This is a genomic window from Paraburkholderia sp. NPDC080076, from assembly GCF_050281145.1.
GTDB lineage: Bacteria > Pseudomonadota > Gammaproteobacteria > Burkholderiales > Burkholderiaceae > Paraburkholderia.
In genome coordinates this window covers 54,309-109,631 of the sequence record NZ_JBNNWQ010000017.1, presented here as the reverse complement: position 1 = coordinate 109,631, position 55,323 = coordinate 54,309, and the positions used below count along the sequence as shown (strand labels likewise).

The following is a 55,323-nucleotide window of genomic DNA, read 5'->3' as shown; positions in this document are numbered from 1 at the left end:
GCGGCCGCGCGAGACGAAGCGCGCAACGGCGCGGCCGACGCGCCTGGCGCGCCCCGGCCGCCGTTTCATGGCTGACGCGTTGCGCGCCACGCCGTCCGCCGAAGCATTCGGATCTGGTTTGCGTGCGCCGCGGGCAAGAGCCTGCGGCGCCGCTCGCGCCGACACGCTGCATCGTTACGCTTCAAGCTCGATCGTCCCCACGTGGACCGCTTTGAATTCAACGCCGCGCCCCGCGCGCGGCATTCCGTATCCGCTCACTTTTGACTCCGTCCGCTGCCATGCATGACAAGATCCTGATCCTCGACTTCGGTTCGCAAGTCACCCAACTGATTGCACGTCGCGTTCGCGAAGCCAACGTGTATTCGGAAATTCATCCGTACGACGTGGATGCGTCGTTCATTCGCGACTTCGCGCCGAAGGGCGTGATCCTCTCCGGCGGCCCGAGTTCGGTCACCGAAACGGATACGCCGCGCGTGCCGCAAGCCGTGTTCGAACTCGGCGTGCCGGTGCTCGGCATCTGCTACGGCATGCAGGCCATGGCCGAGCAGCTCGGCGGCAAGGTCGATATCGGCCACCTGCGTGAGTTCGGTTACGCCGAAGTGCGCGCGCGCAATCACACGAGCCTGCTCGAAGGCATCAGCGACTTCACCACGCCGGAAGGTCACGGCATGCTGAAGGTGTGGATGAGCCACGGCGACAAGGTGCTGGAAATGCCGCCGGGCTTCGCGCTGATGGCGTCCACGGAATCGTGCCCGATCGCGGCGATGGCCGACGAAAAGCGCCATTTCTACGGCCTGCAATGGCACCCGGAAGTCACGCACACCGTGCAGGGCCGCGCCATGCTCGAGCGCTTCGTGCTGCAGATCTGCAAAGCGCAGCCGGATTGGGAAATGGGCCACTATATCGACGAAGCCGTCGCGAAGATTCGCGAGCAGGTCGGTAAAGAGCACGTGATTCTGGGCCTGTCGGGCGGCGTGGATTCGTCGGTGGCGGCGGCGCTCCTGCATCGCGCGATCGGCGATCAACTGACCTGCGTATTCGTCGATCATGGCTTGTTGCGCCTGAACGAAGCCGAGCAGGTAATGGCGACCTTCGCTGACCACCTTGGCGTGAAGGTGATTCACGTCGACGCAAGCGAAGTGTTCCTGCGCAAGCTGGCCGGTGTGACCGATCCGGAAGCGAAGCGCAAGATCATCGGCGCGGAATTCGTCGAAGTGTTCCAGACCGAAGCCGGCAAGCTGACCGATGCGAAGTGGCTGGCACAAGGCACGATCTATCCGGACGTGATCGAATCGGCCGGCAAGGGCAAGAAAGCCACGCAGACCATCAAGAGCCACCACAACGTGGGCGGCCTGCCTGAGACGCTGAATCTGAAGCTGCTCGAACCGCTGCGCGAACTGTTCAAGGACGAAGTGCGCGAACTCGGCGTCAAGCTCGGTTTGCCGCCGGCCATGGTGTACCGCCACCCGTTCCCGGGTCCGGGTTTGGGCGTGCGGATTCTCGGCGAAGTGAAGCGCGATTTCGCGGACCTGTTGCGCCGCGCGGACGCGATTTTCATCGAGACGCTGCGTACCTTCATCGATAAGGAAACCGGCAAGTCCTGGTACGATCTGACGAGCCAGGCGTTCGCGGTGTTTCTGCCGGTGAAGAGTGTCGGCGTGATGGGCGACGGGCGGACGTATGAGTACGTGGTCGCGTTGCGTGCCGTGCAGACGCTGGACTTCATGACCGCGCATTGGGCGCATCTGCCGCATGAACTGCTGGGGCATGTGTCGAACCGGATCATCAATGAAGTGCGCGGGATTAATCGAGTTGTGTATGACATCTCGGGTAAGCCGCCTGCGACGATCGAGTGGGAATGATTTAGACTGCTACGCAAAGGCAAAGCCAGCGCGCATCCATTCGATGCGCGCTGGCTTTCCTGTTTCAGCGGATCAATCAGATCGCCCAGCCTCCGTCGACTGCCACCTCGGCGCCTGTCATGAAGGCGCTTTCATCGCTAGCCAGGAAGCAAACGATAGCCGCCACCTCCTCGGCGGTGCCATGCCGCTTTAACGGCGCCGCGTCTGCGCCGAAACGATTCGTCTCGTCGCTGTTGGCCTTGAGCATTTCCGTAGCGATAAACCCGGGGTGGACCGAGTTCACGCGAATGCCATGAGGCGCCAGTTCCGCAGCCGCGACCTTGGTCATTCCCCGCACCGCCCACTTGGTAGCGCCGTAGGCAATCGCATTGGCAAAGCCGCGCAGCCCGGCGCTCGACGAGATGTTCACGATGGAACCGCCGCCGCTTCTTTTCATCGGCTCGATGGCATGCTTCATCCCAAGCAGCGTTCCTAACTGATTGACGCGGAATGTCTTCTCCGCTAACTCTGGCGTCGTTTCGGCGATTGCGGCGGGTACATAGATACCCGCGTTGTTCACCAGCACGTCGCATCGGCCGAATGCGCGCTCGACTTCCTTGAAGAGCGCTCGCCAGGAGTCTTCGCGCGTCACGTCGTGCGTGACATAGATGGCTCGTTTGCCCATCTTCGCGGCGAGCGCCTCACCTTCCGCGGACAACAGGTCGTTCAATACGACATTGGCACCTTCGTCGAAGAAGCGCTGCGCTTCCGCGGCGCCCTGACCGCGCGCCGAACCCGTAACGACCACCGTTTTTCCTTCGAATCTCGCCATCGTCAAATCTCCGCTTTGTTGCGCTGCATGCCTTGCATGGAATGGATTGGCTCAGTACCGGTCATCCGGAGCATGTCTAAGCCATGGATAGCGCTCTGTGTCAGCGCCCGCGTAATCGGGATCGAGGTAGATAAAGCAGCGCTGAATCCTGAAGTCGCGGATTTCAAATACATCGCACCAACGGCCCGCATGCGAAGTGCCGGCTCGCCACGAAACGCCGTTCTTCAGCTTGCCGCGTGAGGCCGCTTCGACGACGACCGTATCGCCCTGCTGTACAACGTTGGCGTAGGTGACGTCGTGCGCGATTTCGGCAATGATGCCCATGAGGTCGCCAAAGAGGGTAGCGATCTGCTCTCGTCCACGCGCAATGCCCCACTTCGGGAAATAAACCTCCGCGTGTTCGTCGAATAGATCGAGAACATTGTCGCCGCGGTCCATTCGCTTGAAGTACTCAAGGGCAATCGCTTTGCGTTGCTCGTCGTTCATCGATTGAATTTGCATCTTGTCTCCATGGTTAAGGGGCGCGTCGAGACCGACGTGTGACCGTGCTGGCCTCGACGTGTACTGAAAAGCAGATAGAAGGCGCGCCGGGACCGTGCCGGCTCCAAGGCTAGGCTTGGGTCGCTTCCGTCAAGAGCGCTTTATTCGGTTCGAGATGGGCGGTATTCGCGGCGCGATAGGCAAACGCGAGGATCGGACCAAGTGTTCCGCCACCCGCCCAGTAGGCGCGCGCAGATGCGGACGCCACGCAGTTCCCCACGCCGTACAGGCCAGGTATTGGCATGCCGCTATCGTTGAGAACCTGGCCGTCACTGTTGGTCAAAGGACCGCCTTTCGTGTCCAGCGTGCCGCCGGTTACCAACGCCGCGTAGTAGGGCCCACTGTCCGCGAGCGGGAACATCGTCGGGTTTGGTGAGGCAGACTCGTTTTGGACAGCGCCGTTGAACATTTTTTCTACAAGGCGGTCACCGCGGCGAAAATCGGTGTCCACCCCTTCGCGGGCGAATCGGTTGAAGCGCTGAATGGTGTCCCGCAGATTCACCAGAAAATCGTCGGCAAGGCATAGATGGCCGGTGAGACGTTCGAAGGTCTCGAGTCGCCGGGCGAGCGCATCGGCGAGTTCCTCCAACGTATTGCCACTGATCAGATGTCCCTCTTGAGCCGCGTCGGGCCGGATCAGGCAGCCGTACTCCGTACTTGCGCTATGGTCCTGGCTGCGCTGATCCCAGATGGCGACGAGAACCAGGTTCGGATATTCAGCAAGCTGCGCGTCCCACTCGAAGAACTTTTGCGCGAGTTCGTTGTAGGCGAGTTTCTCGTTGACCACCCGCTTTCCTTGTTTATTCACCCACAGCATCGAATCGCCGCCAACGGAAAACGTGCCCGTAAAATCATCGCGGCCAGCGACCAGGCGATCGAGCGACACCGGGCACATCCAGGCATAGTTCATGTTGCGCAACTGTGCGCGCAGGGGGCTCGCGATGTGAATGAAATCGCCTTCATTCGAGCGCGCGGCACAGCCACCGAATAGCGGCGCATGCAGGAAATTTTTCCGCAGGTCGTTGTTGTGCGTGAACCCGCCGGTCGCGAAGATGACCGCCTTCCGCGCGCCGAGGCGGACGTCGTTGCCTTCGACATCCGTGGCTTCGATACCGACTACTTCTTCAGCCTCGTTGAGAATCACGCGCTGCACACGCAGACCGGTGCGAACGTCGACGCCGTCGCGCTGGGCGGCGGCGTGCATGGATTGAATTGCCACCTTGCCGCCGTCGGACATCGACTCGCACGCGCCCGCTGGTATCAGCACCCGGCCTTGCGGCGCGGTGTTCTCGGGAAGCTCGGCCCAGTAGTCTGTGACACCGGGCAAATGCCGGTACTCGAGAGCGCCGCGCGCGTGGAGCAACTCAGCAGCAGGTGATGCGCTGTCATAGATTGCGCTGAAGGCTTCATGTTCCCATGCATCGAGTCCGAGATTGGCATCCTCCGGATCATAGTGTTCGGGGCGGGCGAGGCGCGCCATGTAACGCAGGCAGTCCTCCTTGCGATCTTCGATGCCCGCTTCACGCATCGGCCGGTTGTTGGGCACCCAGTACCAGAAAGCGGCTTTTTTCGCGGTTCCGCCCACGGTTCTGTCCTTCTCGACGAGCGCAACCGAATTGCCGAGCCAGCGGGAAAAGAGGGCGGTGGGAAATCCGCCTCCGCCGGCTCCGACGACAATGACGTCGAATATCGCGTCAAAGGCTTCAATTGAATGGCTGGCCAGCCGGTGTGTTGATGCGGGAGCCGCGCTCGCGCGGGATGCCCATCGCTCTGCGTTTTGCATTGTCTTCCTCCTTGTTTTTCGTTGCCTACTCCGTCGAAGCCCGTACGGCGGCTCGCGTGAGACAAATATATATAAAACAGAAAAATATACAATAATATAAAAACTATCGAGATGATAGGAGTCGCGTCAAATGGGAGCGTGTTGTTCACGTCCGGCGCGAACGCTGCGGCGCGCCAGGAGCGACGTACGCCCGCAGCGCGCTGAAGCGCAATGCAACTGCATGTCGCCGGCATAGCGACGGCGACATCTGCAAATCAGGAGGAGAGTGGAACGAGAAGACGCCTTACCGGCACCGCGGGCGCGGTGCTTGCCGTGCCTTTGTCGTTGGGGACATTTGAACGGTGGAGGCGATGCGCAGAAAGTCTGGTTGCAAGCGGATTGGCGCGCAGCGGTTAGCGGCTTAAGCGCTGGCGAGACACGTTGCCGGTGAATCCACCTGCAAGTCACGAATGGTGATGAACGCTCTTGCTACCCGGCTCCTTGATAGCGCGAATGTCATGCGTTTCATTCGGCCGGGATGAGTTGGGTCAGGCAGCGCTGTTCAAGCAAAGCCGAGCGAGCGGTTCACACGGACGACGCGTTCTATTTCACAGCATCACGCAGTAGACCGCGCGCGCGCCCGACCTCGCGCTGTGCCTTCGCTCTTCGCGGCGTTGCCGCTAGCAATGTCCTCGAGCACCAGCTCAGTCGTGGCGGCGAAGTGCTGACGCAGCAGTTCGCACGCCCGGTCGGCGTCACGCGCGAGCACAGCTTTTACGATGTCCTCGTGCTCTTGCGCGAAATTGCGTGAAGCCGCATGAGGGGCCTGGATCGACTGATGCCGGTAGCGGGTCGTCTGGATGCGCAGGGTCGCGGCAAAACGCTTGAGCCACTTTGATCTGCATCCTTCCAGCAGGGTGGAGTGAAACTTGTCGTGCGCGAGATCCCATGCCGGGTTGACGCGTTCTGGATTTCCGATAATGGGCGGTAGGCTGTTCACCTGGTGATAGGCCGCTAGCAACGCACCTTCCCATTCGAGGTTTCCACTCTCGATCGCGTCACGAAGGGCGTCGCATTCGATACGCTGCCGCACTGCCGTAATGTCTTCCAGGTCCGCGCGAGAAATTTTCGTTACGCGAAATCCGCGCTGGTCCTCGGCTTCAACGAATCCGCTCATTGCCAGTCGTGAAACTGCTTCACGCAGCGGAATCGCGCCAGCCTGGTAACGGTCCGCCAGTTCACGGATCTTCAGCTTCGAGCCAGGCGCCAGCACGCCGGTCACGATGTCCTGGAGAATCGTTTCGGCCAGCACAGATGCCATGGTTCGGCCAGTAGAGCCCGGCATGTCAAACATATCGTCCACAAAATCCTCCCGGCTGCACCACTATAGGTATTGGGAAATTATATCCAGTATCAGGGTTAACATGCAAAGACGAAAATATATATATTTATTAAATTTGTATCGAACGTTGCACGGCAACGAACGAACTCTTGAGCCACCGTGGAGCCGTAATGAGATACGTACACTTTTCGCCCGATGGGCACCAACGTCTGCTGGGCGTGTTGCAGGGATCGACGATCACCTCTTTGGGTCACGCAACGCTTGAGGAGCTGCTGGCGTCGGGAACGAACCTGACGGCATATGCGAAGGCCGGAATCGTCAAAGGCACGGAGTATTCTGCTGACACCGTGAGGTGGCTGCCGCCTCTTGCTCGTCCGGGTAAGATCGTTTGCGTTGGCCTGAACTATGCGGACCACACTAAAGAAAGCCATTTCGAGCCGCAGAGCTACCCAACGTTGTTTCCCCGCTTTGATAGCAGTTTGATCGGACATCTGGCACCCATGATCCGTCCGCTCGTATCCGATTCGCTGGACTATGAAGGCGAGATGGCGGTGATTCTTGGAGCCGGTGGTCGTCATATTCCCAAGGAGCGGGCTTTGGAATATGTTGCGGGATATTCGGTCTTCAACGACGGTTCAGTTCGCGAGTACCAGTTCAAGGCGCCGCAGTGGACTGTCGGAAAGAATTTTGACGGCACGGGTGCTTTCGGGCCCACGTTCGCGACCGCCGATGAGTTGCCCGCAGGCGGCGCGGGACTCAAACTGGAGACCCGGCTAAACGGGAAGGTCGTGCAGGCGGCCAACACGAGCGACCTGGTATTCGACGTGGCGACACTCATTGCGATCATCAGCGAGGCCATCACGCTCGCGCCGGGCGATGTCATCGTCACTGGCACGCCGGCCGGTGTTGGTTGGGCAAGAGAGCCGAAACTGATTATGCGCGACGGCGACGTCTGCGAAGTTGAAATCGAAGGGCTCGGTGTACTGAAGAATACTGTGCAAGACGAAAAGCCGGCGGACTGACAGCACGGCATAAGAGATCGGAGGAACTATGAGACAAATTCGCGTCCCCGTATTCGTTGTTGGCGCGGGCCCCGCAGGACTGACAACCGCCGCGCTGCTGGCGAAATATGGCGTGGAGGTACTCGCTATTACCCGCTACCCTGGCACCGCACATTCGCCGCGCGCACATATAACAAATCAGCGTACCGTCGAAGTGTTTCGCGACCTTGGCATCGAAGATCGCGTGCGCGCGCTTTCCACGTCGAACAAGTTGATGACCAACAACGTTTGGGCAACGAGTTTCACTGGAACTGAACTCGGCCGCCTTCAAACCTGGGGGACGGGAGAACAGCGAAAGGCTGACTATGAGATGGCCAGTCCGTCCGAGATGTGCAACGCGCCGCAGCATTTGCTGGAACCGGCAATATTGACGGCCGCACGCGAATTCGGTGCGAAGGTTCTCTTCAATACCGAACTCGTGTCGATACGTCAGACCGAGGAGGCTGTGTTTTCCCGCGTGGTTGATCGGCTAACGGGGGAGGAAATTGAGGTCATTTCAGAATACGCGGTAGGCGCTGACGGCGCACAAAGCCTGGTAGTCAAAGATATCGGCTTCGAACTCGAAGGAGAGATGGGGCTCGGTTACGCATTGAATTGCTGGCTTGAGGTCGATCTCAGTCAATACTGTGCACACAGGCCTGGGGTGCTGTACTGGATGTATCAGCCCGGCTGTGACTATTGGGTGGGAAGCGGGGTATGGATCTGCGTGCGCCCATGGAACGAATGGGTGATGGTGTCGATGTATAACCCCGCCGACGGAGAGCCGGATCTCAGTGAGGACGCGATCATCCAGAGGGCTCGCGCGACGATTGGCGAGCCGGATATTCCGGTGCGAGTGAAGGCGGTATCGAAGTGGACGATTAACCGCATGGTCGCGCGCCAGATGGTGAAGGGACGTGTCGCAATCGCGGGTGATGCGGCGCACCGCCATCCGCCCGCCAACGGGCTCGGATCGAATACATCAGTGCAGGACGCATTCAATCTGGCTTGGAAGCTCGCCTTGATCGTCAAGGGACAAGCGGCTCCTTCGCTGCTGCAGACATACTCCGATGAGCGACAACCCGTGGCCGAGCAAGTGGTGAACCGGGCGATCAGGTCGATGACGGATATGTTGCCCATTTCACAGGCTTTGGGCTTCCGCGATGGGCAAGGAGCCGACGAAGGGTGGGCATCACTGGACGAGCTTTTCTCCGATACGTCCGTGGGCCGCACGCGCAGGAAGCAGTTGGCCTCGGCGATCGATCTGCAAAACTACCAATTCAACTGCCATGGCGTCGAATTGGGTCAGCGGTACACCTCCGCCGCGGTCGTGCGAGACGGCGCCCGCTTTCCCGAGCCGAGCCGGGACGCGGAACTGTATTATCACGCGACCACCACACCCGGCGCGTATACACCCCACGCGTGGATTCAACACGATGGCAGGCGCGTCTCTACGCTTGACCTCGTCGGGCAAGGCTCCTTTGCGCTCTTGACGGGCATGGGCGGGCAACCCTGGGTCGAAGCACTCCGACAGATCGGCAACGAATTCGGCATTTCCGTGAATGGGTGGGTCATCGCTCACGGCTCATCGACCATCGACGCTTATGGGCGCTGGGGAGAACTCCGGGAAATCGAGGACGGTGGTTGCGTGGTGGTTCGACCGGACCGGTTTGTCGCGTATCGGGCCAATGATCTCGTCACCGACCCTTTAGGAACCTTGCGGCGGGTATTCGCGCAGATACTCGGCCGGGAGCCGCAAAGGATGTCTGCTACGACATCGCATAGCGCTACGGCTTCAACTGTTGCCGGGAGAGAATGACATGACCGCTTCAACTGTAAGCGTAGGAACAGCCGGCATACACTCGGTCGATCACTTCGCGCTCGAAGTTCCTCGCCTCGACGAGGCGAGAGAATTCCTCACGGCCTTTGGATTCCGCGTGCAGGAGGAAGACGGTCAGTTGCTGCTCCGTACTGCAGGCAGTGCCCATGTGTGGGCACGGATTTTTGCCGGCACGCGTAAGCGATTGGCCTATTTGTCTCTGAACTGCTTCGCCGATGACTTCTCGAAGATCCGCGCGCAGATCATCGAAGCGGGTGGACAAGAAGCGACACCTCGAATTGAGTCCGCCAAACATGAAGGGTTCTGGTTTGAAGACCCGGACGGCAATCTGTTACAGCTCAAGGCAGGGCCCAAGACGTCGCCAAATTTCAAGCCGCCTCGTGACGCTGAACCCGCGCTGCCTCGGCTACGCGGCGCAGTCGCCCGCGAGAACGCAGAGCCGGTTCAGCCGTTACGCCTTGCGCACGTCGTGATGTTCACCCCGGACATTCGTCGCGCGGTCAGTTTCTATGAGCGTTCGGTTGGGGTGCGTCTGTCCGATGGCTCGGAAGGAATCGTGGCTTTCATGCACGCGCCTCACGGCAGCGACCACCATATGATCGCGTTTGTTCAGGGGGCGGCAAAGGGTTGGCATCACAGCGCATGGGACGTTCCCGACGTCAACCACGTTGGCCTCGGCCAAATGCAGATGCAGCGCGCTGGATACCGCGACGGTTGGGGCGTGGGCCGGCACGTGCTCGGCTCTAACTACTTTCACTACGTGCGCGACCCGTGGGGTTCATTCTGGGAGTATTCGGCCGATATCGACTTTATCGCTCCTGGCGGCCAATGGGCCGGCGGCAATCATCCGCCTGATGATTCACTCTATCTATGGGGGCCCGACGTGCCGGGCTACTTCTTCGAGAACACTGAAGACGGAGTCCGCGCATGAGCAAGGTCATTATCACCTGCGCCATAACCGGAGCGATCCATACTCCGTCGATGTCGCCTTATCTGCCTGTTACGCCGGACGAGATCGCGCAGAGCGCCATTGAAGCAGCCCAGGCTGGAGCGGCGATCGTCCACTTACACGCGCGCGATCCCCTCGATGGCCGTCCAACGCAGGCGCCGGAGTTGTTTCGCCGGTTCGTGCCCGCCATTAAGGAAGCCTCGGATGCGGTCATCAATATCACCACCGGCGGGGCGCCTACGATGACGGTCGAGGAGCGGCTGCAACCGGCACTTGAATTGCGGCCCGAATTGGCGTCTCTCAACATGGGTTCAATGAACTTCGGGTTGTACGAAATGCTCGGGCGCTTCAAAGACAAGCTTAAATATGACTGGGAGCGCCCATATCTGGAAGGAAGCGACGATCGCATCTTCAAGAATACATTCAAGGATATCGCCTACATCCTGCAATCGTGCAGCGAGAACGAAACCCGGTTCGAGATTGAGTGCTACGACATTGGCCATCTTTATACGGCCGCGCACTTTCTCGACAGGGCGCTCGTTAAGCCACCCCTTCTCATACAGTCCGTATTTGGTCTACGCGGTGGCATTGGCGCACATGTCGAGGATCTCATGCATATGCGCCGTACGGCTGATCGATTGTTCGGGAAAGATTATGTCTGGTCTGTGCTCGGGGCCGGGCGTAGCCAGATGCCGCTCGCGGCGATTTCTGCCTCAGTCGGCGGAAACGTGCGTGTAGGACTCGAGGATTCTCTTTGGGATGGCCCCGGCAAGCTCGCAAGTAGCAACGCTACGCAGGTAAGGCGCGTTCGCACCATCATTGAAGCCCTGTCGCTTCAAGTGGCGACGCCTGATGAGGCTCGCGCCATGCTGAATCTCAAGGGACGCCGCAGCGTCGGCTTCTAAAGAGCCGTGTCTGCGATGCTTCGGCGTTGCCTGTGCCCAGGGCAATGCCGGAGCTACATTTCTGATGTCGCGAGTAGAGATTCCCGCAGAGGCCATAGTCCGCATCGTTCGGAATGCGGATGGTCTCGTCTTCCATATCGATTCGATTGGTATTGCGACGGGCCCAGAGCCAGATACTCGGCCGGCGCTCTAGTGGCCACGACGAGTGACGTCGTTCTAAAGATCGTCGTCACTCCCGGAACCTGGACTCGAATGCACTCAGTCCAGCGTGGCTCGAGCGAGAAATGGGGCGAGGAGTTCCCGGGCGATCTCCGGCGTCACGACCTCGGAGGGTGCGAGCTTCTCGTAGGTGTAGCTCTCCGGGTCGTCGTAGATACGCTCCGCGATGAGCTTCGGCTTCGGCTCGTTCGTGTACGTGAAGATCTGGAAGAGGTGATGCGTCATCAGGTAGTGCGCCGCGGGGTCGGCGTCGATGCCGTGGTCCTTCAGGCACACGCCGGGCACGACGTGAGTCCATACGGCTTCCGTCGTGACGCCGTAGTCGTCGACACCCATGTTCATGGTTCGTGCGCCCATCACGTTCTGGCGTGTTTCAGCGGCTTCGCGATAGAAACCTTCGACGGCGACCTTGCCCGTCAGGACGTGCATCTGGCGCCGGTCGCCAACGCGATACATCGGTTCCTCGACGGTGAGTTCAGGAACGATGATTTGATCCCAGTATCCCGCCACTTCCAGCAGCAAATGGCGCAAGTAGTTCTTTAACATGGCCCGATGATGCGGATTGGTCGTCTTGTGGAGAAATGCTTCGACTTCTCGGGGCCATTGGGTTACGTCGAACTTTGCGGGGACGTGCATCAACGTCAGCGCATCCGTTGTGGGAATTTCTCGGCCTGGCGCCGCCAGGGTGGCATATTTCATGACTAGCTCCTATGGGTTTCCCGTGGAAGTATGGTTGCGCGCTGCATCCGCGTCCAACGATGAATACTGACATCGTGATCTCGAAGTGAGATCACGACACCCCACTCCGGGTTGGCTGCCGGGCTTTTGTGCAGAGCAACCCCCACATTCAATATTGCGTCGTTGCCAGTGAGCGCCTGCCCGAGTCTCGCGGCGAAAGTCTGGTCTTCGAGCGACGATCACCAACGCAGATCAAGCGCCCAATTTTTATCATTAGACAGTGATCGCGACCTCTCCGATAGTTTGTCGAAGCCGCGTGCAAGGAACTTGGACGTGCAACCATTCCCGGAGACTGCCATGCAAATTCAACCAATGACAGACGAGCAGCGCAAAGCTATCGCGATAGAGTTCTTCAGACGCGTGGATCGTGGGGGCGACGTTCTTGAACTATTTGATGAGAAGGCCGAATTCTATTTTCCGAAATGGGGCGTCGCTCATGGTCGTGGAGAGATTGCCCAGTTTCTCGAAGACCTGAGCGGGATTCTCGCTGAGATCTCGCACGACATGGCCTATGCGAATTTTGTTCAGCAAGGCGATCGGGTGGTGGTCGAAGCCACCTCGTCCGGGAAGCTGAAGAGCGGCGCGGGATGGCGTGCAGGGACCACACATGCCGGGCGATGGTGTGACGTATTGGAAATTCGCGACTTCCGGATTCAGCGCTGCTTCGTCTATCTTGATCCTGACTACGCGGGGGCCGACACGGAGCGCTATCCATGGCTCGATGGCGAGCCCACGAGCCGATATTGAAGAGTGCTTGCTCTTGCCACGGGCTGCACGCTATCGAGGCTGGACGGTGCAAGCGCTGCAGTTTGCTATTTTCAACCGAGACGGAGGCAAGCTGGTTTGGCCTTAAGCACTTGACACGACGCTCGGAAGGCTATATTTCTCGACAGACACCATTCGGGAAGTCGATAAATGCTCGACGGCGTATCCATGGATCAGCTGCGTACTTTCATCGCTGCCGCGGACGAAGGAAGCTTCTCTGCGGCAGGACGCAAGCTTCGCAGGACACAGTCCGTGGTGAGCCAGACGCTCGCCAACCTGGAAAGCCAGATCAATGTGTCGTTGTTCGACCGCAGCGGTCGCTATCCGCGACTCACGGAGCAAGGTGCCGTATTGCTGTCACAGGCGCGGCTCGTCGTCGGCGGCATGGATGGTTTCAAGTCGACGGCGCGAGCAATCGCAGAAGGACTTGAACCGGAGCTTTCCGTCGTGGTGGACGTCATGTATCCGATGGACTCACTCACGGTGGCGGTTGGAGAATTCCGCGACGCGTTTCCTCACACTCCATTGCGGTTATATGTCGAGGCTTTGGGTGCGGTAGTGCAGCGAGTGCTGGAGCGCACGTGCAGGCTCGGCATTAGTGGTTCCATGCCGGCCGTGCCCGAAACGGTTGATGCCGAGAAGCTGCTCGATGTGCCGATGGTCACCGTTGCCGCTCCGAAACATCCGCTGGCATCGCTTAAGAGAGTGATCCGATCGCGCGAGTTGGAAGAGCATGTGCAGCTTGTACTGACGGATCGCACGCCGCTGACCGATGGGAAGTCGTTCGGGGTCTTCTCTCCGCAGATCTGGCGGTTATCGGATCTGGGCGCAAAGCATGCGTTTTTACGAGCGGGCCTCGGATGGGGACACATGCCTACGGCGATGGTGCATCCCGATCTGGCTTCAGGCGATCTGGTACCGCTGCGAATCGAAAACTTTCAACCCCGAACGCCGCCGATCGCCATGTATGCGATCTATCGCAGAGATACACCGCCGGGCCCTGCAGGCCGTTGGTTCCTCGGTCGACTAAAGCAAACCTCAAACGAAGACTGATGGTCGCGGCCGGTTGACGCCTCTTTGTCACGGTTGTATTCCGTCCAGGAACTCGACAAGCAGCGCGTTCACCATCTCAGGCGCTTCCTCTCATGAAGCCGCCCATTGACAAACCACCCAATACGGCCCGGTACATCGAACTCGGAAAGTTCACCTGATGCCTGCACATTGCATGGTCGATCGCATCTGCAAACCGCCGTGCGGAGATGTCCGTCGCAGGGAACCCATAAGTCAACACGATGGGTTCCATTAAAATATATAGGCTTCCGCTGGGGTAGGTCAGCATCTAACCTTCGGTCATGTCATCCTCAAAAGGAAATTGTCATGGCGAATGTGTCTGATCTACTGGAAGCGGACAATCCCGTTGTCCGGCCGGCTAGTCCTCCGCGCGCTATTGTGGCGCGTACTCAGGGGCGCCGCCACGGGCCGGTCACGCGCATCGTCAGTCCCGCCGAACTGGGCGAACTGATCAAGCCGTTCGTGTTCCTGGACTACTTCGATTTCACGCCGTCGAGCGACGCACTGTTTCCAATGCATCCGCATTCGGGTATCGCGACGATCACGGTCCTGCTCTCTGGCAACCTGAGCTACGAAGACACAACGGGCGCGTCGGGCGTGTTGTCCGCGGGCAGCGTTGAATGGATGAACGCGGGCAACGGCATCTGGCACGACGCCAGTCCCGCGGACCTCGAGCGCTTTCATGGTTACCAGATGTGGGTGGCGTTGCGGCGCGAAGTCGAGAATGGGGAACCGCAAACCCAATATCTTCCCGCGCAGGCCATCCCGCGTGTCGGTCCTGCACGCGTCATTCTCGGCAGCTACAGGGGCACGCACAGCCCGGTATTGTCTCCTGATGGAATCAACTATCTGCATGTACGGCTCAGGGCAGGCGAGCAATGGCGTTATGTGCCGCCCGCAGGACATACCGTGGCCTGGACCCATGTGCATCGGGGCGCGCTTTGCGTCGCCGGTGAGCGTCTGCGTAGCGAGCTCGCGGTCTTCACCGAGTCCGAAGACGCTCTCGACTTCACCGCGGACACCGACTCCGAATTCATTTTCGCGTCAGCAGTAAAACACCCGCATGACCTGGTGCTCGGCTACTACTCGGTGCACACATCAGAGGCCGCGCTGCAAGCGGGAGAAGCCCAGATCGCACGAATTGGTGAACAGCTTCGATTTCGCGGCCGCATCCGGTAGTCACCCAAACAGTCCCCTTGGCATTCCTCTCTTTTTTTAAACTTAAGGCACTCGTTATGAACTCAACCTCTGCAAATTCTTACCCGACTCTTCCGCTGATTGGGCGCATCCTCATCGCTGCCATCTTTCTCGTGAGCGGCCTTGGCAAACTCGCAGCGCCGGGAGCGACCATCGGCTACATCGGGTCGCTGGGATTGCCAGTGCCGCTACTCGGCTATCTCGGCTCGATGGCGCTTGAGCTGGTTGGCAGCGTTCTGCTGATCGTCGGCTATCGGACGAGACTCGTTGCCGTGCTGCTGGCCGTGTATTCGATCATTACCGCACTCATTTTCCACCACGCGCTTGGCGACCAGAACCAGATGTTCCACTTTCTCAAGAACGTCGCGATGGCCGGCGGTTTGATTCAGGTCGCGGCTTATGGTGCAGGCGCATTCAGCTTTGATAACCGTCGCGAACTGCCGGTGGCGGGTACCGCACAGTAACGACGCTCGGGGCGGCCCTGGGTCGTCGCGGTAATACATCTGTAGCACCCCTGCGGCGCCATGACGGTCCGCTTCATCACCCAAAGGAGATTGCGATGGCCAAGGTACTGGTTCTCTACTATTCGTCGTACGGACATATCGAGCAGATGGCTGAGGCCGTCGCGCAAGGCGCCCGCAGTGCGGGCGCGCAGGTCGACGTCAAGCGCGTACCGGAAACGGTGCCTGAGGAGGTCGCCAAAGGCGCGCATTTCAAGCTCGACCAGGCCGCTCCGATCGCAACCGTCGTCGACCTCGAGAACTACGACGCGATCGTTGTGGGTACCGGCACCCGTTATGGTCGCATGTCGTCCCAGATGGCCGCGTTCCTCGATCAGACCGGTGGTTTGTGGATGCGTGGGGCACTTAACGGCAAGGTTGGTGGCGCCTTCGCGTCGACTGCCACCCAGCACGGCGGGCAGGAAACCACGCTTTTTTCGATCATCACGAACCTGATGCATCTCGGCATGGTTATCGTCGGCCTGCCTTATAGCCATCAGGGGCAGATGAACATGAGCGAGATCGTCGGCGGCGCGCCTTATGGCGCAACCACCGTCGCTTCCGGCGACGGGTCGCGTCAGCCGAGTGAAATAGATCTGGCCGGCGCACGCCACCAAGGCGAACTGGTGGCGAAGACGGCGGCGAAGCTGTTCGGCTAACGCCTTTCCTGGCAAGTCTTTGAGTGAGCCACGCATTATCGCCCAGATGCTGGTGGTCGACGGAAAGATGACCATCTATGGCCTCGAGTTGCCGTGACCGGCCCCTGGAATGGTGGACTGAAAAACACTCGCATTTCAACTGTTCTGGAGCATCACATGACCCGTAGCAACCCAAGCGAAGAAGCAAAGGCTGTAGTTCGCCGCAATACCGAAGAGGTACAAGGCGGCGGTAACTTCGACGTATTCGAAGAACTGTTCGCGGACGATTTCGTCGACCACACGCCACAGCCGAACTGCACGCCAGATAAGGACGGCGCACGCGGTCTCTACCACGCGCTGCGTGCCGCGTTCCCCGACTTCCACGCGAATATCCATTGGCAGGTTGCCGACGGCGATCTGGTGACAACCTACAAGACGTATCACGGCACACACGAAGGCACGTTCCTCGGCGTGCCGCCCACGGGTCGAAAGATCCATTTTGAAACAGTCGACGCGATGCGCGTGCGCAACGGAAAGATCGCGGAGCACTGGGGTGTCGCCAACCTTTTCTCGGTGATGCAGCAACTCGGTGCTTTCCCTGCAGGCGAGGCGAAAGCGTGAAGAACCGGCTATGCCTACGCAGCGTCGTCGTGACACCCGCTACGCACCGCTAGACCGTCGGTTCATTACATACAGCTAAGTTAGCGTATTTATAAGGATGCCAAATTGAGCGATATTCTTAAGGACAAGATCGTGCTGGTCACCGGTGCGGCCAGTGGAATTGGCCGGGCCATTGCGATTAGTGCGGCGCGGCATGGAGCGAAGGCAGTGATCGTCTCAGACGTCACTGAGACTCCGCACGAGGGCGGCAGACCGACCGCCGCCGAGATTGAAGAACTGGGTGTGCGCACGCGGTTTCAGCGCACTGACGTGACGCAGCACGCGGAAGTGGACGCGCTGGTCGATGCGTCGGCTGAGTTCGGCGGAGTCGACGTGATGGTTTGCAACGCCGGCATCACGCTGCGCGAGGACGGTCCCGAGGTCGCCGAAAGCGACTACCGGAGGCTAATGGCGGTCAATCTCGACGGCGTGCTTTTCGGTGCGCAAGCGGCGGCGCGTCAGATGAAGGCGCGCGGCAAGCCAGGCAGCATCGTGTTGATGGCGAGCATGGGCGGTATCGCGGGCGCAGGAATGACGGTCGCTTACTCCACCAGCAAGGGTGGCGTCGTGCTGATGGCGAAGGCTCTCGCAGATGCACTCGGGCCTGACGGTATCCGCGTCAACGCGGTTTGCCCCGGCACGATCGACACGCATTTGCTGCGCACCAATCCCGGCATTGCCGCAGCCTCGGAAGGCTTTCGGCAACGCACTCCGCTGCGCCGTCTCGGGAAGCCGTCCGAAATTGGCGACGCCGTTGCGTGGCTCGGTTCGGACATGTCGAGCTATGTCACCGGCATTGCGTTGCTTGTTGATGGCGGCCTGCTCTCGGTCATCTGATACGTCACCGCGACTGTACATGTACGGTCGTTTAATCAGGAGTTACCTATGAAAGCTATACGTGCCTACGCCTATGGCGGGCCCGAACGTTTGACGCTGGAAGATATCCCTGACCCCGTCCCGGGCGAGGGCGAAGTGTTGATCGACGTCGCGGCGAGCGGCGTCAACCCGGTCGATTGGAAAATTCTGGAGGGCAGGATGAAAGCCTTCCTGCCGCTGCCACTGCCTTATACACCGGGCGTCGAAGTGTCGGGAAAGATTTCTGCGCTGGGTGCTGGGGTCAAGGACTTCGTTGTGGGAGACGAAGTCTTCGGTTTCATCGGTATCGTCGGCGGCTATGCCACCAAAGTGGTTGCCTCTGCTGAACGCCTGGCGTCGGTGCCGAAAAAGCTCTCGCTGCTTGAAGCGGCAGCGGTGCCAGCGGCCGCGTTGACGGCATGGCAGGCGTTGCACGAGCACGCCGGTGTCAAGCCGGGTCAGCGCGTGCTGATTCACGGCGCCGCGGGCGGAGTAGGCAGCATGGCGGTGCAGTTGGCCAGAATCGCCGGCGCGGAGGTAATCGGAACAGCGTCGTCCAGCAATCTCGAGTACGTCAGACAGCTGGGTGCGATGCAGGTCGTCGACTATCGAAGCGAGAGCTTCGAAGAGAGCGTGTCGTCCGTGGACATCGTTCTGGATCTGGTTGGCGGCGAAACGCAGGATCGTTCCTGGTCGTTGTTAAAAGCTGGCGGCATCCTGGTGTCGCCGGTCAGCCCGCCAGACGCCGAGCGTGCCAGGTCAAGAGGTGTGGTAGGGAAGCATTTCGCCACCCGATCCGACGGCAAGCAGCTGGCTGCGCTCGCAGCACACTTTGACTCCGGCGAAATCATGGTCGACGTCGAGACGGTCTTTCTGCTGTCGCGTGCCGCCGATGCCTTGCAAAAGAACCTGACCGGTCATGCGCGCGGCAAGCTCGTGCTCGACGCGGCTCGCTAATCCCGCTTGGCCGCTCTACGGAAGCACGGCTGCCGTCAATTGCCCGGCGGGCCGCCGTCTATTGGCCACGGTTCATCTCGTGGGGAAAGCGCCTGAAAGCGCGGACCTTCGATGGGACTTTCGCAACCTTATGTCGCTCTCTCATCATGGACCTGCGTAGACTTCGGTATTTCACGGCGGTTGCCGAAGAGCTGCATTTCGGCCGGGCCGCACAGCGTATGCACGTCGTGCAGTCAGCGGTGAGCCATCAGGTGAAACTGCTTGAAGAAGAGCTCGGATTTTCGCTGCTGGAGCGTTCACGCCACAACGTCAGGCTCACGGTTCCCGGCGAGATATTTTTACCTGAAGCACGCGATCTGCTGCGTCGGGCCGATGAAGCGATGCGCCGCGCCCGTGAGTCGGCCGATGGTACGGTCGGGCGGCTGGCGATCGGCTTCGTTGATAACGTACTGTGGTCCATACTGCCGCCGATACTCCGAGACTTTCGCCAGCGGTGGCCACAGGTCGAATTGACGCTGCATCCGCTCGATCGAAGCGCGCAAATCGAGGCGATTCGGACGTCAGCCATCGATATAGGGATCATGCCCTCGCCGTCGCCAGGCCATGCTCTCAAGTCTGCAGAACTTGCCACGGGCCCTTTGGTGGCGGCCATCCCGCAGGGTCATCCGCTCGCCGCACGGCCGACGCTTTCAATCGTCGAACTAGCGAACGAGTCGTTTGTTCTGTTTCCCCGCAGAATGAACAGCCGGATTCTGGAAATCATCGTTGCGTGCTGCGCTTCGGCCGGGTTTGCGCCTCGGATCGTCCAGGAGGCCGAACAGCTTCACACTCTGCTCGCGCTCGTTAGCGCGGGTCTGGGCGTTACGCTGGTGCCTCAGTGGGTTGCGCGGGTCCAGCAACCCGACGTCGTCTACATTCCTCTTGACGAACTGCTCACGCCTTATGAGCTGATCGTCGCGTGGAACTCCAACACGGACAATCCGGCGGTCGCGAACTTTCGTGAGATCTCAGCCGGAATCGCCGGTCAGATGCTTCTCCAACCACAGGACCGATAGATCGTATCGGCTCTTTCTCCGAATTTTGAACGCGGGTGATTAGCTATCGAGATCGCGTAGTTATTTTTAATCGTTAGACAGCGATCACCGCAACCCCGATAGTTTGCAGCAATGCGAAACGCAAACACGGAGGCAACAAAGTTCTGAAGCCTCCCCACGATTGACGCTTCGGTTCTGGCTTGAACCATCGGCGACAAAACAATCTGAAACCCTTAGATACCGGCATCTTGCAATGTTGGGGGGAATTCTTACGCCCGAATTTGAAGAATGTGGCGATGGTGTGCCTAAGTCACCAAGCAGGAGCGTAACTGATCAAATTTTCCTTTGAGAAAAATATATTTCTAAATCGGTAGTGATACTAAATAAAAATTTGACCACAGCTTCCGCGCAACGGAGAGAGTTCCCGCTAAAAAACGAAATACACGGGGATGCAAAGAGTTTCGAAATGGCAATTCTAAACGGAGGGGACTTTTGATGAAGAGGCAGATGTTCACCGGCCTGGTGGCCGGGACGTTTGCGGTTTGTGTGCATGCCGAATCGAGTGTAACGCTCTATGGCATTCTCGACACCGCAATCGAGTTCACCAACCATTGGCCAGTCAATCCCGGCCAGTCGGGGACGAGTGGTAATCGCTGGTCAATGGCCGATGGGGCTCGCTCGGGTGGCTCACGCTGGGGTCTGACTGGCAATGAGGACCTCGGTGGCGGTCTGAAGGCGGAATTCCAGGTGGAAAGCGGGTTTCTTGTTCCAAACGGCGCTCTGATGCAGGAATTTTTTGGCCGTAGCGCGTGGGTAGGTCTGACATCGCCGAAGGCTGGCACGCTTCGCTTTGGTCGGCAATATACATCGCTCGTGGATGCGCTTTACCCGTCGTCGCCGACGGACCTCTCGGGAACTTACGAGCCGGTCGTTGCGGAAGTGGGCTCCAATCTTTGGGAGAGCAATGTTGTCAAATACAAAAACTCTTTCGGACCAGTGACGCTGACGGGGCACTACTCCTTTAGCAATCTTGCAGGGCAGTTCTCGAATGGTTCGGGTTACGGCGGTGCAGCCGCATACGATAACGGCACACTCTCCGTAAGCTTGGGATATGACAACCTTCATCGTTCTGAGGGGATTGGCAGTAACTATGCGCGGTTCGAAAAGGCGGCTATCGGTATTACCTATTCGACCGCCGCGCTCAAGTTCATGGGGGGATACCGGTACGGAAAGAACGATCCGCTCGCCGGGTACGCCGCACGCGACGATTACTTCTGGGTGGCTACGCGCTACCTGTTCGCGGTCGACAAGATACTGACCCTTGCGTACTACTACGACCGCATTCAGACGGCAACCGGAGCGAATGGCGAGGTGACGAGGCCGGCCAGCCCGCAGCAGATTATGGCCATCGGCGATTACCTGCTATCGAAGCGCACCGACTTGTACGTCGTGGTCGGGTATTCGCGTCACTCAGCGCTTAACTTCGACTCGTACAACGGCACGTCTGCAGCCTACCGGACGGCGTCCGCCGACAGCAGTCAGACCGGTGTGCAGATCGGTGTACGGCATTCGTTCTAAGGCGAAAAGACTTCTGACCGTGCGCTTGACGAATGGCGATCTGGATCGAGAAAGCGCTGCTGTGGCAGTGCCATCCCTAATGGACAGTACCGCCATTTGACTCGCGAGTTGCTGGATGAATCCAGGCAGGTCTCAAACATCTCCAACAAAGTGAAAAGGGAAATGAGAGCAATCGTACGATTTGGATTGGTGGCCGCGTTGTCAGCCGCCATCGCACCGTTGGCGGCATTTGCACAGGACGGTAACAACAGTGCGGCGGTCGCGTCGGCGGCTGCGGGCAGCGCATCGAGCGCAAAATCGATCAGGGCCGCTAATCGCAAGCTCGCCAAAAATGTGCGAACTGCAATGGCGAAGGCAAAGGGGATCGACATGACACAGTTGTTCGTCTACGCGAAAGCTGGCGCGATAACGTTGTCTGGTTCTGTGCCGAAGAGTGATCAGGTGGATCGCGCTGGAGAGATCGCCAGGAGCGTGCCTGGCGTCTCTTCAGTCGACAACCGGCTCAGTGTATATGCGATAGAGCGGTGATCGAAAACCGGCCGTTGCTTGGCGTGCAACGGCCGTGGCCTTAAATGTCCGTAGTCCGACTATTGGGCGTCCGCCGAGACTCCCGGCTGGCCAGATTGCGATGAGCCGCTGGTCGACGAACCATAGTTGCTGGATGTTGCTTGCACAGCGACTTTCTGCTGGGCGACCTGAGCCTCCGCAGCCTGAAGGTTCGCGGGGTAGTAAGGACCGGTGGAGGCGCCCTTAAAACCGGCGGCCTCGAGTTGACCGAGTTCTGCACGCACCTGAGCACGTGTGACAGGCGGCGAAGATTGCTGGGCGAAGGACAGAACCGGAACGGCCAGAGCAGATGCGGCGATTAGCAGGTTGATTAAGGGTTTCATGGAGGCCGTCTTGATGTTTTGGTTTAGCGCCGTAGACGTCCGTGTCTGCAGTCAGTGATCGTAGTGTAATAGGGGTTACCACTACCGCGCATCACTTCTTGCCGGGAAAGATCGTTGCGGTTTCGACGCAAATCGAACGTCCCCGATAGGCCAATCCGGATCCTATGTGTCAAACGGATATTAAAGATAGTTCGCATTACATAATTAGGATAGGGAGTGCGAGTTCAACCCGTTTGACTGGTAATCACTTATCGAGATCAGGCGGTCGATTTTTATCGTTGGACAGTGATCACGGCCGCGTCGATAGTTGGTAGCAGCACAAAATCGAGTAGGAGACGAAGATGATCGATGTACTTTCGGCGGCGCGCATAGCCGCTTACGCATATCAGAAGGGCGAGTCCAAGTTCGCGAGCCGCTTTGACGGGATCTTGTGCGAAGTGGATCGCCAGTCATCGCGTGTTGTTGATCCGGCGTCAGGCGATCCCAACTATAGGAGCGCATCGGGCAGATTCGACGCTGTTGTTGCCGACAAGTTGCTTCACGCGCAAATGCCGGCGTTCGTACGTGCGATGCCGTCCAACCAGAAGGACTTCCAATGAACATCACCCCTCCGCTGGCGCCCTCAACGGTAGCGCAGTCTCATGCTGAGTCGTCGAAAAGCTATGAATGGAAGGCTGTCACGCTGATGGCTCTCGGCATGGGCCTGGTCGGCATAGACCGCTTCCTGATTGTGCCGTTGATGCCGGTACTGATGCGCGATTTGAAGCTCGACTATCAGGACCTTGGGCATATCACGGGAGCATTGGCGCTCGCATGGGGCTTGTCTGCACTGCTGACAGGCAATCTCTCGGACAGGATCGGCTTCAAGAGAGTCATCGTGCCGGCAATGGTCGGATTTTCGTTGCTGGCAGGTCTCGGTGGCCTGGCGACGGGGGTTGGCAGCCTGATTGCCATCCGGGCTTTCATGGGGGTTGCCGAGGGTGCCTTCACGCCCGCTAGCATCATTGCAACGATGGATGCGTCGCCGCCGAGCCGGCACGGCCGCAACGTCGGGATCCAGCAAATGATGCCGGCTCTGCTCGGGCTTGGTCTCACCCCGATCGTGGTGACGCAACTTCTCAAGGTGATGAGCTGGCCTTGGATTTTCCTGCTTGTAGCATTTCCGGGTCTCGTTGTAGCGTTCCTCGCGCAACGGGTATTGCGCCGACCGACGCCGACTGAAATTGCGAAGCACACGGCGACGCACGATACTGGCCAGCATCGCTGGTATGAGGTATTTCGCTATCGCAATGTACCGCTTGGCATCATCTGCATGCTGTGCTGGCTCGCTTGCCAGATCGTCATTGCTGCGCTGTTCCCCAATTATCTCGTGGACTATCTGCATCTCGACATGCAGCAGATGGGTTTCATTCTTTCGTCGCTAGGCTTCGGCGGGGCGATCGGCGCTCTCGTGCTGCCGGCCCTTTCAGACCGCGTCGGCCGCAAGCCCGTCATGCTGTTTTCAACGGCGGGCGTATTTCTGTCGCTGTGGATTTTCCTGCGAACGGGGGCGGCGCCGGTCCCGTTGTTCATCTGCCTGATGATCGCGATGGGTTGTCTGTACAGCCTGATCACGCTGACCGTCGGTCCGGTCGCGGCGGAAGCCGTGCCGGTCCAGTTGATGTCCACGGCATCGGGCATGATCATCGGTATTGGTGAGGTCTTTGGCGGTGGTGTGGCACCTGCGTATGCCGGTTATCTGGCCAAGCATTTCGGCATCGAGCATGCGGTGACCATGCCGCTTTGGACAATCTGCGCTGGAGCCGTTGCAGTCGCGGCGTTGAAGGAAACAGCTCCTGCGCGGATTTTCAATAAACGCGGAATTGAGCCGGAAGAGAACGAGGGAAATGATGCCCGCCAACTCTGAAAAGATGAGTGTGATAGCGACGCGGGAGCGCGAGGCTTTCTATGAACGGATCGGCCAGAAGAACCTCGCGCCGCTATGGACGTCGCTGAATGAATTGATTACGCCCGAACCACGGAGCAAATGCGTGCCGGCTCACTGGCGTTTCGCGGACGTCCGCGCGGCCATGATGGAGGCGGGCGACATCATCACCGCAAAAGAAGCCGAGCGGCGCGTGCTCGTGCTAGAGAACCCCGGCCTGCGTGGTGAATCGAAGATCACAACCGATCTGTATGCGGGGGTGCAATTGGTCCTTCCCGGTGAGGTCGCACCCGCGCACCGTCACGCGCAGACGGCGCTTCGTTTTGTGATGGAAGGCGGTGGCGCTCACACATCGGTGAATGGCGAACGCACAATGATGAACGAAGGGGATTTCATCATCACGCCGCCGATGGCGTGGCACGATCATGGCAATGAAAGCGACAGCCCGATTTTCTGGCTGGATGGGCTGGACATACCGGTGGTGAAGTTTGTGAACGCGTCGTTTGCCGAGCATCTCGGGGAGGACGAGCAATCGATTACGCGCCCCGTCGGCGACAGTGACGTCCGCTATGGGGCCAATCTGCTTCCGGTAGACCATCGTCCTGGCGGCGGAACCTCGCCGATCTTCAACTATCCCTATACACGGACACGCGAAGCGCTTGAGCGGATGCGCCGCGCGAACGCGTGGGATCCCTGTCATGGGTTGAAGATGAGATACGTCAACCCAAACAACGGAAAGTATGCGATGGCGACGATGGCTACCTTCATGCAGTTGCTGCCCAAAGGGTTTTCGACGGAGGCGTATCGTTCAACTGATGCGACAGTCTTTGTGCCTATCGAAGGGCGGGGCCGCAGTCGGATTGGACATGACATCTCCGTGGAGTGGAGCAAGCGGGATATCTTTGTCGTCCCGTCCTGGCATCACGTGCGGCACGAAGCAGACGAGGACAGCGTCTTGTTCTCTTTTTCCGACCGGCCCATCCAGGAGGCGCTTTATCTGTTCAGAGAGGAAAGGGGCGCAGCCTGAATCGCCTCAGGCGAGAGTGAGTCGCGACGCGACAATGCCAGGCGTTTGTTAGCGATGCAGCTAGACCCGCCCTGCTAAAGATCGGCGGCGGGTAGCTCTACCCGCTCCCCAGTCGCTGGCAACGTTTTTTGCTGGACTGCCTGCAATATTCGCAGTCTGCCGAGTTCGAAAGCGAGCGTCAGTTGCCTCGGAGTCTCGCTCGCAGCTCCGAGCTTTTCACGAACCGTTTCGGCAGGCAAGGCAAAGGCACAATATCCCCAGCCGAAGCCATAGGCAGAAAACCACATTGCCGCGTCGCGGGAAATGATAGGTGAGGTTAGGGCGGTACCGGGATGGTCCATGACAATATCCGTCATTTCGACAAGAGGAGCTTTATTCTCGCTTCGGAGGAGCCTTTTGCGCTGGCGCTTTTCCCAGAAGGATCTCTTGCACCGGATGTTGGGCAGGCGACACCGGACATACAGGAGGCCGGAACATATCAAAGCCGGAGTCATATGTCTGGTGCCCACCGCGAACCCTCTACAGATCTGTCGGCTGATTTCCCGCCGACGGGCGCATCCCGCTACTTAACCTCGCGTGCCGCCGAAATAATTGCAGCAGCGACCTCTTGAGGTTTCGACAGCATCGGTACGTGACTCGCATCGACATTGACGGCCGTCGCACCGATCTGTTTCGCCAATTTCATCTGAAAGTCGGTAGGGACTATACGGTCCTTCATCGAGACAACATACCAGGACGGCTTGTCATGCCACGCGGCGTGACCAATCTTTTCGGCGAGACAGCCCGAATACCACGGCCCCTGCGTCGCAGCGAGCAGAAGCGCTTGCGCGTGGGAGACATCGGGCGCGAAGTCTTCGACCATCGCCTTATCGGACAGCGTCAGGAAACCCGCGGCGTCCTTGTGCAGCTCGCCCGCCCACGAAGGCGCCGGCAGCTCTTTCTGAATGTCGTTGGCCGATTGTTCGCTGTCGGGTGCAAACGCTGCAACGTACACGAGGGCTTTGACCTTGTCGTTGTTACCCGCCTGCGTGATGACGGAGCCGGCCCACGAGTGGCCAACCAGCACCACAGGACCGTTTTGCCGGTCTATCGCGCGGGTCGTTGCCGAAACGTCATCGCCCAGTGATGTCAGTGGGTTTTGCACGGACGTCACGTGGAGGCCTTTTGCTTCGAGGAGAGGAATGACTTTATTCCAGCTCGAGCCATCCGCGAAAGCGCCGTGTACCAGGACAACGTTCATGCCTGCAAGATCAGGATCGGACGCGGCCTGCGCAGTGGTGGCGGATATCAGACCAGCGGCAACGACGAGTAACGACAAGCCTTGCTTGATCAGCGTATTCAAAATGGTGCCTCGTAAAAAAGTAAGAATGGAGGCGGCGTTACGTAGTCGAGCATCACCCTGCTTCATGCGAGGTGATGCGCCACATGCGCCGCGCAATATTTCATTTGCCGACTGAAACGGAGACCGCCCGCGCAAGCGCCATTGCCTGCCCGCGTGCAGCCTGTCTTGCCGCGTAATCGACTTCGGGGCCAAGGAGTGTTTTCTCGACCACAATCGATTTAACGTCGCTCACGCCGACGGATCGCAGCCACGCTTCCATGAACGGCCGCTGAAAATCGAACGAATGAGCGGGTGTGTTCGAGCCCACTGAATAGTCGAGGCCCCTCGCATAAATGACCACCGCCTTCTTGTCTTTCAGCAAGCCCTGTAGCCCACGCTCATCGAACGAGAACAGGATGCCGCGCTGCGACACGACGTCGATGAAATGCTTGAGCTTGTAGGGAATGGAAAAATTCCATAGCGGCACGGAGAACAGCAACGTATCCGCGTCGTGCAATCGCTGCGCGAGTTCCCGGATGTTCGTCCACGCCTGCTGCTGGTTTTCGCTGGGCGGTGTGCCGCTCAGGTCCGCATATTTGGCATCGAGCGCGTCGCCGTCGAACTCCGGCATCTCCACCGACCACAGATCCAGCACGTCGATCCGATGATCCCGATGAGCGTCGCGATAAGCGTCCAGATACGCGCGTGCGACGTCGAGGGAGGCAGACCGCTTCTTACGTGGCGACGATTCGATATGCAGCAAGGTAGGCATGGGACTACTCCATCTGGGTTGGGAGTCGCCATCACAACATATTTCGATTCAAAATATAAACGAAGTATCATCGCCATATTCAGTTCGGTTTGCACTATATAAGCGAGGACCCCATGTTCGATACCGTCCTGCTGCGATCCTTCGTGGCCGTGGTCCAGGAGGGCGGCTTCACGCTCGCCGCCGCCCGTCTCAATCTGACGCAGTCTGCCGTCAGCGCGCATCTGCGGCGTCTGGAAAAACAGACCGGCCGCGATCTGCTCGCGCGCACCACGCGCTCAGTCACGCTCACGGCCGACGGTGAACTGCTGCTGGGCTACGCGCGGGCGATCCTCGCACTCAATCATGATGCGCAGGCGCAGCTCTCGCGCGCACCGAGCGAGGGCGCGATCCGTGTTGGCCTTTCCGAAGACCTCGCCAACGTCAGGTTGATGAACGTCATGCAGACGTTCGCGGTGCGCTACCCGCGCATTGCGTTTAGCGTCAGGGTCGGCATTCCTGGCGAACTGCTGCACGCAATGGATCAGGCCGAATTGGACTTGGTGATTGGCGGTCGCTGCGAGGGCGCCCGTTCTGGACGTGTGCTCTGGCGCGAGCCACTCGTGTGGGCTGGCGCGGAATGGGCGTCGCTTACGCCTGGCGCTCCGGTGCCGCTTGCGGTGCTGCCAGAACCGTGTCCGTATCGTGAGGCTGCACTGGCCGCGCTTGCCCGCGCGGGCATCGACTACCGGATTGCGCTGGTGTGTTCGAGCGGCGCCGGTCTGTGCGCCGCGGCGCAGGCCGGCTTTGCGGTGACGCCGGTCGTGCAGACGCAACTCGTACACGGCTTGCACGTAGTCCCGCCTGATGCAGGCTTGCCTTCACTGCCTGATGTCGAGTTCACGATTTTCACTGCGGCGGGTGCAGCCGCGCCCGTCGCCGACGAATTGGGAAACGCCATCGCGCTGGCATTCGCGAATAAGGGATGACGCGTAGCGAGCGCCGGGTGATCTGTCAAAGACCGAGAATCGAAACTTCCTCGGTCCACGCTAACCCCATGAATCATGGGGCCGCGACCGGATTTGTTCCGCGCACGAAAAATAGTTTGTCCATGGCGGGTATTTGCTCGAAGCATAAATACACCTAGATTAGGCACGCATCGGAGCCGCCGGCCCGGTGGGCAAGAGAGCCCAATCCAAACTTCGAGGTTTGAATGAGCGCATCGCAAAAGGTCGTAGTTGTGACGGGTGCATCGCAAGGTATTGGTGCAGAGACCGTCAAAGCATTCCGCAAGCTGGACTATCGCATCGTCGCAACGGCACGCAGCATCAAGCCGTCGGACGACCCCGGCATTCTGACGGTGGCGGGTGACATCGCTGAACCGGCGACGGCGCATCGCGTCATTACGGAAGGTGTGGCGCGCTTCGGCCGCATCGACACGCTGATCAACAACGCCGGCATCTTCATCGCAAAGCCGTTCGCGGGTTATACCGCTGAAGACTACGCTGCGATGACGGGTGTAAATCTGAACGGTTTCTTTTACATCACGCAGTTGGCGATCGCTGAAATGGAGAAGAACAGAAGCGGCCATGTGGTCAGTATCACGACCAGTCTCGTCGATCATGCCATCGACGGTGTGCCGTCGGTGCTGGCGTCGCTGACGAAAGGCGGTCTGAACGCGGCCACGAAGTCGCTTGCAATCGAATACGCGAAGCGCGGCATCCGCGCGAACGCGGTTGCACCCGGCATCATGAAGTCGCCGATGCATGCGCCCGAAACGCACGCGGCACTCGGCGCACTCCACCCGGTGGGCCACATGGGCGAGATGAGCGATATCGTGAACGCGATCCTGTATCTGGACGCGGCACCGTTCGTGACGGGCGAGATTCTGCACGTGGACGGCGGTCAGAGCGCGGGTCACTGAAGGATCGTCGGGCGCTACGGGTTGCGCCCGTTAACTGACTTATCGATAAGGAGTTGGCAATGTCGATCGAAAATGTTCTCTACCGTGCTCACGCAGAGGCTACTGGAGGCCGCGAAGGGCGCGCCGTGGCGCCTGAAAGTGGACTGGACCTGAAGCTGACGAGACCGAAGGGATTGGGCGGAAAGGGCGAGAAGGGCACAAACCCCGAAGAGCTTTTTGCGGCCGGTTATAGCGCATGCTTCATCGGTGCGATGCAATTCGTTGCTGCGCGCGACAAAATTGCTATCCCTGCTGATGTGTCGGTGAACGGAATTGTGGGCATCGGACCGATCCCCAATGGCTTCGGCATCGAAGTCGAGTTGAAGATATCGTTGCCGGGCATGGCACGCGAAGCGGCTCAGGATTTCATCAACAGGGCCCATATTGTGTGCCCTTATTCGAACGCAACGCGGAACAACATAGACGTGACGCTTACGCTCGTCTAAGCCGCAATTGTGTTCGATGATCTTCGGAACGCCCTGGCGATTGACGGCCTGCAGGACCGTTGATTCCGGTGTACCTCGCGCCGGGCAGTCTTGAGTCGAGGTGCGACGTCTTTAGAGAGAAAAGCCGGGTGCGGTTGCCCAGCGTATCGCAACGCGCGCTATTGCCTTGCATTTCGTAGGCGAGCGGTCTAATATCGGTGGCATGGATACGTATACCGCACCGCGCCGCAGAGGGCGCCCGCCGAAAGAACTTGCAGGCTATAGCGAAACCCGAGAACTTCTCGTGCGCGCTGGAGTCGTGGCGCTCACGGAAAAAGGCTTCTCTGCAACCGGACTCGACGAAATCTTGCGCAGCGTGAACGTGCCAAAGGGCTCGTTCTATCACTACTTCGGGAGCAAGGAAGCGTTCGGCCTCGAATTGATCGACCGCTACGCGATGTATTTCGCGAGGAAGCTCGATCAGTTCCTCACGGACGAATCTATATCGCCCCTGAAGCGCTTGCAGGATTTCGTCTCGGACGCAGAGGCAGGGATGGGGCGTTACGGCTTTCGGCGTGGGTGTCTCGTGGGCAATCTCGGACAAGAAATGGCCGTACTCCCGGAAGCTCATCGTGTACGGCTGCGCGAGGTTTTTGCCGATTGGGAAGCCCGCACAACGAAGTGCCTGATGGAAGCGCAGGCTGCGGGCGAGATTGCGGAAGGGGCCGATTGCTCGCAACTTGCCGCATTTTTTTGGATAGGCTGGGAGGGCGCGGTGTTGAGGGCGAAGCTCGAAGGCGGGCCTGAAGCGTTGCGTACTTTTACGAACGTTTTTTTCGCTGCGCTCGGTTAGGCGGCTTTTTTTTCTGTTTTTATAGACGATCGGTCTAATTTAAATGGGCAGCGCTGGAAACCGCTCGTGTGGACAAATAGGATGCACATGCAAAGTACGACATTTGACTTTATTGTGATTGGCGCCGGCTCCGCGGGCAGCCTGCTCGCGAATCGTCTGAGCGCTGACAAAACCAGAAATGTCCTTCTGGTCGAGGCGGGCGGCACCGATGACTACATGTGGATCCATATCCCTGTCGGCTATCTATATTGCGTCGACAATCCGCGCACGGACTGGCAATTCCGCACTGAGCCGGACAAAGGCCTCAACGGCCGGCAGATTCTTTATCCACGTGGCAAAACGTTGGGTGGTTGCTCCAGTATCAACGGGATGATCTACATGCGTGGCCAGGCTCGCGATTACGATCATTGGGCGGACCTGACGGGCGATCCGGAATGGAACTGGAGCAACTCATTGAAGGACTTCAAGACTCACGAAGACTTCTACAAACTCGATCCGAAGCAACGTGACCTGCTGAACAGCAGTGTCGACGCCATCGCAAAGGCTCACGGAAGCGGCGGCGAGTGGCGTGTCGAAAGGCAGCGTCTCAAGTGGGAAATCCTCGATGCGTTCGCCAAAGCGGCGGAGCAGGCGGGCATTCCTATCATCGACGATTTCAACACTGGTGATAATTTCGGCGTCAGCTATTTCGACGTCACGCAGAAAGACGGCTGGCGCTGGAATACCTCGAAGGCGTTCCTGCGTCCGATCAAACACCGGCCGAATCTCACGACGTGGACCAACTCCCATGTGAAGAAGCTCAGGATCGACCGTGACAAAAACGGTGTGCTGCGTTGTACCGGCGTGGAACTTGTCCGCGATGGCGAACTCGTGTCGGTGAGCGCCGCGCGCGAAGTGGTGCTCAGCGCCGGTGCGATCGGTTCGCCGCATATTCTGCAGCACTCGGGCATTGGGCCGGCGTCTCTGTTGAAAAAACACGGCATCGATATTGTCCAGCACACACCGGGCGTCGGTGCGAACTTGCAGGATCACCTTCAGATTCGCGCGGTCTACCAGGTTGAAAACTGCGAGACACTGAACGTTCTTGCGTCGAGCATGGTCGGCAAGGCGAAGATCGGCCTCGAATATGCGCTGCACCGCTCGGGTCCGATGAGCATGGCACCCTCTCAGCTCGGGGCCTTTACCCGGAGCGATCCGTCGAGGAAGCACGCCAACATCGAGTATCACGTGCAGCCGCTGAGTCTCGACGCTTTCGGGCAACCGCTGCACACATTCCCGGCGTTCACCGCCAGTGTGGCCAATGTGAACCCCACAAGCCGGGGCACGGTGCATATCAGGAGCGGCAACTTCGAGGATGCGCCGGCCATTGCGCCGAATTACCTCAGCACGGAAGACGATCGCAAAGTCGCCGTCGACAGCCTCCGCTTGACGCGACGCATCGCGAGCCAGGCTGCGCTCGCGAAATACAGGCCGCAAGAGTACAAGCCGGGTCCGCAGTACGAATCGGATGCTGAACTCACGAAACTGGCCGGTGACATCGCCACCACGATCTTCCACCCCGTGGGTACTGTGCAGATGGGCACGTTCGCGGATCCGAATGTTGTCGTCGACAGCCATCTTCGCGTGCGCGGCGTTGCGGGACTTCGGGTGGTGGACGCGAGCGTGATGCCCACGATCACCAGCGGCAATACGAGCGCTCCTACGATGATGATCGCAGAGAAAGCTTCGCGCTGGATTCAGCAGGGCGTTTGACTCTATTCAACCAGGAATTGGCTATGACTGAGAACAAAACCGGGGTGAAGAAGCGCTTACCCCTTGAAGGAATCACGGTGATCGATTTCTCGCGTGTGCTGTCAGGACCGTACTGCGCGATGACGCTTGCTGACCTCGGAGCACGCGTCATCAAAATAGAGCGTGTGGGCACGGGAGACGACACTCGGGCGTTCGGTCCGTTCATCGACGACGAATCGGCGTACTTCATGTGCTTCAACCGCGGAAAGGAGAGCATTGCACTCGACTTCAAGTCTCCGCGTGACCGCGAACTGCTCGGCCGATTGCTGGACAAGGCCGACGTGGTGGTCGAAAACTTCCGGCCCGGGGTGATGGATCGGCTCGGCTACGGCGCAGAGCAATTGGCGAGGACGCATCCGCACATCGTCTACGCATCGATTTCGGGCTTTGGTCACACCGGCCCGTTCAAGGATCTGCCCGGTTACGACACCGTCGTGCAGGCTATGGGCGGAGTCATGAGTTTGACGGGGTGGCCCGACAGTCAGCCCGCGCGAGTTGGCACAGCCTTCGGAGACCTCGGTGCAGCACTATTCGCGGTGATAGGCATCCTCGCGGGGCTCTACAAGCGCTCCAGAGATGCACAAGGCACGCACGTGGACATTGCGATGCTGGATTGCCAGGCCGCGTTGATGGAAACGGCGTTTGCCCGGTTTGATGTCGAAAAGAAGGTGCCTACGAGGACTGGCGACGCCCACCCGTCACTCGCACCGTTCGAAAGCTTTGCTGCCCAGGATGGTCGATTCATCATCGCCGCAGGCAACGATCAGCTTTTTCTTTTGATGACAGACGCCCTGGGCGTACCGGAAGTGGCCTTCGCCCCGTTGTTCCTGACGAACGATCTTCGCGTGCAAAACCGGCCCGCCATGATCGAGGCCATTGAGCGGGTAACCCGCTCCGGACCGGTCAGTGTCTGGCTCGACAAGCTGAACGAGGCTGGCGTGCCCTGTGCTCCGATCAACACGATCGACAAGGTCATCGATCATCCGCAACTTCAGGCGCGCAATATGTTCATCCACGTCCAGGGTAAGTCCGAGCGTAAAGTGAAAACCGCCGGTAATCCGATCAAGATGAATACCTCACCCGACGAGGACGTCACGGTGGTCAGGAGAGCGCCGGCAGTGGACGAGCATCGCGAAGCGATTCTGGCTGAATTGATGGCTTCGTCGGGCGCCTACACGTCGCAGGCTGAATCCGAATCAGGCGTCGATGAAATGAAGCGTTCCACGAGCCTTGCTGCATGACGCCGCAATTTTCAACTGACAGGTGAATATATGAAGACCGACGTTTCAGCAGTACAGGAAGCATCCGCCAAGCAAACCAAGATGCAAGTAATCGAACCGAACGTGGGACCTACTGCCGCGGGCGCGAATGCAGATGCCGCGGGAGCGGCGTCGGAAAACGGTGTGTACGAAACCATCAAGATCGATCGAAGGGAGCGCGTCGGCCTGATCACGCTCTACCGTCCGAAGAACCTCAACGCGCTCAATGTTCAGATGTCGCGCGAGGTGCTCGCGGCGCTTACTGCGTTCGATCAGGACGATGGAATCGGCGCGATCGTGATAACAGGCAATGCGCGCGCATTTGCAGCCGGGGCGGACATCGAGGAAATGGTCGACAAGTCCTTCGCCGACTGGCACACCAAAGACCTGTTCGCCGAATGGGATCGCATTCGAACCATTTCAAAGCCGGTCATCGCGGCTGTTGGCGGCTACGCACTCGGCGGCGGTTGCGAACTGGCGATGGCCTGCGATTTCATCATTGCGGCCCATGATGCCCAATTCGGCCAACCGGAGATCAAACTTGGGATTCCGCCTGGTATTGGCGGTTCGCAGCGCTTGACACGTGCCGTCGGAAAGTCGCTTGCGATGGATCTGATTCTTACTGGCCGGAATTTGGCCGCTAATGAGGCATTTGCAGCCGGCCTCGTTGCGCGCGTTGTTCCGTCGGCCGATTTGCTGCAAACCGCGCTCGAGACAGCGCATACCATCGCCGGTTATAACCTGCCTGCCGTACGGCTTGCCAAGGAGGCGGTCAATCGTGCATTCGAGACACCGCTGAGCGAAGGTGTGCTGCACGAGCGTCGGCTTTTTCAGGCCGCCTTCGCGACCGAAGGTCAAAAGGAAGGCATGTACGCGTTCCTGGCCAAGCGCGCTCCTGTCTTCCGCCATCGATAAGCCACTACTTATCGTCAGTAATGGGCAGAGCGCGACGCAAATGCCTCGTTTAGAGTGATGCGCTCTCGCCCGACGAATTCGTCGTTTGGAAATCACCGCCGGTTTGATGGACCGGTTGTGGAAAAAAACGGTGTACCTTTCGTTGCTGTCTATATATCCTGCGCGGCCGCGATTGCGTCTTCCAGCATCTGAGTACCGATCAGTGCACCGTGGATTCCGATAACACTCGCAATCTCGATGACCTCCATGATTTCCTCCGCGGTTGCACCGTGACGAAGTGCATTGCGCATGTGAATCCTGATACCCGGCTCGTAAAGATGGGTGGCGGCGACATCGAGCGCGCAAAGCACGAGCTCCTTGATTTTCGGTTCGAGAACTCCGTTCTGCCACGGAACCGACGAAAATTCGAGGTACGCCTCGAAGAAATCCGGATCGAGTTCCAGCGCATCGTCCCAGATGCGATCCCAATGCCCCTGTACTTGGGTAAAGCGCCGTTTCAATGTTTGCCTGCGGCTATCCGCAGACACTGTCCGCTCGCGGAGACCTTCTTCCTCAAGCACTTCTGCGAGGATGGGCATGGCAACATTGGAAGCGTGAATGCCGATCGTACTGGTCAGCTCGAGCACTTCCATCAGTTCTTCACGTGTGGCACCAAAATCCACCGCCGCCTTCAGATGCATCTGGATGCCGGGAGCAAAGAGATGGGTCGAGGACGCATTCACCGCGATATAGATGAACTCCTTGACCTTGTCCTCCAGGTGGTTGTGTCGCAGTGGCACCGCAGACAGGTTAAGGTACGCATGCAGGAAATCACAGTCGACACGAAGAATGCTTTCCCATTGCGGAGCCCACGTACTCCGCACGCGGATGAACTCGTCCTTGATCGATTGCTGTTTGTGGGTAAGTGTCATTGCTTCTCCGTTAGGGATATATACAGGGGAAACTAACCATTAGAGCATCACGAATACAGTCAGGAGCATGATTGACGTCATACGCTCGCACTGTCCGGAGCGATTGACAAGCGAAGGGAAAATATACGGCTATCTGATTGATAGATAACGCTACGCCGGCAACGAACGAGACGACCCATCCGTGGGCCCGCACGAGTCTGTGGGGTGCACCCGTCATTGGGTGATCGGGATAGCTCACAAAAAAAGCGCACTTCCGAGAATGTGCGCCGCGACAAAAGAAGGGCAGGGTAGGGTAGGAGGAACGTCCCTTCATGCCGCAAAAAGACCTATTACCCGATGGCCGAGGCGAACTGGCCAGCGACCAGGGAATGTTTCATCAGGAACGGACAAATACGATCAGACGGACACGGTCGATATGTCGTGCCACAGCTTGGCCACGATCACAAAGGAACCGTTGACATACACCCGATTCAAGTGATCGATGAAAACCTTGTCGTGGATGCGCAGGTGAACTTTGGTGACTGCAATGTCGGTCGACAGAAAGTCCGCCGAGATCAACGCATCGTCACGCCTTTGGCCTTTACTCATTGGCGACACACGTTCAGCGATGACCTCCCGGTAGTCGGCAATGGGAACGACAGTCAGTTTTCCGTCGTCCGTGTCGAACAAGCTGCAACTCGTGTGGAAAACCCGATCAAACTTGTCCAGATTGCACTCGTGCAGTGCCTGAAAATATAGATCGACGGCTTGGGCAAGTTCGGGCATTTTCTCGATAGACATGTTGATTTTCCCGCAGATCGTGACGAACAGACGAGGAGCGCTTTGCCCACGTTGGCTCCAGCTTCTATCGAACCTGCCATGCTGATAATTTGCGAATCGTAAGCTCGTTGCCTTCGAGTTTGAATACCCACGATAGGCAAACACTCTTTCCCGGCGAGAACAAGTTGGGCGTACAGTGAGCGGTCCCGCCGGGCGGCTAGCTGCCGATCGATTCCGCTGGAACTCCGCAGAAACTGTCGGTTATCTGTTTACGCGATACCCCTATCGCCATAAACCGCCTATGCGTATTGGAAACGTTGCTAAGCTGTTTCCTGCGCGATATGTCAACAATCTCAATGTAAGAACGTCGCTATATGGTTTGTCTGACCTTCGATGGATTTGTCGGCAATGATGGCAGCCTTCGGATCTTTACAGCCACGAAAGTTCCAGTCAGGGGATGTTTGCTTTGTGAAATTTATCAGCGAGGTAGGCGATGGATCAGCTATACATGTTGCGAGCATTCGTTGCAGTCGCACAGCATAGAAGCTTTAGTAAGGCGGCTGCATCATTGGGCGTGACCACGGGCTCGATCTCCAAAGCTATCGCCAAGCTCGAAGAGAGCATCCAGACGCTGATCCTGCATAGAACAACCCGATCTGTTTCAGTGACAGATGCGGCACAGTCGTACTATCTGAGTTGCTGCCGTCTCCTCGACGAACTTGACGAAGCGAATCGTCGGATCGCGCAGGAACGGGAAATCGATAGTGGAAGGTTACGACTCGTTGTGCATCCGATGCTGGTGAACAAAACCTTCTCGCGACTTTTGTCCGACTATCAAGCAATCGCTCCCAACGTGAATCTCATGGTTTCCGTTCGGGAAGAAGCGGTGAACCTGTATGACGGCCACTTCGACATGGCGATTCTTCCGCCTCATCTAGTGGAGCAGTCTGGGGTAATTCGCCGTACATTGTCCAGGTCGCGGCACATTTTTGTCGCCGCTCCTGGATATCTTGAACGATGCGGGACACCCGAAGCCGCATCGGATCTGGCTAGCCATTTCCTTCTGTTGGACCCTGCGTCAAAGCAGAAGGGCACGAATTTCATCGATCTTCTGGAAACAGGAAAGCGAATGAGCGTGCTGCCGATGTCGTCCATGGACGGTAACGAGGTGCTGCTTCGGGCAGCGGCACTTACGGGAACCGGCATTGCGACCATATCCGAAGCTATGGTTCGTGAAGACATTGCTGCGGGGCATCTCACGCACATCTTGCCGCAGTGCTCCACGTCGGAAAGCGGCGCAGAGGTATGTCTTTTCTACTCGCACCGGGAATTGCTTCCTGTGAGACTGAGGACCTTCGTCGATTTCTGCATTGATTTTTTCCGCTCGCTTCCCGGGCCTATCCCTAATGCGATGGCGGCAATCCCACAGCGCCTGGACCGCGACGTAGATCATGCGTTAACAGCGGTCTGAAGCCTGGCTGAAAGGGCGTCGCATTGCGTCACGCCATTCGTCATTTTCAGTGATCGATAGGATGCCGTCATGGAAATGCGTCAGTTGAGAATCTTCTGTGCCGTGGCCGAAGAGGGCAGCTTCACTGCGGCGGCGGAAAAAGTGCACACCGTGCAGTCCAATGTCACCATGCGGGTGAAAGAGCTCGAGGCTGAGTTGAGTCAGAAACTGTTCATTCGGCAAAAGAGTGGCGTAGTGCTCACGTCGGCCGGACAGGCTTTCCTCGGCTACGCACGCCGCATTCTGCAACTCACGGAGGAGAGTCGCAATGCGCTGATGGATACTGCAACGCCCGCCGGGCACCTTCGACTCGGATCGATGGAAACGACGGCTGCGATACGACTGCCCCAGGTGCTGACGAAATACCGGGCAAAGCATCCCCAGGTCAAGTTATCTCTGCTGACGGGCACCACCGTCGAATTGATCAAGGCCATCGAAAGTTATCGTCTTGATGGCGCGTTCGTGGGCGGGTTTCACGAGAACACAGGTCTGTCCCAGGAGGAGGCGTTCGAAGAAGAACTGGTCCTGGTGAGCAGTTGTGAGTTTGACTCGCTGGCAGCGCTTATCCGCGTCATGCCTCAACAAACGGTGCTTGTTTTCCGGACGGGATGCTTTTACCGCTCTACACTCGAGCATTGGTTTCATCAGGGCGGGCTGGTTCCCAATCAGGTGATGGAACTGGGAACGCTTGATGGCATCCTGTCATGTGTCGCTGCGGGCATAGGCGTTGCGTTGTTGCCGAAGACTGTCGTCGAAAGCTATGTATCCCGCCAGACGATCCGCTACCATCGGCTGCCGCCCGAGATCGCAAATGTCAAGACCGTTTTCATTCGTAGGAGTGACACCTTGATCACCCCAGCATTGACCGCTTTCATTAGTCTGGCGCGAGATCAGTTCATCCGGGTAAACGAAGATACGAAAATCGTCGTGGAAAGAGTCGCGCCAGTGAAACATGCCGCTACCAACGCGACGAAGCTCAACGTTCACCAGGGATTGCGCGATTGCGCCGGCGGCCCAGCGTGTGTGGGGTAAGCGCCGCGATAACGAGCGGGCAGCACGGCATGCCTCTGCATGTCCGGGGTCGGCTATACAGACGCATACTCACCGACAGACGGTACGCTCAGAAGGGGTTGCTGATTCGATTCCGTGTGCGGCGAGTATGTTGACTGAGAGGCCGCTGCGGTTAGATCGCATTGCGTGCATCATGACAAAGTGGCGCCAATGCGTGGTGGTCGCTTGCTTCATCGCCCCGCACTTCCGGGGCGGCGGGTGACACAGGTAGCCCTTGGATGAGTTCAGCTACCCGTTCGGCCGCAGAGACGACACTGCCGATCTTTCCAACACCCTGTCCAGCGTAAAGCGACAGTTTCTGTGCCATCCGCGGCTTGTCAATCACGCGTGCTCCGCCGCCGATGAAGCGCAGCAAGTTCCATTTATCGCGATTTGGAATCACCCGGTGCGGGGTGCCGTACTTCCAGCCGAATGAGTAGCCCGTCCGATACTCAGTATCGTCCACGGTGGCTTCGACGATCTTTTGCTTGTAGAGCGGATGTGCGTTCGACTCGTGGCTTGCCACGAACGCCGTACCTACGAGGACACCCGCGGCGCCGAGTCCCATTGCGGCCTTGACGTCGTCGCGATTGGTGATGCCTCCTGCCGCCAGGACCGGCCGTCCTTGCGCGATTTTGCAAATCGCCGGTAGCAGCGACATCAGGCCAATGGTGCCCCGGTTGAGGTGGCCACCGCTCTCGCTTCCCTGCGCCACGATCATATCCGCCCCGCGCTCGATTGCCATTTCGGCGAGTTCGACTGTGCCAACCTGCACCGAGACCACCAGCCCGGCATCCTTGGCACGGGGAATCATCTCGACATAGTCCTCGGCGTAGAACAGCGAAAGCAGCCGCGGCTTCTCCCTGAGGATCACCTGGAACTGCGCTTCGAATACCTCAGGACCACCGAACGACGGAACGAGGTTGACTCCGAAGGGCATGTCTGTCAGTTCCCTTGTTTCCCGTATCCATTTGAGCAGGGCCAGCGGCGGCAGTCGCAGGCCGCCGAGCGTACCCATTCCGCCGGCATTCGCCACCGCGGCGACAAGCTTGGGGCCAGAAATCGCTGCCATGCCCGCGAGAAAGATGGGGTACCTGACGCCGCAGAGTCGAGTGACCTCGCCCACGGCAAAATCCGATTTGACTTCACGCATGGCTTCAAAGCTCCACGTGTTTTCCGATCATTCGTTTTAAGGCGTCATTCCGTAGAACCAGGTGATTCTTGAGCGCGCCAAAAATATGCAGCGCCAAGCCCAGGAGAAAGGCTGTCGCGCCGACGTTGAAAAGGATATCGACAACTCGCTTGACCTGCGCGTTGGGTTCAATGAGAGCAGGTATCGCGAATCCGCCTGGCAGACCAATACTTTCACCTGCGGCCGACTTTGAAAGCCATGCGGCGATCGGAAGCAGAACCATCGCCAAGGCTAGGGAAACTGCCACGGATCTGCTGACGATCACCTCAATGGGGTTCGGCGTGCCGACGGGCAGGGGATGATAGGAATACATCCGCGCCCCGAATCGATAGATCGAGATGACGAACAATATGGTGCCGAGCAGGTTTTGGATCCGCGTCAAGCCCGCCCTTTGCACCTCGCCGGCTGTTTGGGATATGGCGATGTCGAAGCCGATAATCGAGAGTAGCAGAGCGGCCACTAGCCAATGCAGCGCGATAGTGACGGGTGAGAACCCGAGGCCATTGTCCCGCAGTTTCATACTTACCTCCTTGCGTGTGTTTTCTGACGACGGTCGGGCCATGAAGAGGGCTGACACCGGCAGGTCAAGTTCAGCCTTCAACGCAGGCGCCAGCCGAAATCCAAGTGGGTTGCCGCTTCGGATGCGTCCGACATCGTCTGCGCACCAATCCGGCATTGGCCGTGACGGTACGACTCGATGTTAGCGATGGTGGTAAGGAGGAGTTGATGGGCGAGGTTCATTGGCTTATCCCCCGCAATAGTCGTTGCGCTGGCCTGCTCGAGTTTGCAACCGGTGCATCGAATAGCCAGTTGAATCCGCGCCGAATACCGGCCGCTGCAGTTGTTTCCATCAGTTTGTCTCCGTCCATGGAAGGTTTTTGATGCCCAGTCCCATCAGGAGATTGCTTGGTCCACCTCCCGGGCTGCAGCTTTCTGTTTGTTGAACGATATATGGACTACTCAATCACATCAAATGATGATTTGTGATGGCTGAAATCTCTTTTAGTGAATTGGTCAGATGAGCAAACGGGTGATCGCCCAAGTCAGAGAAGTTTGGAGGAATCCAGAACAGAATCGTGCATCCATGCTGAACCCAAGTAGAGAAAACATCATCTTTGCGACCTCCCATGACATTCTCTATTTACCAGATGTAAAAGGTGTTGTTCATGCCTTGGCCTTTATTCAGCGTCGTCGCAAACCTTATAGTTCCTACTGGAGGCCGTGGGTTGGGATGGGTCGAACGCAGACATAGTTTTGTTGGCGTCATTTGAGACAGATCGTGCTTGCCGGAGCGTTTTCCAGCTGGATCCCTCGTTGCAGACTCTTGCAATGCTACGTTCCTCGAGGCCAAACCCGAGCGATTCGGCAGCGAATAATTTGAATGCCCACTACCTCCTGGTTGAACAAGGAAACTCCCATGACATTGAAAGACGGTACATCACCCGGCGTCCGTGTCGCGCCTGAAGATTACGAAACCGTCGAGGCAGGTCAACGCACGCAGATTGAGCGGCGTCGGTATCAGATGTATCCCCGTTTGACCGCAACGCGGATAGCCAAGGCGGCTCGTTTCGGGACGACGGAACACTGGAAAGCCGGCGACGTCATGTTTCGCGCCGGAGAGCAGAGCGACGGCATGAGGATCTTGACTCGTGGAACCGTACATTTGATCGTACGGAACGGATTTGGGCAGTCGCGGCTTTTTCAGGAAGTTGGTGAGGGGCACTTTCTCGGAGAGACGGCCACACTCAGCGGCAAGCCATACCTTGTTGACGCGATTGCCATCACGGACGTTGATGCCTTCCTCATCGCGCCTGAGCGGCTCCGGGCGCTTCTGATTGCCGAAGCTCAACTCGGCTCGGAGATCATGCGCGCGTTCATTCTTCGGCGCGTCGGCTTGATTCAGGATGGTAGTGGTCCGATCCTGATCGGATCTTCGACTGACGCGAGACTCATCGTTCTCGCAAATCTGCTGAGGCGCGCCAATCATCCACATAGGATCCTCGATCCGTCCACGGACGATGAGGCTCGCGATTTCCTTTCGAAGACACAGTGCGTAGAAGGACAGATGCCGCTAGCCGTACTGGTTGACGGCTCTATCCTGCACAATCCCGATGAAACGCTTCTCGCGTCGAAGCTCGGTCTGCTGCTCGGCTTCGATGAAGCCGGCACGTACGACACCGTCATTGTCGGTGCGGGTCCAGCCGGACTCGCTGCGGCCGTGTACGCCGCGTCAGAAGGACTTTCCGTGCTGGTTTTCGACTCAAAGGGCTTTGGTGGACAGGCCGGCGCAAGCACCCGGATCGAAAATTATTTCGGGTTTCCAACCGGCATCTCCGGTCATGTTCTCGTTAGCCGCGCATATGAGCAGGCTGTTAAATTTGGCGCGGAAATAGTCATACCGACCGAGGTGGCAAAACTGCATTGCGCCGAATCGCCCTTCAGGATCGAACTCAGGGACGGTCGTTGCGCCCACGCGAAGACGGTTGTTATAGCATCCGGTGCTGCCTATCGCCGCCCTCAAATCACGGGCCTCAATGAGTCCGAGATTCGCGGCGTCTACTATTGGGCGTCATCGATCGAGGGTCGTCTCTGTCAGGGTTCGGAAATCGTACTCGTGGGAGGAGGGAATTCTGCTGGACAGGCAATCGTCTTCCTCGCGAGCTATGCAGCACATGTCCATGTGCTGATTCGACGCAAGAGCTTGCACGAAACGATGTCGAGATATTTGATCGATCGCGTGAGCTCGTTCGCCAACGTGACGATTCATAGCAACTCTGCCATCGAATCTGTCGCATCAGACGAGGACGGCGTGACGGAGGTTCATTTTTGTTCGGACGGAAATCACACACGAATCCCAACTCGCCATCTCTTTCTCTTTACCGGCGCCGACCCTGCCACCGGCTGGTTGCGTGGATGCGGAGTGGAGGTTGATGACAAAGGTTTCGTTATTACCGACCGCACGGGTTCGACGGAGTCAACGACGGCCAATTTCGCATTTCAGACGAGTGTTCCGGGCGTTTTTGCAATCGGCGACGTGCGTTCGACTTCGATTAAGCGTGTCACGTCCGCCGTCGGGGAAGGTGCCGGCGTAGTGGCCGAAATACATGCGCTATTGACGGCCGAACGTTGAGGCAGTGTCCGATCGCGCCTCCAGGCGTAATCGCGTGCGACACGACCCTGTGTAGACGGTCAATACGGTGTGCGTCATGTTTTCCCACCGATGTACCCGTCATTCTTTTTTGCGTGTGCTTCGCTTCCGTGCCGACGCTCTGTGTAACTGAAATACGGTCATATCGGACAGGATGCGTTTGAGGATCTCGTCAGCTGCCTTGGAAAGAGGACGCCCGTTGCGTACGAGGACTCTGGCTTGCGCGGACGAAAACAGCGGATGGTCGACCGTTCTAGAAACCAAGGTTCCAGCCTCAAGCTCGGCGCGGGCAGCAAACTTGGTTGCGAAAATGACGCCACGTCCCGTCTTCGCGAACCTGATCAGCACACGCAGGGAATTGACGGTGAGTACTGGCGCGAGACGCAGATTCTCCGCGAAAGCGAGGGCCTGCATGAGCTGACCGAGACCGAAGGACACCGGCATGAGACCGATCGGATAAGAAAGTGCCTGATGGACAGAGATCGGTGTTCGGGTATCGCCCTGTGACAGTGGATGATCTCTTGCGGCGAGTACGACCACGGGCTCCGGGGCGCTTGCCAGGTATCGGGTGTGTGGGGAGTTGGGCGGGTTGTACGCTATCCCGATGTGCGCGATGTCTTCTTCGACTTCTCTTACCACCTCGTTGACGGGTGCCACATTCATTACCACATCCAGCTTCGGGTACTGCGCCGAAAACTTGTTCAGCACTTCGTCCAGGAAGTCATCGACGAAGCCTTCGCTGATGGAGATCCGAACCTGACCTCGCTGCAACCCACGCAGCTCATCTAGCCTGTCCTGAAGATGCTCCTGCTGTGCCTGGCAGGCTCTCCAGTATTCCAGCAGCTGATGTGCCGCCTCGGTTGGCGCCACGCCGCGGGATTGCCTTTCAAACAGGACCATCCCGACTTCATCTTCCAGCAGCTTGATCTGCCGCGTAATGACCGACGGCGCCGTGTTGACGCTGTCGGCGGCGCTGCGAATTGAGCCGTGGGTCAGCACCTGGTGAAAATAACGAAGCCTGCGTTGGTTTATTTCCCGCATGGCGTAAATCCCCGTGTTGCTCAAAAGACAACGATAGCGGTCCACGGTTGCTCTTGCAACCAGGTTTTTCTTGGGTAACGATGCAGACACCAGAACCGCCGGATCCGCTATCGAAACTGGAGCGAATTGATGTCTACACTGTCTTCCGCTGCGCTCTCGCATGGCAAGCGAGCTGTTTATCGTCGCATAGACTTGCATGTGTTACCGCTATTGGTGTGCTGCTATCTCTTCGCCTATCTTGATCGGATCAATATCGGCTTCGCGAAGCTACAGATGCAATCCGACATCGGAATCAGCGACGCGGCGTTCGGGGTCGGTGCAGGGATTTTCTTTCTGGGGTACATGCTCTTTGAAATCCCGAGCAACCTGCTGCTTCCTCGCCTCGGAGCGCGCAAAACGCTCAGCCGAATCATGGTGCTATGGGGACTCACATCCGCTGCCATGATGTTTGTTCACGATGTGCATTCGTTCTACATTCTGCGGTTCATGCTCGGAGTCTTCGAAGCCGGTTTCGCGCCGGGAATGGTCTTTTATCTAACATGCTGGTATCCCCAGGCGCGGATGGCGCAGGTGATGGCTTTCGTGATGGCGGCCGCGCCTCTCGGTGGTATTGTCGGGGCGCCTTTGTCGACAGGGATCATGGCGTTGCTTTCGGGTGTGCACGGGCTTGCCGGTTGGCAGTGGATGTTTCTCCTCGAGGGCTTGCCCTGCGTTGTCCTCGGAGTCGTTACGTTCTTCTGTCTGGACGATCGCATTGAATCTGCGCGATGGTTGTCCAGCGATGAGAAGGCATCACTTTTGCAAGACATCGGAAGCCGGAAGGCGAGTCACGCGGGGTTCAGGGACGTCTGCACCGACGGTCGCGTCTACGTGATGGCATTCGCGTATTTCTGCCTTATATGTGGCATATACGCCGTCAGTTTCTGGCTTCCGACAATCCTCAAGTCAGGAGGCGTGTCAGATCTCATGACCATTGGCTTCCTGTCAGCCATTCCCTATGGTCTTGCGGTGATCGCGATGTGGGTGATAGGCCGAAGCTCTGATAAGCGGATGGAGCGTCGTTGGCATAGCGCGGTGCCCGCAATGGTTGGTGCGGTTGCGCTGGCCGTTTCAGCATTTTCGATAGGCTCGCTGTGGTTATCGCTCGCCAGCATTACGTTGGCCACAGCTCTCACGTGGGCTGCGTACACGGTATTCTGGGCCATGCCGTCAGAGCATCTGAAGGGAGACGTGGCGGCCGGCGGCATTGCGCTGATCAACACGATTGGGCTGGTTGGGGGTTTTATCAGCCCAAGCATCATTGGATGGGTAAAAAGCGCAACCGGGAGCATGCAGACTGCACTTTTGCCAACGGTTGCTCTATTGATGGTGGGAGCGTGCGTTCTAGCGCTTATTCGATCCAAACGAGAGGCTTGAAGGACGCCACATCATGAAAATACTGATTGCCGGGTTCCAGCACGAGACAAACACATTTGCGCCATCCAAGGCGGACTATGAGAATTTCGTCCGCGGGGAAGGATTTCCAACTATGGTCCGCAAAGACGACGTATTCCAACTGCAAAACGTGAACATCCCGATCGGAGGATTTATCCAGGAGATGCAAGCGGAAGGACATCACCTGATCCCGATCATATGGGCGGCGGCGAGCCCTTCGGCCCACGTAACCCGATCAGCTTACGAGCGGATTGCTGGTGAAATCGTCGAAGCGGTCCGCTCCACCAAAGTGGACGCGATTTATCTGGACCTGCACGGAGCCATGGTCGCCGAGCACGTCGATGACGGGGAAGGGGAGCTGCTGGCACGCATTCGAAGTATTGTCGGCAGTGACCTACCTGTTGTCGCGTCACTTGATCTGCATGCGAACGTAACGGAGCAGATGCTGCGCAATGCAAGCGGTCTCGTGGCATACCGGACGTACCCTCACGTGGACATGGCCGATACGGGAAGGGCTGCGGCGCATCTATTGCGACGGCTGATAGCCAGCAAAACGCCAGTCACGATGGCCTATCGGCGCATTCCGTTTCTCATTCCGGTGAATGCGATGTGCACATTGCTTGAACCGGCACGTAGCGTCTACCAACATCTGGCAGCCCAGGAAAATACCGCAGTACTGTCAATTTCGTTCACGCCGGGATTCCCCGCTGCGGATTTTCCGGAATGCGGACCGATGGTCTGGTGCTATGCCACCGAACCAGACCACGCGGATGCGGCGGTGGCAGCCATTTATGACGACATCATCGAGCGGGAGTCCGAATGGGCGGTCGAATTTCTTAACCCGGACGAGGCTGTACGTGAGGCACAGCGAATCGCTTCCCGCGCGAACCGTCCGGTGGTCATTGCCGACACGCAGGATAACCCTCATGGCGGCGCGGATTCAAATACGACGGGAATGCTCCGGGCACTGGTGCGCAACAAAGCTCAGGGCGCTGCACTGGGCCTGATGTGGGACCCTGAAGTCGTTCGAGTGGCTCACAAGGCGGGCAAAGGAAGTTACATCACGGTAGCGTTGGGCGGCAAGTCTAAGGTTGTTGGTGACTTCCCGTTCAAGGCGACATTCGAAGTTGAACATCTTTCGGACGGCAAATGTATCTTTGACGGTCCGATGATGCACGGAATGCACGTCGATGTCGGTCCGACTGCCTGCCTTCGAATTGACGACGTGAGAGTCGCGGTGAGTTCCGTTAAGGCACCGATGAACGATCGCAACCTTTTCAGGATGGCTGGTATCCAGCCTGAGAAGATGAGGATCCTGGTGAACAAGAGTTCCGTGCATTTCCGCGCGGACTTCGGTCCTATTGCCGAGCGTATTCTCGTGGCCAAGTCGCCTGGCCCGATGGCGGCTGATCCTGCCGATCTGCCGTGGAAACGACTAGGAGCCGGTACGCGTGTGCGCCCAACCGTGAGTTCAACCCGGCCACCCAACGACGACACTCTCCGTTTCGACGAACGATCAACCAACTTGTGGGGTGACTAAATGACATTGCGAGTACCGGATCTTTGCCGGTTTCCCAAGGCGCAATTGCGCGACGGGCCTTCACCGATTCTGGCACTGCCTAGATTGAGTCAGCACTTAAGAGGTGCCGAGATCTATGTCAAGCGGGAAGATCTTGATGGCCTGGGAGGCGGCGGCAACAAGCTGCGCAAGCTCGAGTTTCTGATCGGGGAGGCGCAGGCGGCGGGCGCCGACACGATCATCACGGTTGGCGGCCGACAGTCGAATCATGCCCGGTTGACGGCAGCGGCGGCTGCGCGCATTGGAATGAAATGTGAACTGGTGCTCTCGAGGCTGGTTCCGATCGAAGACGATGACTATGTCGAAAATGGCAACGTGGTACTAGATCGCCTCTTTGGTGCGGTCATTCATGATGTTCCTGGGAACGTTAATGCGCTGCAGGTTGCGGAAGAGCGGGCTGCAAAGCTGCGTGGCGAAGGCCGAAAAGTGTATGTGTGTCCGCTCGGCGGATCGAGCCCGATCGGCTGTCTGGGCTATGTTTCCTGTGCAATTGAGATTCTCGACCAGTCGAGGAGCAGCGGAATTGACTTTGACTATATCGTTGTCGCAAATGGCAGTGGTGGCATGCAGGCCGGGCTTGTAGCGGGGGCGATCGCTGCTGGTGTGTCGCCGACGAAAGTAGTGGGGTACACGGTTCTTGCGCCGCTCGAAAAAGCGTATGCCACCACATGCGAAAAAGTGCAGCAGACGCTTGACTTGATGGGTTCTGGTCTCACGGTATCCGGCGACGATGTTGTTCTGTACGGTGACCAACTCGGAATCGGCTACGGATTGCCTACTGACTCAATGCGGCAGGCAGTCAATCTTTTGGCCAGTCAGGAAGGCCTTCTGTTGGACCCGGTATATAGCGGCAAGTCGTTCGCGGGTCTGATTCAGAGCGTCGAGAATGGAACATTCGGTGCGGGGAAAAAGGTTCTGTTTCTTATGAGTGGGGGTACCCCTTCGTTGTTTGCATATCGCACCGCGTTCGACTGACTGGGGACTTATCCGTCGGGCCTCTCAGAATTGATAGCCAACAAGCCTTTAAACCATTTTGTGAATGAACGATGTTGTTACTGCGGCTTACCGAGTGCGGGGCCAAGGCGGTGCACCCGAATCCTTTGCTAACGCACCATGGCAGGCCACGGGGTGGGAGCCAGGCTGGCAATGCGGTCAGAGTGATCTGGAGCCCGTCAGGCAGCAGCGACCACGTTGTGCACGCGTCAAAGTTCGCCGGTTAAATACTGAGCGACGCCGTTCCCGAAGCTCCAGTCCGAGTCAGAGTTGGTGGTGATGGAGACGATCACATCATTTGCACCCGTGCCACAGTTTGCCGCTAATTCGGCCGTAAGCTCACTATAGAATTTGCGCTTTGATTCGTCAGAACGTGGACGAGTGGTGACTGAAACCAGCGTCAGTTTTTCGGTACGTACGATTCCGAGCCCGGTGTCTTGCGCGACTAACCGGCGGAGATTGTGTTCCGTCAACACCTGATAGCGGTCCGTTTGGGGTACGTCGAAAGCCTTGACTACGGCTCGATGTACGGCATCGAGCAAGGAGTTGATTTCAGCCTCCGTTCTTCCTTGAAGGACATCGATACGAATTAGCGGCATTCTTTCCTCCGTGAATAAAAGAAACGGTGTCGGCGCGATGGCACGAGCGATGGGAATGATCCATCCTGGATTCCCAGCCTGACAATGCGACCTTCGGCATGGATACCAGCCAAACGTATGTATAGGCGCTGGTCCTGGTGACCCTAACGATGCTGAGCATCAAGATGTGAAAGCTATCGCCGGCAAGCGCTTATCCTACTTTGCATTCCTCTTTCTTTGGCCGATACAGTGGCGTGGACACTTGAACACCGGCCAACAATTGAAATTCGCGCGGCGTCGCACGGCCGGTGATGATGGCATCGCAGAATGGTTGACGCACAGGAACAATTGAATTACCACAGACTGCGATCATCTCGCATCGAAAGTCGTTCAGAATACGAGGCATCCCCATCACAGCCGAAACGTCATGATGTCTCTCGACGTGGTCAGGCTATTCACATGAACGCTAACCCGCAACACGCATCCGTGAGGATGACTCGTGGCAGTAGCGCCAGCCGCTCTGCCGACGGCCACCGGACCTTCCGTGCGCATTCGCCTGACGTTTGTCCCGCCCGGCTCTGGTGCTCGACGAACTCGCCACCATGTCGTGTCGCGGTTTCCGACCTTGAGTGCGCCGTAATCGGGCGAACGATCCCGCAGGCATTCACAAATTCGGTTGTGCCTGTCTGTCTCTGTTGCCCTCGTATCGAGTCATTCGCGTAACAGGTCATTTTCATCATGAAAGCAATGAAAAAACCACTCAGAATCGATTTTGTCTCCGACGTAGCGTGCCCGTGGTGTGCTATCGGCCTCTCCGCGCTGCAACTTGCGATCGCGCGCCTTGGCGAGGCCGTCGACGTCGAATTAGTCACGCATCCCTTCGAACTGAATCCGCAGATGGGCAACGATGGCGAAGCACTCGTCGAACATATCGGAAAGAAATACGGGCGCACCCCGGAACAGATAGCCGAGGCACAGGTCGCGCTGCGCGAGCGTGGCGCGAATGTCGGCTTTACCTTTGGCCCGCGCACACGCATTTACAACACCTTCGATGCGCATCGCCTGTTGCATTGGGCCGCTATCAAAGGCAAACAGTTACCGCTGAAAGAGGCGCTACTACGGGCCTATCACGGCGAGGGTAAAGCCCCGAACGACCATGACGTTCTGGTCGACGCCGCGGAATCTGTGGGGCTCGACGCAGAGCAGGCGCGCACCGTTCTGCAAAGCGGCGACTACGCCGATGAAGTTCGTGCGGAAGAAGAGAAATACCAGGCGATGGGTATCTATTCGGTGCCGTCAATCATCGTTGACAATCGCTATCTGCTGACCGGCGCACAGCCTGTCGAAGCCTTTGAGGAAGCCATCCGACAAATTCTGGCGGAAGCGTGAGGCATCCTCCGCAGTGACTTCCGCGATGACTTTCGCGCCGCGATGTCGGTTCGTCGTCGACTTCGGAAATTTTTCATAGGGTAGCGTTATGGATGTTGCGGACCTCAGGGCATTTGAAGCGGTCGCTCGCCACGGGAGCATGAACAGGGCGGCCGTAGAGTTGCACACTGTCCAGTCCAACGTAACGGCCCGGATTCGTTCACTGGAAAAAGAAGTTGGTGTTGCGCTCTTTCAGCGGCATGTCCGCGGTGTGAGCATGACTCCGGCGGGGCAGCGCATGCTTCCCTACGCGGCGCGGATCGCCAAGCTCGTTGCAGACGCTCGCGTGGCAGCCATGGACGACGGACCGCCGGGCGGTTCCCTGGTGTTGGGAACCATGGAAACCGCTGCGGCGCTGCGGCTTTCACCGATAGTGAGCAACTTCGCGCGGATGTATCCGCAAGTCAGGCTGTCGCTGACGACCGGAACAAGCCGCAGCCTCGCGACGGATGTCGCGGAATGTCGTCTGGATGGAGCGTTCATAGCAGGTCCTCTTGACCACCCGGAGCTTCACAGCGAAACGATTCTCCATGAAGAACTGGTGCTTGTGACCCCTCGGGCCATAGACTCGCCGGAGTCTTTGGCGTCAATCCCGAACCTGAAAACGATTGTGTTCCGTGTCGGGTGCGCGTATCGGCAGCAGCTGGAAGCGCTGCTTGTCGAGATGGGGATTCTTGTGACGGCTCTCGAGTTCGGCTCGTTGGACGCAATCATTGCGTGTGTAGCGGCCGGTATCGGGATCACGTTGCTGCCGCGAGGCGTGGTCGCGGCGGCGGCGCAGCAGGACATCATTGCTCTCCATGAGGTCTCGCCTGAAAAAACACATGTCGAGACGCTTTTCGTCCGACGGCGTGACGCATACATGTCGAGCGCCATGCGCGCTTTCGTCGAGGTCTCGCGCTCGGAGTTTGGGCCTTCGATGGCGGCCGCGTAGCGGTGTACTGGCGGAGAAACCTTATCGTCCACGTATTCGGGGCGTTCACGACAGTCGTCAGCCTGAGCATGTTGCTGCCGTTGCCGGCGCGATCATTTTCGTCACCACCATTCTGGCCGTTGTACTGGTCAAGGAGAGGGTATCTATTTTCTCGATACCCATATCGTCACAAACCGCTTATGCACTCTCGAAACATTGTTAAGCTGCTTTCTGCGTGATGCGTCAACTATCTGAACGCAGGAACGTCGTTATACGCTCCGTCGGATTTTCAAAGAGTACCTCCGCGATGATGGCAACGGTGCCGAAATCTTATCGTTTCGAACAATACGGTACACGCGAGGCCGCTTCGGAGTTGGCGAATATCATCTAAGTTCAAATGGAGAGCTTGGGGATGACTGATGCACCTCTAACACTTGGCATGGACCACGTTGGTCTGACGGTCCGTAATCTGAGCGTCACCCGGGACTTTTTCATCAACGTCCTGGGCTGGACACAGGTTGGCGGGAGGCCCGACTACCCGGCGGCTTTTGTGTCCGACGGGCACATCACGCTGACACTCTGGGAGGTGAAGGATTTGCAGAATTGCGTGGCGTTCGACCGCAAAACGAATGTAGGTCTACATCACCTCGCGCTGCGGGCCGGTAGTAAAGAGGCTCTCGACGCAATCTTCGCACGGGTCTCCGGATGGCCAGGGGTAGTGGTTGAATTCGCACCTGAGAACATGGGTGAAGGACCCAAGCGTCACACGATGTTGTATGAGCCGGGCGGCATCAGACTCGAGTTCAATTTCGATCCGCGAATTCAGCCTGCTTGAGTCGTGTTGAGTCATGGACGAAGCGGTTCAGGTAGCGCGTGGTGCAGGCCTACTCATCGTATCTAGCGCCCGATTTCTTATCAAAGTAGCTGCCGGAACGGCAGTTCGAAGACTATCCAACGGGAGGTTCCAAACATGAGCCACGCCGCCCAGCGCATTTTTTTGATTACCGGTGCGAGTTCCGGTTTTGGTCGTGCCTTGGCGAAAGCAGCATTGGCCGCCGGCAACACGGTGATTGGCATTGTGAGGAGCGAGCGTGCGAAGGCTGAGTTTGAGGGATTGCATGCACATCACGCCCACGGTACGGTCCTCGATGTGTCTGATTTCGATTCAATCAATGCGACGATCAAGGAAGTCGTCGAGCGCGTTGGTGCGATCGACGTTCTCGTGAATAGTGCAGGATACGGTCATGAAGGAATCCTCGAGGAATCTCCGCTCGATGAACTCCGTCGTCAGTTCGATGTGAATGTGTTCGGCGCAGTCGCTATGATCAAGGCCGTGCTCCCGTCGATGCGAATACGACGCACCGGTCACATCATCAATATCACGTCGATGGCGGGGCTAGTTACATTTCCCGGCATTGCATACTACTGCGGTAGCAAGTTCGCACTTGAAGGCATATCAGAGGCCTTGGAACAGGAGGTGCGCAGTTTCGGTATCAAGGTGACGGCTGTTGCTCCGGGCGCGTTTCGAACGGATTGGGCGGACAGATCGATGGTGCGCACTGAGCACAATATCGACGACTACGACCCGGTGTTTGCTCCGATCCGCCGCGCCCGTATGGCGAAAGATGGGAAACAGCCTGGGGATCCGGTGAAGGCGGCGCAGATCATGTTGGACCTGATCGACGAGGTTGATCCGCCGGTTCACCTCGTGCTTGGCAATGATGCGTTAAGTGTAGTCCGAGACAGAATGTCAGCGCTGAGCCACGAAATTGACGCTTGGGAATCCGTTTCGAAATCCAGTGGCTTCTCGTGAAAACGTAGCGGCGCGAACGGCTATGGAGGAAATCCTTCAGCGAAAGTATCCCTCAGGTACGTGACAAACAGTTCGACAGCGCGCGGTACGTGCGGCGTGTATGGCCGGACCACATAGAGTTGCTCGGCAAAGGCGCCTATTGGTCGCCAGTCAGGCAGGAGAACAATGAGTTTTCCCGATTGAATCGCTGCTTGCGCCGTGAAATCGGGCAGCAGCGCGATGCCCAGATCGTCAAGGGCCGCGTCTCGCAATGCTTCGCTATTATTAGCGGAGAAGGGGCCGTTTACCGTGATCATCAAAGGAGCCGACTGCGTCCGCCGCGCGGCTCTGCGTTCGAACGACCAGATTCCGGACCCTAAAGCACGAGGATAGAACAGGCAATCGTGAGCGGAGAGATCCGCTGGCGATTCAGGGTAACCTCGACGCTCCAGATATGCGTGTGTGGCGACAATGACGGATTGCGTCTCGCACAGCTTCCAGGCGACATGGGTCTCAGGGACCTGAGAGCTATGTCTGACGGCAAGATCGAAGCCTTCCGTGGCAATCGAGGTCAGACGATCAGACGCTTCGAGTTGAACGCGTACTTCGGGATTCGCCCGCAGAAACGCAGACATCTTCGGCACCAACTGCTGCCGCGCTAACGCCACCGGAGCGGTTACCCTGATCAATCCGCGTGCAACGCCCGCCATTTCCTTAACCATCGAAAAACTTGTCGCAATGTGCTCGTACTCCAGACGTGTGTTGTCGACGAGTCGCTGCCCGGCTTCAGTGAGTCGTACGCTGCGGGTGTTACGTTGCACCAGTGCGACGCCCGAGGCTCGTTCGAGTTCTGCGATGCGTTGGCTCATTGCGGCTTTGCTCACGCCAAGGCGAGCGGCCGCCGCAGTGTACGTGCCCTGTTCGGCAAGAACCGTCAGCCAGTGCAAATGAGTCCAAAGGCCTTCGACCTTTCGCGTATCCATATGTCTATTGTTCGCCGTTGGAAACGATCATTTCAAGTTTAACGCCTTTGCAAACGTAATGCCGACTCCTAGACTTTGCTCACCACCCATCGATCAAGGAAGCGAGATGCAAGCGTTCAACGACACAGCCGACGTCACCCACTTTATTCATGGCGAGCCAGTACGTGGGTCAGGAATGCGTACCCAGGCGATTTTCAATCCTGCGACCGGTGAACGCCGACGCAAACTCCTGCTGGGGGAGATCGCAGATGTCGACACCGCTGTCGCAAGCGCCAAGGCTGCATTTCCGAAGTGGAGCAACACGCCACCGATCCGCCGCGCCCGCGTCATGCTGCGGTTTCTCGAGTTGATGAACCGGCATCGGGATGAACTGGCTGCAATCATCACGGCCGAACATGGAAAGGTCTTCTCGGATGCTCAAGGCGAGGTGGCGCGGGGTATCGATGTCATCGAATTTGCCTGCGGCATTCCGCAGCTTCTCAAGGGGGACTATACCGAGCAGGTCTCAACGGGCATGGATAACTGGACAACGCGTCAGGCGCTCGGCGTTGTCGCGGGCATTACGCCGTTCAACTTCCCGTGCATGGTGCCTTGCTGGATGTTCCCTGTTGCGATTGCGGCGGGCAATGCCTTCATTCTGAAGCCGAGCGAGCGTGACCCGTCGGCCTCGTTGTTCATGGCAAGGCTGTTGAAGGAGGCCGGTCTGCCGGACGGCATCTTCAACGTGGTTCAGGGCGACAAGGTCGTTGTTGATGCTTTGCTGGCGCACCCGGATGTGAAGGCGGTGAGCTTTGTCGGATCGACGCCAATCGCCAATTACATCTACGAGACCGGCGCGAAGAACGGCAAGCGCGTGCAAGCGCTGGGTGGGGCCAAAAATCACATGGTTGTGATGCCCGATGCCGACATCGATCAAGCGGTCGACGCGCTGGTTGGCGCTGGGTACGGCTCCGCTGGCGAGCGTTGTATGGCTATTTCGGTCGCGGTTCTCGTCGGCGATGTGGCTGACAAGATCATTCCGAAGCTTGCCGAACGTGCGCGTAGTCTCATTGTAAAGAACGGCATGGAGTCCGATGCGGAAATGGGCCCTGTCGTTACGCAACAGGCGCTCGAACGCATAGAAGGGTACATCGGGATTGGTGTCGACGAAGGTGCGAAGTTGGTCGTTGATGGTCGCGGCCTCAAGGTCGACGGTCATGAGGGCGGATTCTTCACGGGCGGTACGCTGTTCGACAACGTTACACCGGAGATGAGAATTTACAAGGAAGAAATCTTTGGGCCCGTTCTTGCCTGTGTCCGTGTGAAGGACTTCTCGGAAGCGGTCGATTTGATCAATGCTCATGAGTTCGGCAACGGCGTGGCGTGCTACACCCGCGACGGACACATCGCTCGCGAATTCGGGCGACGCATCGAAGTAGGTATGGTCGGCATCAACGTCCCTATTCCGGTCCCGATGGCCTGGCACGGATTCGGCGGCTGGAAACGCAGTCTGTTCGGCGACACGCATGCATACGGCGAGGAAGGTGTTCGATTCTATACGAAGCAGAAGTCGATCATGCAGCGCTGGCCGGAGAGCACGGAGAAGGGCGCTGAATTTGCAATGCCCACAGCGAAGTAAGCGAGCTGATTCGAC

At 58.1% G+C, this 55,323-nt stretch carries 57 protein-coding genes (1 of these 57 cut by a window edge); 38 read left to right on the top strand and 19 right to left on the bottom strand.

Annotated elements, in window-relative coordinates; all coding sequences use genetic code 11:
* Together ACQKRQ_RS40040 and guaA are read left to right on the top strand one after the other, a co-directional pair.
* Positions 1-75 carry the 3' portion of a hypothetical protein gene (locus tag ACQKRQ_RS40040; RefSeq protein ID WP_132373944.1) on the top strand. 663 nt of this gene lie to the left of the window's left edge, so 75 of the gene's 738 nt are visible here — the last part of the coding sequence; its start codon lies off the left edge, out of view; its stop codon occupies positions 73-75.
* A gap of 203 nt (positions 76-278) precedes the next feature.
* Positions 279-1,862 carry a glutamine-hydrolyzing GMP synthase gene (gene guaA / locus ACQKRQ_RS40035; RefSeq protein WP_132373945.1) on the top strand — a complete coding sequence of 528 codons (1,584 nt, stop codon included), beginning with the start codon at positions 279-281 and terminating at the stop codon, positions 1,860-1,862.
* 76 nt (positions 1,863-1,938) lie between these two features.
* Here guaA and ACQKRQ_RS40030 read toward each other — a convergent pair whose 3' ends face one another.
* From ACQKRQ_RS40030 to ACQKRQ_RS40015, 4 genes are all read right to left on the bottom strand, one after another.
* Positions 1,939-2,673, bottom strand: a complete 735-nt coding sequence (locus tag ACQKRQ_RS40030) for an SDR family NAD(P)-dependent oxidoreductase (RefSeq protein ID WP_427483234.1) — start codon at positions 2,671-2,673, stop codon at positions 1,939-1,941.
* Between the two features lie 51 nt (positions 2,674-2,724).
* Positions 2,725-3,174, bottom strand: a complete 450-nt coding sequence (locus ACQKRQ_RS40025) for a nuclear transport factor 2 family protein (RefSeq protein ID WP_132374064.1) — start codon at positions 3,172-3,174, stop codon at positions 2,725-2,727.
* 109 nt (positions 3,175-3,283) lie between these two features.
* Positions 3,284-4,996 carry an FAD-dependent oxidoreductase gene (locus ACQKRQ_RS40020; protein ID WP_427483232.1) on the bottom strand — a complete coding sequence of 571 codons (1,713 nt, stop codon included), beginning with the start codon at positions 4,994-4,996 and terminating at the stop codon, positions 3,284-3,286.
* Between the two features lie 595 nt (positions 4,997-5,591).
* Complete coding sequence (locus tag ACQKRQ_RS40015) at positions 5,592-6,296, bottom strand: GntR family transcriptional regulator (protein ID WP_408176183.1); 705 nt, start codon at positions 6,294-6,296, stop codon at positions 5,592-5,594.
* Positions 6,297-6,487: 191 nt separating this feature from the next.
* Between ACQKRQ_RS40015 and ACQKRQ_RS40010 the strand changes: the two genes are divergently transcribed.
* The 4 genes from ACQKRQ_RS40010 to ACQKRQ_RS39995 are packed head-to-tail and all read left to right on the top strand — an operon-like array spanning position 6,488 to position 11,051.
* On the top strand, positions 6,488-7,339 hold the full coding sequence (locus tag ACQKRQ_RS40010) for a fumarylacetoacetate hydrolase family protein (protein WP_427483231.1): 852 nt from the start codon (positions 6,488-6,490) through the stop codon (positions 7,337-7,339).
* 28 nt (positions 7,340-7,367) lie between these two features.
* Positions 7,368-9,176: an FAD-dependent oxidoreductase gene (locus ACQKRQ_RS40005; RefSeq protein WP_427483229.1), complete on the top strand. Its 1,809-nt coding sequence runs from the start codon at positions 7,368-7,370 to the stop codon at positions 9,174-9,176.
* A gap of 1 nt (position 9,177) precedes the next feature.
* The gene (locus ACQKRQ_RS40000) at positions 9,178-10,128 is read left to right on the top strand and encodes a VOC family protein (protein WP_427483227.1); all 951 of its coding nucleotides are present in this window, start codon (positions 9,178-9,180) and stop codon (positions 10,126-10,128) included.
* Positions 10,125-11,051, top strand: a complete 927-nt coding sequence (locus ACQKRQ_RS39995) for a 3-keto-5-aminohexanoate cleavage protein (protein WP_427483225.1) — start codon at positions 10,125-10,127, stop codon at positions 11,049-11,051. The genes ACQKRQ_RS40000 and ACQKRQ_RS39995 overlap by 4 nt, the downstream gene beginning before the upstream one ends.
* A 258-nt stretch (positions 11,052-11,309) precedes the next feature.
* On the opposite strand, the gene ACQKRQ_RS39990 is transcribed toward ACQKRQ_RS39995, so the two are convergent.
* Positions 11,310-11,969: a hypothetical protein gene (locus tag ACQKRQ_RS39990; protein ID WP_427483224.1), complete on the bottom strand. Its 660-nt coding sequence runs from the start codon at positions 11,967-11,969 to the stop codon at positions 11,310-11,312.
* 336 nt (positions 11,970-12,305) lie between these two features.
* Here ACQKRQ_RS39990 and ACQKRQ_RS39985 point away from each other — a divergent pair, with 336 nt between their 5' ends.
* The 10 genes from ACQKRQ_RS39985 (at position 12,306) to ACQKRQ_RS39940 (ending at position 21,263) form a co-directional block, all read left to right on the top strand.
* On the top strand, positions 12,306-12,755 hold the full coding sequence (locus ACQKRQ_RS39985; RefSeq protein ID WP_408175980.1) for a nuclear transport factor 2 family protein: 450 nt from the start codon (positions 12,306-12,308) through the stop codon (positions 12,753-12,755).
* Between the two features lie 168 nt (positions 12,756-12,923).
* Positions 12,924-13,826, top strand: a complete 903-nt coding sequence (locus ACQKRQ_RS39980) for a LysR family transcriptional regulator (RefSeq protein ID WP_132374071.1) — start codon at positions 12,924-12,926, stop codon at positions 13,824-13,826.
* A 324-nt stretch (positions 13,827-14,150) separates the two neighbouring features.
* Positions 14,151-15,023: a pirin family protein gene (locus tag ACQKRQ_RS39975; protein ID WP_427483221.1), complete on the top strand. Its 873-nt coding sequence runs from the start codon at positions 14,151-14,153 to the stop codon at positions 15,021-15,023.
* A gap of 56 nt (positions 15,024-15,079) precedes the next feature.
* Entirely contained in the window at positions 15,080-15,505 is a 426-nt protein-coding gene (locus ACQKRQ_RS39970) for a DoxX family protein (protein ID WP_427483259.1), read from the top strand.
* A 95-nt stretch (positions 15,506-15,600) separates the two neighbouring features.
* The gene (wrbA, locus tag ACQKRQ_RS39965; RefSeq protein ID WP_427483220.1) at positions 15,601-16,200 is read left to right on the top strand and encodes an NAD(P)H:quinone oxidoreductase; all 600 of its coding nucleotides are present in this window, start codon (positions 15,601-15,603) and stop codon (positions 16,198-16,200) included.
* A 156-nt stretch (positions 16,201-16,356) separates the two neighbouring features.
* Positions 16,357-16,800, top strand: coding sequence for an ester cyclase (locus ACQKRQ_RS39960; RefSeq protein ID WP_132374076.1), 444 nt, complete (start codon positions 16,357-16,359; stop codon positions 16,798-16,800).
* A 105-nt stretch (positions 16,801-16,905) separates the two neighbouring features.
* Positions 16,906-17,676: an SDR family NAD(P)-dependent oxidoreductase gene (locus ACQKRQ_RS39955; RefSeq protein WP_427483218.1), complete on the top strand. Its 771-nt coding sequence runs from the start codon at positions 16,906-16,908 to the stop codon at positions 17,674-17,676.
* 48 nt (positions 17,677-17,724) lie between these two features.
* Positions 17,725-18,651 (top strand): NADP-dependent oxidoreductase, encoded by a 927-nt coding sequence (locus tag ACQKRQ_RS39950; RefSeq protein ID WP_427483216.1) that lies wholly within the window; start codon positions 17,725-17,727, stop codon positions 18,649-18,651.
* Positions 18,652-18,797: 146 nt separating this feature from the next.
* Positions 18,798-19,706, top strand: coding sequence for a LysR family transcriptional regulator (locus ACQKRQ_RS39945; RefSeq protein ID WP_427483214.1), 909 nt, complete (start codon positions 18,798-18,800; stop codon positions 19,704-19,706).
* Between the two features lie 486 nt (positions 19,707-20,192).
* A complete protein-coding gene (locus ACQKRQ_RS39940) occupies positions 20,193-21,263 on the top strand; it encodes a porin (protein ID WP_427483212.1) in 1,071 nt (356 codons plus the stop codon).
* On the opposite strand, the gene ACQKRQ_RS39935 is transcribed toward ACQKRQ_RS39940, so the two are convergent.
* The gene (locus ACQKRQ_RS39935; RefSeq protein WP_427483261.1) at positions 21,260-21,634 is read right to left on the bottom strand and encodes a hypothetical protein; all 375 of its coding nucleotides are present in this window, start codon (positions 21,632-21,634) and stop codon (positions 21,260-21,262) included. The two genes, ACQKRQ_RS39940 and ACQKRQ_RS39935, sit on opposite strands and share 4 nt — an antisense overlap.
* Here ACQKRQ_RS39935 and ACQKRQ_RS39930 point away from each other — a divergent pair.
* Positions 21,609-21,791: a BON domain-containing protein gene (locus ACQKRQ_RS39930; RefSeq protein ID WP_427483257.1), complete on the top strand. Its 183-nt coding sequence runs from the start codon at positions 21,609-21,611 to the stop codon at positions 21,789-21,791. The two genes, ACQKRQ_RS39935 and ACQKRQ_RS39930, sit on opposite strands and share 26 nt — an antisense overlap.
* Before the next feature lie 59 nt (positions 21,792-21,850).
* On the opposite strand, the gene ACQKRQ_RS39925 is transcribed toward ACQKRQ_RS39930, so the two are convergent.
* Complete coding sequence (locus tag ACQKRQ_RS39925) at positions 21,851-22,153, bottom strand: DUF4148 domain-containing protein (RefSeq protein ID WP_427483211.1); 303 nt, start codon at positions 22,151-22,153, stop codon at positions 21,851-21,853.
* 341 nt (positions 22,154-22,494) lie between these two features.
* On the opposite strand from ACQKRQ_RS39925, the gene ACQKRQ_RS39920 reads away from it, so the two are divergent.
* From ACQKRQ_RS39920 to gtdA, 3 genes are read left to right on the top strand one after another with little or no spacing between them, the layout of a single operon-like run.
* Positions 22,495-22,752 (top strand): hypothetical protein, encoded by a 258-nt coding sequence (locus tag ACQKRQ_RS39920; RefSeq protein WP_427483209.1) that lies wholly within the window; start codon positions 22,495-22,497, stop codon positions 22,750-22,752.
* Positions 22,749-24,059 carry an MFS transporter gene (locus ACQKRQ_RS39915; protein ID WP_427483207.1) on the top strand — a complete coding sequence of 437 codons (1,311 nt, stop codon included), beginning with the start codon at positions 22,749-22,751 and terminating at the stop codon, positions 24,057-24,059. The genes ACQKRQ_RS39920 and ACQKRQ_RS39915 overlap by 4 nt, the downstream gene beginning before the upstream one ends.
* Positions 24,040-25,104 (top strand): gentisate 1,2-dioxygenase, encoded by a 1,065-nt coding sequence (gene gtdA, locus ACQKRQ_RS39910; RefSeq protein ID WP_427483206.1) that lies wholly within the window; start codon positions 24,040-24,042, stop codon positions 25,102-25,104. Before ACQKRQ_RS39915 ends, gtdA begins: the two co-directional genes overlap by 20 nt.
* Before the next feature lie 74 nt (positions 25,105-25,178).
* Here the strand turns inward: gtdA and ACQKRQ_RS39905 are convergent, their stop codons facing one another.
* From ACQKRQ_RS39905 to ACQKRQ_RS39895, 3 genes are all read right to left on the bottom strand, one after another.
* The gene (locus tag ACQKRQ_RS39905) at positions 25,179-25,445 is read right to left on the bottom strand and encodes a hypothetical protein (protein WP_427483204.1); all 267 of its coding nucleotides are present in this window, start codon (positions 25,443-25,445) and stop codon (positions 25,179-25,181) included.
* A gap of 221 nt (positions 25,446-25,666) precedes the next feature.
* Entirely contained in the window at positions 25,667-26,446 is a 780-nt protein-coding gene (locus ACQKRQ_RS39900) for an alpha/beta fold hydrolase (protein ID WP_427483255.1), read from the bottom strand.
* A 100-nt stretch (positions 26,447-26,546) separates the two neighbouring features.
* Complete coding sequence (locus ACQKRQ_RS39895; protein ID WP_427483202.1) at positions 26,547-27,197, bottom strand: FMN-dependent NADH-azoreductase; 651 nt, start codon at positions 27,195-27,197, stop codon at positions 26,547-26,549.
* Positions 27,198-27,310: 113 nt separating this feature from the next.
* On the opposite strand from ACQKRQ_RS39895, the gene ACQKRQ_RS39890 reads away from it, so the two are divergent.
* The 7 genes from ACQKRQ_RS39890 (at position 27,311) to ACQKRQ_RS39860 (ending at position 34,379) form a co-directional block, all read left to right on the top strand.
* On the top strand, positions 27,311-28,162 hold the full coding sequence (locus ACQKRQ_RS39890) for a LysR substrate-binding domain-containing protein (protein WP_408176008.1): 852 nt from the start codon (positions 27,311-27,313) through the stop codon (positions 28,160-28,162).
* A 224-nt stretch (positions 28,163-28,386) separates the two neighbouring features.
* Complete coding sequence (locus tag ACQKRQ_RS39885) at positions 28,387-29,097, top strand: SDR family NAD(P)-dependent oxidoreductase (RefSeq protein ID WP_427483200.1); 711 nt, start codon at positions 28,387-28,389, stop codon at positions 29,095-29,097.
* A 59-nt stretch (positions 29,098-29,156) separates the two neighbouring features.
* Positions 29,157-29,582, top strand: coding sequence for an organic hydroperoxide resistance protein (locus tag ACQKRQ_RS39880; RefSeq protein ID WP_132374088.1), 426 nt, complete (start codon positions 29,157-29,159; stop codon positions 29,580-29,582).
* A 202-nt stretch (positions 29,583-29,784) separates the two neighbouring features.
* Positions 29,785-30,414 (top strand): TetR/AcrR family transcriptional regulator, encoded by a 630-nt coding sequence (locus ACQKRQ_RS39875; protein WP_427483198.1) that lies wholly within the window; start codon positions 29,785-29,787, stop codon positions 30,412-30,414.
* 87 nt (positions 30,415-30,501) lie between these two features.
* The gene (locus tag ACQKRQ_RS39870; protein WP_427483196.1) at positions 30,502-32,166 is read left to right on the top strand and encodes a GMC family oxidoreductase; all 1,665 of its coding nucleotides are present in this window, start codon (positions 30,502-30,504) and stop codon (positions 32,164-32,166) included.
* Positions 32,167-32,189: 23 nt separating this feature from the next.
* Positions 32,190-33,446: a CaiB/BaiF CoA transferase family protein gene (locus ACQKRQ_RS39865; RefSeq protein ID WP_427483194.1), complete on the top strand. Its 1,257-nt coding sequence runs from the start codon at positions 32,190-32,192 to the stop codon at positions 33,444-33,446.
* 30 nt (positions 33,447-33,476) lie between these two features.
* Positions 33,477-34,379, top strand: coding sequence for an enoyl-CoA hydratase-related protein (locus tag ACQKRQ_RS39860; RefSeq protein WP_427483193.1), 903 nt, complete (start codon positions 33,477-33,479; stop codon positions 34,377-34,379).
* Positions 34,380-34,528: 149 nt separating this feature from the next.
* Here ACQKRQ_RS39860 and ACQKRQ_RS39855 read toward each other — a convergent pair whose 3' ends face one another.
* Both ACQKRQ_RS39855 and ACQKRQ_RS39850 read right to left on the bottom strand, forming a co-directional pair.
* Complete coding sequence (locus tag ACQKRQ_RS39855; protein WP_427483191.1) at positions 34,529-35,290, bottom strand: carboxymuconolactone decarboxylase family protein; 762 nt, start codon at positions 35,288-35,290, stop codon at positions 34,529-34,531.
* A gap of 396 nt (positions 35,291-35,686) precedes the next feature.
* Complete coding sequence (locus ACQKRQ_RS39850; RefSeq protein ID WP_427483189.1) at positions 35,687-36,070, bottom strand: nuclear transport factor 2 family protein; 384 nt, start codon at positions 36,068-36,070, stop codon at positions 35,687-35,689.
* A 472-nt stretch (positions 36,071-36,542) separates the two neighbouring features.
* Here ACQKRQ_RS39850 and ACQKRQ_RS39845 point away from each other — a divergent pair, with 472 nt between their 5' ends.
* Positions 36,543-37,520 (top strand): LysR family transcriptional regulator, encoded by a 978-nt coding sequence (locus ACQKRQ_RS39845; protein ID WP_427483187.1) that lies wholly within the window; start codon positions 36,543-36,545, stop codon positions 37,518-37,520.
* A 69-nt stretch (positions 37,521-37,589) separates the two neighbouring features.
* A complete protein-coding gene (locus ACQKRQ_RS39840; protein WP_427483186.1) occupies positions 37,590-38,591 on the top strand; it encodes a LysR family transcriptional regulator in 1,002 nt (333 codons plus the stop codon).
* A gap of 151 nt (positions 38,592-38,742) precedes the next feature.
* On the opposite strand, the gene ACQKRQ_RS39835 is transcribed toward ACQKRQ_RS39840, so the two are convergent.
* From ACQKRQ_RS39835 to ACQKRQ_RS39820, 4 genes are all read right to left on the bottom strand, one after another.
* Positions 38,743-39,762, bottom strand: a complete 1,020-nt coding sequence (locus ACQKRQ_RS39835) for an NAD(P)H-dependent flavin oxidoreductase (RefSeq protein ID WP_427483184.1) — start codon at positions 39,760-39,762, stop codon at positions 38,743-38,745.
* Between the two features lie 4 nt (positions 39,763-39,766).
* On the bottom strand, positions 39,767-40,321 hold the full coding sequence (locus ACQKRQ_RS39830) for a cytochrome b (protein WP_427483182.1): 555 nt from the start codon (positions 40,319-40,321) through the stop codon (positions 39,767-39,769).
* Positions 40,322-40,398: 77 nt separating this feature from the next.
* Positions 40,399-40,542: a hypothetical protein gene (locus tag ACQKRQ_RS39825; protein ID WP_427483180.1), complete on the bottom strand. Its 144-nt coding sequence runs from the start codon at positions 40,540-40,542 to the stop codon at positions 40,399-40,401.
* A gap of 223 nt (positions 40,543-40,765) precedes the next feature.
* Positions 40,766-40,930 carry a hypothetical protein gene (locus ACQKRQ_RS39820; protein ID WP_427483178.1) on the bottom strand — a complete coding sequence of 55 codons (165 nt, stop codon included), beginning with the start codon at positions 40,928-40,930 and terminating at the stop codon, positions 40,766-40,768.
* Positions 40,931-41,218: 288 nt separating this feature from the next.
* Here ACQKRQ_RS39820 and ACQKRQ_RS39815 point away from each other — a divergent pair, with 288 nt between their 5' ends.
* On the top strand, positions 41,219-42,931 hold the full coding sequence (locus ACQKRQ_RS39815) for an FAD-dependent oxidoreductase (RefSeq protein WP_427483176.1): 1,713 nt from the start codon (positions 41,219-41,221) through the stop codon (positions 42,929-42,931).
* Between the two features lie 99 nt (positions 42,932-43,030).
* Here ACQKRQ_RS39815 and ACQKRQ_RS39810 read toward each other — a convergent pair whose 3' ends face one another.
* Positions 43,031-43,990: a LysR family transcriptional regulator gene (locus ACQKRQ_RS39810; RefSeq protein WP_427483253.1), complete on the bottom strand. Its 960-nt coding sequence runs from the start codon at positions 43,988-43,990 to the stop codon at positions 43,031-43,033.
* 129 nt (positions 43,991-44,119) lie between these two features.
* Here ACQKRQ_RS39810 and ACQKRQ_RS39805 point away from each other — a divergent pair, with 129 nt between their 5' ends.
* From ACQKRQ_RS39805 to ACQKRQ_RS39795, 3 genes are read left to right on the top strand one after another with little or no spacing between them, the layout of a single operon-like run.
* On the top strand, positions 44,120-45,406 hold the full coding sequence (locus tag ACQKRQ_RS39805; RefSeq protein WP_427483174.1) for an MFS transporter: 1,287 nt from the start codon (positions 44,120-44,122) through the stop codon (positions 45,404-45,406).
* Between the two features lie 13 nt (positions 45,407-45,419).
* Positions 45,420-46,964: a M81 family metallopeptidase gene (locus ACQKRQ_RS39800; RefSeq protein WP_427483172.1), complete on the top strand. Its 1,545-nt coding sequence runs from the start codon at positions 45,420-45,422 to the stop codon at positions 46,962-46,964.
* On the top strand, positions 46,965-47,978 hold the full coding sequence (locus ACQKRQ_RS39795) for a D-cysteine desulfhydrase family protein (RefSeq protein WP_427483170.1): 1,014 nt from the start codon (positions 46,965-46,967) through the stop codon (positions 47,976-47,978).
* 227 nt (positions 47,979-48,205) lie between these two features.
* Here the strand turns inward: ACQKRQ_RS39795 and ACQKRQ_RS39790 are convergent, their stop codons facing one another.
* Positions 48,206-48,595 carry a tautomerase family protein gene (locus tag ACQKRQ_RS39790; RefSeq protein WP_427483168.1) on the bottom strand — a complete coding sequence of 130 codons (390 nt, stop codon included), beginning with the start codon at positions 48,593-48,595 and terminating at the stop codon, positions 48,206-48,208.
* Positions 48,596-49,321: 726 nt separating this feature from the next.
* On the opposite strand from ACQKRQ_RS39790, the gene ACQKRQ_RS39785 reads away from it, so the two are divergent.
* The 4 genes from ACQKRQ_RS39785 to ACQKRQ_RS39770 all read left to right on the top strand — a co-directional run bounded on the left by ACQKRQ_RS39785 (position 49,322) and on the right by ACQKRQ_RS39770 (position 52,728).
* Positions 49,322-49,963 (top strand): DsbA family oxidoreductase, encoded by a 642-nt coding sequence (locus tag ACQKRQ_RS39785; protein ID WP_427483251.1) that lies wholly within the window; start codon positions 49,322-49,324, stop codon positions 49,961-49,963.
* A gap of 88 nt (positions 49,964-50,051) precedes the next feature.
* Positions 50,052-50,936: a LysR family transcriptional regulator gene (locus ACQKRQ_RS39780; protein WP_427483166.1), complete on the top strand. Its 885-nt coding sequence runs from the start codon at positions 50,052-50,054 to the stop codon at positions 50,934-50,936.
* Between the two features lie 391 nt (positions 50,937-51,327).
* A complete protein-coding gene (locus tag ACQKRQ_RS39775) occupies positions 51,328-51,750 on the top strand; it encodes a VOC family protein (protein WP_427483164.1) in 423 nt (140 codons plus the stop codon).
* 135 nt (positions 51,751-51,885) lie between these two features.
* On the top strand, positions 51,886-52,728 hold the full coding sequence (locus tag ACQKRQ_RS39770; protein ID WP_427483162.1) for an oxidoreductase: 843 nt from the start codon (positions 51,886-51,888) through the stop codon (positions 52,726-52,728).
* 20 nt (positions 52,729-52,748) lie between these two features.
* Here the strand turns inward: ACQKRQ_RS39770 and ACQKRQ_RS39765 are convergent, their stop codons facing one another.
* Positions 52,749-53,690, bottom strand: a complete 942-nt coding sequence (locus tag ACQKRQ_RS39765) for a LysR family transcriptional regulator (RefSeq protein WP_427483160.1) — start codon at positions 53,688-53,690, stop codon at positions 52,749-52,751.
* A 106-nt stretch (positions 53,691-53,796) separates the two neighbouring features.
* On the opposite strand from ACQKRQ_RS39765, the gene ACQKRQ_RS39760 reads away from it, so the two are divergent.
* Positions 53,797-55,308, top strand: coding sequence for a CoA-acylating methylmalonate-semialdehyde dehydrogenase (locus ACQKRQ_RS39760; protein ID WP_132374106.1), 1,512 nt, complete (start codon positions 53,797-53,799; stop codon positions 55,306-55,308).
* The last annotated feature ends 15 nt before the right edge of the window (positions 55,309-55,323 follow it).

Excerpts from the sequence above, each read along its gene's own strand:
- ACQKRQ_RS39975 (WP_427483221.1), top strand. The coding sequence starts at position 14,151 with ATGGCGAATGTGTCTGATCTACTGGAAGCGGACAATCCCGTTGTCCGG.
- ACQKRQ_RS39980 (WP_132374071.1), top strand. The coding sequence starts at position 12,924 with ATGCTCGACGGCGTATCCATGGATCAGCTGCGTACTTTCATCGCTGCC.
- ACQKRQ_RS40010 (WP_427483231.1), top strand. The coding sequence starts at position 6,488 with ATGAGATACGTACACTTTTCGCCCGATGGGCACCAACGTCTGCTGGGC.
- ACQKRQ_RS39920 (WP_427483209.1), top strand. The coding sequence starts at position 22,495 with ATGATCGATGTACTTTCGGCGGCGCGCATAGCCGCTTACGCATATCAG.
- ACQKRQ_RS39940 (WP_427483212.1), top strand. The coding sequence starts at position 20,193 with ATGTTCACCGGCCTGGTGGCCGGGACGTTTGCGGTTTGTGTGCATGCC.
- guaA (WP_132373945.1), top strand. The coding sequence starts at position 279 with ATGCATGACAAGATCCTGATCCTCGACTTCGGTTCGCAAGTCACCCAA.
- ACQKRQ_RS39810 (WP_427483253.1), bottom strand. The coding sequence starts at position 43,990 with ATGCGGGAAATAAACCAACGCAGGCTTCGTTATTTTCACCAGGTGCTG.
- ACQKRQ_RS39930 (WP_427483257.1), top strand. The coding sequence starts at position 21,609 with ATGGCGAAGGCAAAGGGGATCGACATGACACAGTTGTTCGTCTACGCG.
- ACQKRQ_RS39995 (WP_427483225.1), top strand. The coding sequence starts at position 10,125 with ATGAGCAAGGTCATTATCACCTGCGCCATAACCGGAGCGATCCATACT.
- ACQKRQ_RS39835 (WP_427483184.1), bottom strand. The coding sequence starts at position 39,762 with ATGCGTGAAGTCAAATCGGATTTTGCCGTGGGCGAGGTCACTCGACTC.
- ACQKRQ_RS39985 (WP_408175980.1), top strand. The coding sequence starts at position 12,306 with ATGCAAATTCAACCAATGACAGACGAGCAGCGCAAAGCTATCGCGATA.
- ACQKRQ_RS40000 (WP_427483227.1), top strand. The coding sequence starts at position 9,178 with ATGACCGCTTCAACTGTAAGCGTAGGAACAGCCGGCATACACTCGGTC.
- ACQKRQ_RS40005 (WP_427483229.1), top strand. The coding sequence starts at position 7,368 with ATGAGACAAATTCGCGTCCCCGTATTCGTTGTTGGCGCGGGCCCCGCA.
- ACQKRQ_RS39820 (WP_427483178.1), bottom strand. The coding sequence starts at position 40,930 with ATGGGAGGTCGCAAAGATGATGTTTTCTCTACTTGGGTTCAGCATGGA.
- ACQKRQ_RS40020 (WP_427483232.1), bottom strand. The coding sequence starts at position 4,996 with ATGCAAAACGCAGAGCGATGGGCATCCCGCGCGAGCGCGGCTCCCGCA.
- ACQKRQ_RS39775 (WP_427483164.1), top strand. The coding sequence starts at position 51,328 with ATGACTGATGCACCTCTAACACTTGGCATGGACCACGTTGGTCTGACG.
- ACQKRQ_RS39805 (WP_427483174.1), top strand. The coding sequence starts at position 44,120 with ATGTCTACACTGTCTTCCGCTGCGCTCTCGCATGGCAAGCGAGCTGTT.
- ACQKRQ_RS39990 (WP_427483224.1), bottom strand. The coding sequence starts at position 11,969 with ATGAAATATGCCACCCTGGCGGCGCCAGGCCGAGAAATTCCCACAACG.
- ACQKRQ_RS39945 (WP_427483214.1), top strand. The coding sequence starts at position 18,798 with ATGGACCTGCGTAGACTTCGGTATTTCACGGCGGTTGCCGAAGAGCTG.
- ACQKRQ_RS40030 (WP_427483234.1), bottom strand. The coding sequence starts at position 2,673 with ATGGCGAGATTCGAAGGAAAAACGGTGGTCGTTACGGGTTCGGCGCGC.
- ACQKRQ_RS39825 (WP_427483180.1), bottom strand. The coding sequence starts at position 40,542 with ATGAACCTCGCCCATCAACTCCTCCTTACCACCATCGCTAACATCGAG.
- ACQKRQ_RS39960 (WP_132374076.1), top strand. The coding sequence starts at position 16,357 with ATGACCCGTAGCAACCCAAGCGAAGAAGCAAAGGCTGTAGTTCGCCGC.
- ACQKRQ_RS39770 (WP_427483162.1), top strand. The coding sequence starts at position 51,886 with ATGAGCCACGCCGCCCAGCGCATTTTTTTGATTACCGGTGCGAGTTCC.
- ACQKRQ_RS39895 (WP_427483202.1), bottom strand. The coding sequence starts at position 27,197 with ATGCCTACCTTGCTGCATATCGAATCGTCGCCACGTAAGAAGCGGTCT.
- ACQKRQ_RS39830 (WP_427483182.1), bottom strand. The coding sequence starts at position 40,321 with ATGAAACTGCGGGACAATGGCCTCGGGTTCTCACCCGTCACTATCGCG.
- ACQKRQ_RS39855 (WP_427483191.1), bottom strand. The coding sequence starts at position 35,290 with ATGACACTTACCCACAAACAGCAATCGATCAAGGACGAGTTCATCCGC.
- ACQKRQ_RS39800 (WP_427483172.1), top strand. The coding sequence starts at position 45,420 with ATGAAAATACTGATTGCCGGGTTCCAGCACGAGACAAACACATTTGCG.
- ACQKRQ_RS39935 (WP_427483261.1), bottom strand. The coding sequence starts at position 21,634 with ATGTCGATCCCCTTTGCCTTCGCCATTGCAGTTCGCACATTTTTGGCG.
- ACQKRQ_RS39790 (WP_427483168.1), bottom strand. The coding sequence starts at position 48,595 with ATGCCGCTAATTCGTATCGATGTCCTTCAAGGAAGAACGGAGGCTGAA.
- ACQKRQ_RS39970 (WP_427483259.1), top strand. The coding sequence starts at position 15,080 with ATGAACTCAACCTCTGCAAATTCTTACCCGACTCTTCCGCTGATTGGG.
- ACQKRQ_RS40015 (WP_408176183.1), bottom strand. The coding sequence starts at position 6,296 with ATGGCATCTGTGCTGGCCGAAACGATTCTCCAGGACATCGTGACCGGC.
- ACQKRQ_RS39870 (WP_427483196.1), top strand. The coding sequence starts at position 30,502 with ATGCAAAGTACGACATTTGACTTTATTGTGATTGGCGCCGGCTCCGCG.
- ACQKRQ_RS39815 (WP_427483176.1), top strand. The coding sequence starts at position 41,219 with ATGACATTGAAAGACGGTACATCACCCGGCGTCCGTGTCGCGCCTGAA.
- ACQKRQ_RS39840 (WP_427483186.1), top strand. The coding sequence starts at position 37,590 with ATGGAAATGCGTCAGTTGAGAATCTTCTGTGCCGTGGCCGAAGAGGGC.
- wrbA (WP_427483220.1), top strand. The coding sequence starts at position 15,601 with ATGGCCAAGGTACTGGTTCTCTACTATTCGTCGTACGGACATATCGAG.
- ACQKRQ_RS39785 (WP_427483251.1), top strand. The coding sequence starts at position 49,322 with ATGAAAAAACCACTCAGAATCGATTTTGTCTCCGACGTAGCGTGCCCG.
- ACQKRQ_RS39850 (WP_427483189.1), bottom strand. The coding sequence starts at position 36,070 with ATGTCTATCGAGAAAATGCCCGAACTTGCCCAAGCCGTCGATCTATAT.
- ACQKRQ_RS39780 (WP_427483166.1), top strand. The coding sequence starts at position 50,052 with ATGGATGTTGCGGACCTCAGGGCATTTGAAGCGGTCGCTCGCCACGGG.
- ACQKRQ_RS39865 (WP_427483194.1), top strand. The coding sequence starts at position 32,190 with ATGACTGAGAACAAAACCGGGGTGAAGAAGCGCTTACCCCTTGAAGGA.
- ACQKRQ_RS39925 (WP_427483211.1), bottom strand. The coding sequence starts at position 22,153 with ATGAAACCCTTAATCAACCTGCTAATCGCCGCATCTGCTCTGGCCGTT.
- ACQKRQ_RS39860 (WP_427483193.1), top strand. The coding sequence starts at position 33,477 with ATGAAGACCGACGTTTCAGCAGTACAGGAAGCATCCGCCAAGCAAACC.
- ACQKRQ_RS39760 (WP_132374106.1), top strand. The coding sequence starts at position 53,797 with ATGCAAGCGTTCAACGACACAGCCGACGTCACCCACTTTATTCATGGC.
- ACQKRQ_RS39950 (WP_427483216.1), top strand. The coding sequence starts at position 17,725 with ATGAAAGCTATACGTGCCTACGCCTATGGCGGGCCCGAACGTTTGACG.
- ACQKRQ_RS39845 (WP_427483187.1), top strand. The coding sequence starts at position 36,543 with ATGGATCAGCTATACATGTTGCGAGCATTCGTTGCAGTCGCACAGCAT.
- ACQKRQ_RS39880 (WP_132374088.1), top strand. The coding sequence starts at position 29,157 with ATGTCGATCGAAAATGTTCTCTACCGTGCTCACGCAGAGGCTACTGGA.
- ACQKRQ_RS39885 (WP_427483200.1), top strand. The coding sequence starts at position 28,387 with ATGAGCGCATCGCAAAAGGTCGTAGTTGTGACGGGTGCATCGCAAGGT.
- ACQKRQ_RS40025 (WP_132374064.1), bottom strand. The coding sequence starts at position 3,174 with ATGCAAATTCAATCGATGAACGACGAGCAACGCAAAGCGATTGCCCTT.
- ACQKRQ_RS39905 (WP_427483204.1), bottom strand. The coding sequence starts at position 25,445 with ATGGACCATCCCGGTACCGCCCTAACCTCACCTATCATTTCCCGCGAC.
- ACQKRQ_RS39765 (WP_427483160.1), bottom strand. The coding sequence starts at position 53,690 with ATGGATACGCGAAAGGTCGAAGGCCTTTGGACTCATTTGCACTGGCTG.
- ACQKRQ_RS39890 (WP_408176008.1), top strand. The coding sequence starts at position 27,311 with ATGTTCGATACCGTCCTGCTGCGATCCTTCGTGGCCGTGGTCCAGGAG.
- gtdA (WP_427483206.1), top strand. The coding sequence starts at position 24,040 with ATGATGCCCGCCAACTCTGAAAAGATGAGTGTGATAGCGACGCGGGAG.
- ACQKRQ_RS39875 (WP_427483198.1), top strand. The coding sequence starts at position 29,785 with ATGGATACGTATACCGCACCGCGCCGCAGAGGGCGCCCGCCGAAAGAA.
- ACQKRQ_RS39795 (WP_427483170.1), top strand. The coding sequence starts at position 46,965 with ATGACATTGCGAGTACCGGATCTTTGCCGGTTTCCCAAGGCGCAATTG.
- ACQKRQ_RS39915 (WP_427483207.1), top strand. The coding sequence starts at position 22,749 with ATGAACATCACCCCTCCGCTGGCGCCCTCAACGGTAGCGCAGTCTCAT.